Source organism: Acidovorax sp. IB03 (assembly GCF_016406015.1).
Taxonomy (GTDB): Bacteria; Pseudomonadota; Gammaproteobacteria; order Burkholderiales; family Burkholderiaceae_C; genus Acidovorax; species Acidovorax temperans.
Map to the genome: position 1 here is coordinate 1 of NZ_JAEFCH010000035.1, position 47,841 is coordinate 47,841.

A 47,841-nucleotide genomic window follows, 5' to 3' on the forward strand; every position below is an offset into this window, starting at 1 on the left:
GGGCAATCAATGAGGTCCCGGCGGGCGCTTAGCAACTCCTTAACGGAACGGCTAGCAGAATGTGCGGCCCCTTTTCTGCGTTGGCACCAGCCGCCTGTCAGCGCTGGTGCTTTGGCAGTTTTCAGTACCCCAGCGTCTGCCCATCGGGGTTGCGTGGATCGGAGTAGCCATACAGCTGCCCGTTGCGGATCTGGATGGTCTGCGTACGGCCCATCGAAGGCTTCACTGCGATGTTGTGGCCGCGTTGCTTGAGCAGGGCCAGCGTGTCGGGCGAGAGGCCCTTTTCCACGCGCAGCTCATCAGGCGTCCACTGGTGGTGCACGCGGGGGGCCGCGGCGGCTTCGGCGGGGTTGTTGCCAAAGTCGATGGTGTTCACCACGGTTTGCAGCACGGTGGTGATGATGCGGGCGCCGCCGGGGCTGCCGGTCACCAGCGTGGGCTTGCCGTCTTTGAGCACCAGGGTGGGCGTCATGGAAGACAGGGGGCGCTTCTTGGCGGCCACCGCGTTGGCGTCGCCGCCGACCAGGCCGTAGGCGTTGGCCACGCCGGGCTTGGCCGAGAAGTCGTCCATCTCGTTGTTCAGCAAGATGCCGGTGCCCTTGGCGACGATGCCGCTGCCAAAGTTGGTGTTCAGCGTGTAGGTCACGGCCACGGCGTTGCCCGCCTTGTCCACCACCGAGTAGTGGGTGGTCTGGTCGCTTTCGTACGGCTGGGGCTGGCCGGGCTTGATCTCTTTGGCAGGACGAGCGCGGTTGGGGTCGATGGTCTTGGCCAGCGATTCGGCGTAGCGCTTGGAGGTCAGGCCCTTCAAGGGGATCTTCACGAAGTCGGGGTCACCCAGGTATTCAGAGCGGTCGGCATAGGCCAGCTTGCTGCTTTCAGCCATGTGGTGCAGCGTTTGCGCGCTGTTCTGGCCCCACTGGGCCAGGGGCCACTGCTCCAGCATGTTCAAAATTTGCACCAGGTGCGTGCCGCCGGAAGAGGGCGGGGGCATGGTCACCACTTCGTAGCCACGGTAGGTGCCGCGCACGGGCTCGCGCTCGGCCACCTTGTATTCGCGCAGGTCTTGCAGTGTCACGGCACCGGCGTGCGGGGCCATTTCGGCGGCAATCTTCTGGGCGATGGCGCCTTCGTAGAAAGCCTTGGCACCTTGCTGCGCAATCAGGCGCATCGATTGGGCCAGGTCTTTTTGCACCAGCAGGTCGCCACGCTTCAGGGGCGCGCCGTCCTTCCAGAAGATCTCGGTGGTGGCGGGCCACTTGCCCATGTTCTTTTGCTCCTGGCGCAGGATCTTGGCCAGGGTCTCGCTCACGGGGAAACCTTTTTCTGCCAGCGCGATGGAGGGTGCAATCACCTTGTCGAGCGGCATGGTGCCCCATTTCTTCAACGCATGCTCCATGCCGGCCACCGTGCCGGGCACGCCCACGGCGTAGTGGGTGTAGAGCGACTTGCCGTTGATGACGTTGCCCTTGTCGTCCAGGTACATGTTGCGGCTGGCCTTGAGGGGCGCCACTTCGCGGAAGTCCAGCGCCACGGATTTGCCGGTCTTGGCGTCGTGCACCATCATGAAGCCGCCACCGCCGATGTTGCCCGCGTTGGGCAGCGCCACGGCGAGCGCAAAGCCAATGCCCACAGCGGCGTCGACGGCGTTGCCACCGGCCTTCAGAATATCGAGCCCGATGCGCGAGGCCAGCTCTTGCTCGGTGGCCACCATGCCGTTGTTGGCCACCACGGGGTGGAACACGTCCATGTCGAAGTCATACGCTGCGCTGGCGGCTGCGGCAGCGGATGTCTGTTGCACTGCAGCAGGCGCGGTGGACGCTTGCGGCGGGGTCGCACTGCAGGCCGCAAGGCTGGCCAGGGCCAGCGCAAGGCTGGCGGACAGCAGGGTTTGCCGGATGTTCATGGGTTTGCCTCCTTAAAGAATAGGTGGCACAAGTGTAGGCCGACTGCGGGGCTTCGGTGGGGTGTGGGTCGTCAGGGGTCGTGGCACGAAACTGGCTTTAGCACCGGCTGCGGATGTACAGAAACTGTATACACTTTGTCGTCAGCACACGGCGGCCACTGCACCACTTTGGATGCCTGCCAACCACCTCGCGGAGATACGGAGATACCTATGGGCCTGAGCACCCACGTTTTAGACACCATGCACGGCTGCCCCGCTGCGGGCATGGCGGTGCGCCTGTATGCCACGCAGGGCGAGCAGGCCACGCTCGTCAAGTCACTGGTGCTGAACCACGACGGCCGCACCGATGCGCCCTTGTTCGACAACGCCAGCCTGCGCACCGGCACCTACCGGCTGACGTTTGATGTGGCGGGCTACTTCAAGGCCCGGGGCGTTGCGCTGCCCGAGCCGAATTTCTTGAACCAGGTGAGCCTGGACTTTGGCATTGCCCATGCCGACCAGCACTACCACGTGCCGCTACTGGTCAGCCCCTGGAGCTATTCGACCTACCGGGGGTCTTGAGCCCAGGGGGAATGCAAGCAGGCGCTATTTATTTGATAGCTGCTTGCGCTTTTTGAGTGCGCCTTTCAGTATCTTTTGACCTTGCAAGGCACGCGATGAAAGCGCTGGCAGCTCCTGCTTTCATAGCGGCAGATGGGTCAGAGCTGGCCTTCGGTCAGGGTGTCGAGCTGGAAATTGCCGCTCTTGTCCCACAGCCAGGTGTCGGTATAGGTCACCTTGCCCAGGCGGCTGGGCGTGGGGTAGGGGGCGGCAGCGCGCACGGTGCGTTCAATCTCGGCCACTACCTCGGGCGCGTGGCGGGGGGCGCGGGTCCAGTGCAGGCGGGCTACGCGGCCCTGGCGGTCAATGTCCACTTCCAGCACGCCAATGGCGTACAGCATGGGCGGCAGCTTGCCCTTGTAAATGCGCTGCTGGTTGTGGCTGTAGAGGTGGCTGGCAGCGTCCTTGCGGTAGTCGCGCGGGGTGGCGGCGGCAGATGCCTTGGGTGCAGGCGTCGCGGCAGGGCCAGCCGCGGTGTCCCGGCTGGGCATTTTGCTGTCTTGTGCCGTAGGGGCCTGGGGCGGAGGCGACTTGCAGGCTGCCAGGGCGGCCATGGCGCTGGCCAGCAGCCAGCGCAACCAACTGGTACGGTTGCCTTGGGCGCGCGTGGCGCGCTGGGGTGGAATGGATGGCATGCTGGCGGGGGAGTCAGACAACTCGAAACACAATGGCTGCGTGCGGTAACGCCGCGCGCAGCCTTCAAGGTGAAAGGGCCGATGTGACGGATGTAGGTTTGCTGGTGGCCGCGCTGAACAAGGGCGCAACCGCGTGGCTGGTGAGCGTGAAGTCTACCGAAGGCTCGGCCCCAAGGGAATCCGGGGCCTGGATGGCGGTGCTGGCCGACCGCGTGATCGGCACCATTGGCGGTGGCCACCTGGAGCACCAGGCCATGGCCGACGCGCGCAGCCGCCTGGCGGGCGAGCCTGGCGAGCCGCAGGTGCGCTATGCCCTGGGCCCCGCCCTGGGTCAGTGCTGCGGCGGCGTGGTGCACCTGCGGTTTGAGGCGCTGGGCCCGGCCGATGCCGCCAGCCTGCCCGCCCGCCTGCAAGGCTCGCGCGTGCCCGTGGCCCTGTTTGGCGGCGGCCATGTGGGCCACGCCCTGGCGCGAGTGCTGGCGCCGCTGCCTTTTGCGCTGACGTGGATCGACAGCCGCGACGGCATCTTCCCGCCCCATCCGCCCGAGGGCGTGGTCTGCGAGCATTCCGAGCCCGTGCACCTGGCCGTGCCCACGCTGCCAGCGGGCTCGCGCGTGCTCATCATGAGCTTCAGCCACGCCGAAGACCTGGACGTGGTGGCCGCGTGCCTGCGCCGCCAGCGGCAGCAGCAGGATTTGCCCTTCATCGGCCTGATTGGCAGCAAGACCAAGTGGGCCACCTTCTCGCACCGGCTGGCCGAGCGTGGCTTTAGCCCGGCCGAGCTGGCGCAGGTGACTTGCCCGATTGGCGTGCCCGGCATCCACGGCAAGCAGCCCGAAGTGATTGCCGTGGCGGTGGCTGCGCAATTGCTGCAGACCCTGACGCCGTAAGAACCTGCGCCGGTGATCTGAAACGCACGGAATCTGGAACAATTCGTGCAAGCACCTTCGGGTGTTGTCAGTAAGTGTTGGTCGCAGCGGTGCCCCGGCCCGCTGGCCCTTCCTGTATGGAGAGGCCAGCCAGCCAAGGTGCGCGACCTGTGTGTTCTGCTCAGAGCGCCCGCAGTGGTGAGCAGGTTTGCAGCGCCATGCGCTGCCAAGGTTGAGATATGGAAAGCTACGTTCTCGACTGGGCCAACCTGCTGTTGCGCTGGGTCCATGTCATTACCGCCATTGCCTGGATTGGCTCGTCGTTCTACTTTGTCTTTTTGGACAGCAGCCTCACGCCACCCGAAGACGAAGACCTCAAAAAGCAGGGCGTGAGCGGTGAGCTGTGGGCCGTGCACGGCGGCGGGTTCTACCACCCGGTCAAGTTCAATGTCTCACCGCCGCAGTTGCCCAAGCACCTGCACTGGTTCTTTTGGGAGAGCTACAGCACCTGGCTCAGCGGCTTTGCGCTGTTCACGGTGTCGTACCTCTACAGCGCCAGCACCTACCTCATTGATAAATCGAAGATGGACTGGGCGCCCGCCACCGCCATCATCGTGGCGCTCGCCTTCTTCGTGGTGTTCTGGCTGCTGTACGACGCCATCTGCCGCATCTTTGGCCAGCGCAAGAACGGCGACGCCATCGTGGGCGCGCTGGTCTTCGTGCTGGTGTGCGTGGCCTCGTGGCTGGCCTGCCACTGGTTTGCAGGCCGCGCGGCCTTTTTGCTGGTGGGCGCGATGATCGCCACGGCCATGAGCGCCAACGTGTTCTTCTGGATCATCCCCGGCCAGCGCACGGTGGTGGCGCAGATCAAGGCGGGGCAGCCAGTGGACCCCATCCACGGCAAGCGCGGCAAGCAGCGCAGCGTGCACAACACCTACTTCACGCTGCCGGTGCTGTTTGCCATGCTGAGTAACCACTACAGCTTTACCTGGAACCACCCGCAAAACTGGCTGGCGCTCATCCTGATGATGTTTGCGGGCGCCGCCATTCGCCAGTTTTTCGTGATGCGCCACGGCTACAAGCTGGGCCGCAACGGCAACCCGCTGCCGTATGCGCTGGTGGGCGTGGCCGTGATCGTGGGGGCCATGGTGTGGATGCGGCCTGCTCCTGTTTCAGTAGCTGGCAGCGCAAGCGCCACAAGCGCTGCAGGCCAAAATGATGCAAAGGCTGATTTTGCTGCGGTGCGGGGCGTGCTGGAGCAGCGCTGCTACACCTGCCATGGTGCGCAAGTGCAGATGAAGAACCTGCGGCTGGACGAGCCGACCCTGGTTCGGCAAAACGCCCAGGCCATCTACCAGCAGGTGGTGGTGCAAAAGCTGATGCCCATGAACAATGCCACGCAGATTACCGATGCCGAGCGTGCGCTGATTGGCCGCTGGTTTGAGGCGGGGGCGCTGGTGCCTTGACGGGTGTTTTTCAGAGGCTGGCCGCGCTCACGCCACCAGCATGTTCAGGTCTGCGGCGGGCATTCCGGTGTGCAGCACCAAGCCGGTAGCGGTTTGTTTGGCTTCGTGCTTGGCGGTGGCGGCCACGTTGGCCACTTCTTCCGCGTGGCGAAAGCTCCCCGGCGTGACGTGAACCGCACCCACCGCCAAGGTGGTGCACGGGAAGAACCTGCGCACGCCGTGCCGGTCTTCAGAGTGGATGCCGCCAGACCGCCGGGCTGATTCGTCAAACAGGGCCAGCGCTTCGCGCCCAAAGTCCTGGATGATGTTTTTGCAGCGCTGGCGCCAGTTGCTGCTCTGGAAGATCAGCATGAAATCGTCCCCACCCACATGGCCCACAAAGTCGCGCCGCGCATCGCAGTGCATGGTGGCCAGGCGCGCCACCAGCCGGATCATCTGGTCGCCGCGCCAGTAGCCGTAGTGGTCGTTGAAGGGCTTGAAGTGGTTCAGGTCGGCGTAGCAGGCCACGAACTCGGTGCCGTTGTCCAGCAGCCGCTGCATGTGCAGGCTGATGGGGATGTTGCCCGGCAAGAACGTGAGCGGGTTGGCGTGGCGGGCCGCTTCGATGCGCGTTTCGGTCACGGCGCGCACCAGTTGGTCGCCCGTGCCCAGGCCGATGTAGCGGCCGTTGTCCGTCACGATGTAGCCGTCGCTCAGGTAGCGCTGGTCTTGCGATGTGAGGATGCCCATGAGCTGCTCCACATCGCAGTCTTGCTCCACCACGCGCGGCGCGGTGTTGGCAAACGCCAGACAGGGCTTGCGCCCGTGCACTTCGCGGAAGTACAGCGTGGCGTAGTGGTTCATGAACTGCTGGCGGTTGATGAGGGCCACGGGCTGCGTGCCGTCCACCACGGCCAGCGCGTGCAGTTCGGTGCGTTCGTGGAACATCGCGGCCACCGCGTCATTGGTCGTGGTGGGCGTGACGGGCGGGGCCTGCACCACGCGCAGGCTGCGCAAGATGCTGGGGCGCGCGGTTTGCCCCAGGTGCGGCAGCACGGCCACCCGGCGGTCGTGCAGCACATCCAGGGCCGGACCCTCGATGGTTTCACGCGCCATGGCTGCGGGCCGCCCCAGCAGCCAGCCCTGGCCGTAGGGTATGTCCAGGTCCCGCAGGGCGCGCAGGTCGTCCTGGGTTTCGATGCCTTCGGCGACCAGCGTGGTGCCAAACACATCGGCAATGCCTTTGATGGCTTGCAGCATCTGCAGGTTTTCGGGGCGGTCGCTGATCTCGCGGATGAAGTACTTGTCGATCTTCACGAAGTCGGGCTTCACCTCGGACCACAAGCGCAGGCTGGAGCGGCCATCGCCAAAGTCATCGAGCGCCATGCGGGCGCCGCAGGCGTGCACCGCGTCAATGGCTTCGCGCAGCAGGGGCATGTTGGTCACGCGCTCGTGCTCGGTAATTTCCAGCACCAGCATCCGCGCATTGAGGCCGCAGCTGCGCACCGCTTCGCCCAGCTTGGCCATGCCCACCATGCCCACGCCGTGGACCAGAGCGTCAGCGCTGATGTTCACGAACAGGCGCCCTGGCGTGGCCTGGGCGCTCCATTGTTCCAGCGCGGTGAAAACGCAGAACAGCTCGAAATCCTGCAGCACGCCCTCGCTGCGGGCCTGCGCCAGCAGGGCGTCGGGTGCGTGCCAGGGGCCGCCCTGGGGGCCTCGGATCAGTGCCTCATGGGCATAGACGCTGCCCTCGCGCAGATCGGCAAGGGGCTGAAAAACGCAATGCAGCGCGCCATCGCGCATCAAGCCCGCCAGCGGGCCTGTGCCATGGCGTGCAGCGGGCGACAGTTGCGCCACCATCGCTTCCCGTCGGCTGCACTGTGTGTTTTGCATCGCTTGTGTTGAATCCCTGAGCAGGGGCTGACGATAGCGGCGGCTTGTGACAAGGTAGTTACAAGTGGCAAAAGAGGGATGAGGAGCCTTCACCAGGCTGCGGTGGGCGCTGTAGCTCCTGGTTTGCTATTAAATGTATAGCTGATTGCGCTTTTGTATTAAGCGCTGGATGCCAATTCGCCTTGTGTATTTGAGGGGTTGCCTTGTTGCAAAGTCACCCAAGAAAAAGGGGCCTGAAACAGGCCCCTTGGCACATCGTGATGGAGCAGACGAGCAGCCGCAGCGCGCTACCCGCCTATCCCAAGCCGCTTTAGAAACGGTGGCGAATGCCGACGCCAAAGCTGGTGCCAGAGGTTTGGTTGGTGATCTTGTCGCCCATGAACATGGCGTACACGTCGGTGCGCTTGGACAGGAAGTGGTCGTAGCCCACCGTGTAGGTCTTGCGATCCACCTTGGTTTGCGACAGGTCGGTCTTCACCCATTCGACCAGCACCTTGCCCGCGGGGCCCACGGGCACCGAGGCGCCCAGTTGCACGGTCTTGGCCTTGTTCGGGCTGTTGTCGGCCTTGGCCTGGCCATAGCTCACAAAGGGCTTCACCACGCCGAAGTCATAGGCGCCCAGCAGCATCCAGTCTTTCTTGGTGGTGCCCAGGTAGCTGCCTGCGCCGGGGTTGCTGATCTGGTCGCGTTCATAGAAGCCGGTCAGCGTCAGCGGGCCGCCAAAGTAGAAGAAATTGGCACCCACGTTCTTCTTGCCGTTGTTGCCGGCCTGCTCGCCAAACTGGTACTGCAGGTTGGCCTTGAAGCCGCCGATGTTGGGTGTGCTGTACACCAGCTGGTTGCTCCAGCCCGTGTCAGAAGGCGTGGTGGCGCCCCAGCCTGTGCCGTTGAACAAAGGCACGTTCATGTGCAGGATCAGGGGCGAGAAGGTGAACGAGTCGCCCAGCGGGTTGCCCACCACGGAGGGCAGGAAGTTGGGCGCCATCCAGCGGCCCAGCATCACCGAGCCAAAGCTGCCCGAGAGGCTGACGTTGGCATCGCGCGAGAAGAAGGTGTCGTTGGCGAAGCGGCCCTGGCTGCCAGTGTCCACCTTGATGAACGAGGTCAGCTGGAAGTTGGCCTTGAGGCCGCCGCCCAGGTCTTCGGTGCCCTTGAAGCCAAACCAGGATGTGGTGAGGCCACCGCTATCGACCACCGACTTGCGGCCTGCATCGCCAGAGTTTTTGATGGAGCCGGCAAACACATCGACCAGACCGGACACTTCAACCGAGCTCTGGGCATGGGCGCCGCCAGCGCACAGCAGCACGCCGCCCAGCGAAAGGGACAGTGCCAACAGGTTTTTTTTCATGGGTTCTCCTGGGTTGGGAAGGGTTGTAAACAAAGTCAAAAATGAATGCTTGGGAAGTTGCGCCATTGCGCTCTCGGCCGCTGTGGCGCTGCCGATGGCCGCCTGGTGGCGCACTTCGCTTGCATGCCATAAGGCTGAGCAAGTTTTGTGCCCTGGCTTTGCATCCCGGCGGTTGCATATTGTCACTTTTGGCCGCAGGGGTCGGCACCGTAAGAGGGCGCTATGCGCTGAATGCACAGGATTGAGCACGGGATGCACGTCCGCCAAAGGGGCATGGCTGCGGGCTTTGAGCTAATCGGGGTAGGTTCCGCGCGGCTTTTGATCTTGCTCAAAGCCTTCTGCGGCCTGCGGCGGCACATTCAATCGCATGCTGCCATCCAACTTATTTTCCTTGCCCGTCCAGACGGAAGTATTTGCCGCCGGCGAAGTGCTGCGCAGGCGTAATGAGGTGCTCACCTCTGTGCTGCACCTGGAAAGCGGGAGGGTGCTGCGCGGCTTCTACGAAGAAGGCTACCTGCGGCACCAGTTGGGTGCGGTAGAAGGCCCGTTCTGGCTCGACGCTGCATCGGCGTTGCTTGGTCTGCCCTTGCCGGTGGACATGGTGGCTGAAACGCGTGTGCAGTTGCGCCGGGTACCGATTGCGGAGTTCCGCCAAAGCTTGGCCGCCATGCCCGAAGGGGCGCGTGGCCTGCTGCTCGACATGGCGTCGGGCTATCGCCAGCAGTCTGAACTGGCGGTGAGCCGCCTGGCCCACGACGCGGAAACACGCTGTGCCCAGTGGTTGCTGAACCATGCCCAGCAGGATGCGTCCGGCACCATGCGCGTCACGCTGCACCAGCGCAAGCGCCTGATTGCGGCGCAGCTGGGCATCGCCCCGGAAACCTTCTCGCGCGTACTTCGTCATCTGCGCGAGATGGGTCTTATCCACGGCACAGGCAATGTGCTGAACCTGCCGCAGCCTCTGGCGCTGCAAACCATGGCAGGTAGCTGACAACATTGCAGCACTGAATCGCTGAATCTTGAGGGACGAACGCGCTGGTTTTCAGCGCGTTTGCCATTGGCTGGCGGCTGTGTCTACACTGCGGCCATCCCCTGTCGGTGCCCTGCGTTGGGACCTTGCAAAGCCCAGTTGCCCTAAGGGTTTCTCCGTGTGATTTGATGAGGGTTCCACCCAAGCGTGGCCCTGGATGTACTGCGTATATTTGCTGGAAGCCTTGCTGCCATCACCAGCCTTTATGCCCAGCCTGCCACCTGACTACCCAGCCCATGTTATGCGCGCCACGGCTTGCGCAGGCAGGTTGGCGTGCGGTTGCGGCAGAGTGCTGTTGCTTATCTCTGCGGGCGCGCCATGACCCCACGCCCTGCTCCAGCACAGCCTTTCGAAGCTCCGTCCTGGCATATGCCCGGGCCTTGGGTGCTGCGCATGATTCTGGTGGCGGTGTGCGCCATGGTGCTGGCGGGGGCTGGCGCCGCTTGGCATATGTCCCAGGTGTCGGGCCAAGAGGCGATGCGCCGTGTGGTAGCGCAGCAGACCGACGAGGTCGAAGTGATTGCGCGCCTGCTGGCCAGCAAGATGGAGCAGAGCCAGAAGGTGTTGCGCACCATGGCTGCAGGTGTCACGCCGCGCATGCAGGATTCCAGTTTTTTTGACGACCAGCGGCAGTATCTTGCGCTGCCCGCCCTGGGCTTTTTTGATGCGGTGCAGGTGGTGGGCAGCGACGGTGCCATGCTGCTCAACCTGCGCGGGGGCCGGCCTGTGGCCGCAGCCTCACTGGAGCCTGCCGAACGCGATGTGCTGCGGCGCACCCTGGCCGATGGAAAGCCCCAGGTATCGGAGCTGGTGGCCGGCGGAACAGGCGACGCCCGGGTGACTTTCACCATGCCCATGCACCGGGAAGATGGCTCCGTGCTGGGGGCTGTGGGCGGTGCCCTCAAGCTGCAATCGCAAAGCCTGCTGCCGCCTTCCATGGCGCTCCCTGAAAGAGACGATTCGCGGCTGGTGGTGTTCTCGCGGGACGGAACCATCCTGTCGCATTCTGACCCCACCCGGGTGCTGGGCAATGTGCGGGACGAGGCGGGGTTGTCAGCGGTGTATGCGCAGTGGCTGCAGCAAGCCCAGCCGCTGGTGGGCCGAGGCATCACGCAGGTGATGCCCGACCACATCGTCAGCATGGCGGGCATGCCGCTGCCCCAGTGGGTGGTTGCCCGGGTCAGTTATTCGCGCGCTTTGCTGGCGCCGCTGGCGGGTGCGCAACGCGATGCATGGTGGACCGTGGCCGGTGTCCTTAGCGCTGGCGCCGCGCTGCTGGTGCTGCTGCTGGGGTGGATGGCCCAACCCCTGGCCCGGCTGCGGCTGGCTGCACAGCAACTGCTGCAGGGCGACACCCAGGGGGGCGTGCAGTGGCCCCGGGTGCGTGGTGAAGTGGGTGACCTGGTTCAGGCGCTGGAGCGGCTGGCGCGCCAGGGCAGCCAGCATGCGGAGCAACAGTCCACGCTGGGCAGCCAGTTTCAGGCGATTCTGGACCACGCCTCGGTCGGTATCGTCATCACGCGCCACGGCGTGCTGGAGGTGGTGGGGCGGCAAACCTGCCTGATGCTGGGCTATACCCCTGCCGAACTGCAAGGCAAGCCCGCGCGCACCATCTACGCCTCCTCTGAAGAATATGCCCGCGCTGGCGCCAGGGTGCAGGCCGAGTTTGCGGTGCACGGCGCGTTTGATGGCGACGTTTGCTTCATGCGCAAGGACGGCAGTCCCGTGTGGGCGCGCGTACAGGGGCGGGGCGTGGGGGCTGGGTCCATTGACGGCGGCACGGTGTGGATTCTGGAAGACATCACCGCGGCCCGCGAGGCGCAGCAGCAAAAGGCCTGGGAGACCGAGCACGATGCGCTGACCCAGCTGTTCAACCGTGCGGCGTTTGACGAGCGTCTGGGAGCCCTGCTGGCCGAGCGCGCCACCCGTTTGCGCGATGACGGTGCGGCGCCGCATGCTGCGGCTGCAGGCGAGGGCGTGGTGTTGTTCATGGACCTGGACCATTTCACCGTGGTGAATGACCTGGCGGGGCATGACGCGGGCGACGATGCGCTGCGCCACGTGGCGCGGCTGCTGGAATCCCAAGTGCGACAGCTGGGCTGGGCTGCCCGCATGGGCGGCGACGAATTTGCCGTGGTGCTGCCAGGCTGTGCCTTGGCGCGAGGCCAGGCGGTGGCAGAGCAACTGCGCCAGGCGGTGCAGGCCTGGGCACCGTCGTACCAGGGCAGCAGCTTCACCCTCAGCATGAGTATTGGTCTGCTGGCTCTGGAAGCGTCCATGCAAGACGTGGCTTCCGTCTTGTACGCTGCCGACATGGCGTGCTACGACGCCAAGCGTGCGGGGCGCAACCGGGTACAGACGGGCCGTGCCCGCGAGACTTCGGCGTCAGGGCGTGTGGCGCTGGGCCCGGCCTGACCCGCTATCAGGGAACTGCGTCAACTCAAGTGCCCCAGCGCCCTCAGTACGTTCTCGGCCGTGGCAGGGGCCGTCAACACTACCGGTTTTGCTGACGCTTCGCCGCTGCGCCCCGCGGCGATGGCATTGCGCAGCGCCTCATACACGCTGATCGCCAGCATGAAGGGCGGCTCGCCCACCGCCTTGCTGCCGCCCACGTTGTCCTCGCGGTTGGCCTCGGGCCACAGATCCACCTTGAAGTGCTCGGGAATATCGCCCGTGGCCGGAATTTTGTAGGTGCTGGGGGCGTGGGTCGATAGGTAGCCCTTGTCGTTCCACACCAGTTGCTCGGTAGTGAGCCAGCCCATGCCTTGCACGAAGCCGCCCTCGATCTGCCCCACGTCGATGGCCGGGTTGATGCTGTGCCCCACGTCGTGCAGGATGTCTACCTTCAATACACGGCTCTCGCCCGTCAGGGTGTCGATCACCACCTCAGCGCAGGCTGCGCCGTAGCTGAAGTAGTAGAACGGCCGGCCGGTAAGGGTGGCCTTGTCGTAGTGGATTTTGGGCGTGCGATAAAAGCCGTCGCTCCACAGCTGGATGCGGTTGGCATACGCCTCTTTCACCACGGCGTCAAAACTGCGCACGGTTTTGGGCGAGATGACCTGCCCGCCCACAAAACGGATGGTCCCGGCGCCGCAGCCGTCCAGCCCGCATACGAAAGATGCCAGGTTGTCGCGCACATGGCGCGCGGCATATTGGGCGGCGCGGCCGTTCAGGTCGGTGCCGCTGCTGGCCGCGGTGGCGCTGGCATTCGGCACCTTGCTGGTGTCGCTGGCGGTCACCAGCACACGGTGCAGCGGCACACCCAGCTCATCGGCCACGATCTGCGCCACCTTGGTGTGCAGGCCCTGGCCCATTTCGGTGCCGCCGTGGTTCACCTGCACGCTGCCATCGGTGTACACATGCACCAGCGCGCCTGCCTGGTTGAACAGCGTGGCCGTGAAGCTGATGCCGAACTTGACCGGGGTGATGGCGATGCCGCGCTTGAGCACCGCGCTTTGCGCGTTCCACGCAGCAATGTCGGCCTGGCGCTGGCGGTAGCGGGCGATCTGCTCCAGCTGCGGCAGCAGCGCATGCAGGATGTTGTCTTCCACCGCCATCTGGTAGTGGGTGACATTGCGGCCCTCGCTGGCATCGCGCCCGTACAGGTTGGCCAGGCGCACGTCTTGCGCGTCGCGGCCCAGGGCACGGGCGATATCGCCCAGGATGGCTTCGATGACGATGACGCCCTGCGGGCCGCCAAAGCCTCGGAACGCTGTGTGGCTCTGGGTGTTTGTCTTGCAGCGGTATGAGGCAATCTCTACATCGCTCAGGAAATACGCGTTGTCGGCATGGAACACGGCCCGGTCGGCCACGGGGCCGGACAGGTCGGCGCTGAAGCCGCAGTTGGCGGCCATTTGCAGCTTCAGGCCCGTGATGCGGCCGGTGTCGTCAAAGCCCACGTCGTACTCGTACGCAAACGGGTGGCGCTTGCCGGTGACCATGAAGTCTTCGTCCCGGTCCAGCCGCAGCTTGACCGGGCGGCCCAGCTTGTTAGCCGCCACAGCGGCCCACACGGCCAGGTGGCCGGCCTGTGTTTCCTTGCCGCCAAAGCCGCCGCCCAGGCGGCGGCATTCCACCTTGACCGCATGGTTATCAATGCCCAGCGCGTGGGCTACCCAGTGCTGCACTTCGCCGGGGTGCTGGGTGCTGGAGTAGATCCACCACTGTTTTTGCTCCAGCGGCAGGGCGTAGGCGATCTGGCCTTCCAGATAAAAGTGCTCTTGCCCGCCCACCTCGAACGCGCCTTGCAGGCGGTGTGCCGATTGCGCGAGGCCTGTGGCCGCATCGCCCCGGCGCACAAACACCGGCGGCAGCACATAGCTTTGTGCCTGCAGTGCGTCTTGCACCGTCAGCACAGCGGGCAGGGGCGTGATGTCGAGCTTGACGGCGCGCACGGCGCGGCGCGCCTGCATCACCGAATCGGCCACCACCAGGCCGATCACCTGGCCGACAAACTGCACACTATCCACCGCAAACACAGGCTCGTCGTGCCCGAATGCGGCCAGGATCTTGTCGCCGGGCACGTCGGCTGCCAGCACCACGCCGCGCACACCGGGCAGGGCCAGGGCGGCGCTGGCATCCACGCCGTTGAGCGTGCCGTGGGCCACGGTGGAGAGGATGGGCGCCGCGTACAGCGTGCCCTTCACCTCGGGCAGGTCGTCGATGTAGTGCGCAGCGCCCGCCACCTGGGCGCGGGCGCTCTCGTGGAAGTGTGATTGCCCCATGGCAGCGCGTGCGGGGGCGGGCAGGGCGGTGTCTGGCACGGTATGGTTGGTGGAAGGTTTCACAGTGCGCTCTCCAAGTGGGTCGCCTGCAGCTGCGCGATGCTGGCCGGGGCGCCGCCCAGGCTCTCCAGCCAAAAGCGTTGCAGCAGATTTCCCAGCACCGTGCGGCGATAGTCGCCGCTGGCGCGCATGTCCGAGATGGGGCTGAACTCGGCCTGCAGCACGCGCATGGCTTGCTGCACGGTGGCCTCGGTCCAGGGCTGGCCTTGCAGCGCGGCTTCGGTTTGTTGTGCACGCACCGGGGTGGCCGCCACGCCCCCCGCGCCGATGCTGGCGCGCTGCACCGTGCCATCTGCGGTGTCGAGGTTGAGCACCAGGCACACGGCAGAGATGTCGTCGTCAAAGCGTTTGGAAATTTTGTATGCCTGCAAGATGTTGGCCCCCACGCTCCGCACTGGCGTGTCGTCGCTGCCCCCCGTGGGGGCGCTCGCCGCCTTGGGGCGGCCCGGCGGCGGCTCGGACTCGGTGGGTGAGGGTTTGGGCACCACGATACGCACCAGCAATTCGTCGGGCGCCATCACGTTCTGGCGGTAGCCGGTGTAAAGGGCTTCCAGCGGCAGCGCTCGCTCGCCCCGCGCCTGGCTGGCCAGCACCACCTGGGCACGCAGAGCGATCAGCAGCGGCATGGAGTCGCCAATGGGCGAACCGTTGGCCACATTGCCCCCCAGCGTGCCCGAGTTGCGCACGGGCAGGCCCGCAAAGCGGTGGGCAAACTCGGCCAGACTGGGCCACTGGGCGGTGAGCCGGGCAAACGCCTCGGTCAGCGTCACGGCGGCGCCGATGGCGATGTGTTCAGGGGTGTCGTCGATGCGGCGCAGCTCGGCGGCGCGGGTCACGTCCAGCACCTGGGCCAACTGGCGGTGTTGCTTGGTCACCCACAGGCCTACATCGGTGGCGCCAGCCACCACTTGCGCCTGGGGGTGGGCAGCGCGGGCGGCCAGCAGTTCGGCCTGGGTGGTGGGGGCGATGTAAGCCAAATTGGCCTCTGGCGCTTGTGGGGTAAGCGCTAGCAGCTCTAGTTTTTGTAGCAATTCGGCTTCGTTCACGGCCATGGGGGGCAGCTGGGCCATTTGCTGGGCTGCGTCCAGAATGGGGCGGTAGCCCGTGCAGCGGCAAAGGTTTCCTGAAAGGTCTTGTTGTGCCTGTGCGCGCGAGATGCTCTGGCCCTGGCACACCCGGTTTTGGTACATGCCAAACAGGCTCATCACAAAGCCGGGCGTGCAGAAGCCGCACTGAGAGCCGTGGCACTGCACCATCGCCTCTTGCGCCGGATGCAAACCTGCTGCGCGAACGGGGGGCGTTGTTGCGCCGGAAGGGGATGCGGGGCCCTTTCCTTCCCGCTCGTCAGAATCCTCATGGACCTGCATGTCCATTCCGGTTCCTGCGCTCCGTGCGCCTAGCCCGCCGTCCGCTCGCGACGGTTTGTGAAACGTGGCCACCGGCTGGATCAGTGGGTCTTCGGCCAGATCTTCCGCCGTCCACAGCGCCATCCCGTCAACCGAATGGGCCAGGCGGATGCAGCTGTTCACAGCGCTGTAGCGCACCTTGCCGTGGCCATCAGCCTCGCCCAGCACCACGGTGCAGGCGCCGCAGTCGCCTTCGCCGCAGCCTTCCTTGGTGCCGGTGCAGCCGAGGTCCTCGCGCAGCACCTCCAGCAAGGTGCGGTCGGGTGGTACATTGCCCAGCGCCACGGGCTGGCCTCGGCGCAGGAATTGCAAGGGTCTTGTGGTCATGACAAACGCTTCTTTGATCTTTGAAAGCCCCGCAGAGGGTAGAACGCAGCGCCACCATCGGCATACGCGCAAGCTTATGACAGCCATGCCCCTACCGCTATGAGAGACCAAGCCCTTTTCGACAAGATAGACCTCCATCTCATAAGGGTCTTGCACACCGTGCTCACTGAACGCAGCGTATCGAGGGCCGCCGTCCGCCTGGGCATGCACCAGCCAGCGGTGTCGGCCGCGCTCAAGCGCTTGCGCGACCTGGCGGGCGACCCGCTGCTGGTGCGATCAGGCGCCAGCATGATGCCTACCGACGCTGCCCTGCGCATGGTGGAGCCCGCCGCGCTGATCCTGCGCTCGGCCGAGGCACTGTTTTCTGATGCGCGGGGGTTTGACCCGCGCACGGCCACCCGAACCTTCCGTGTGGCGGCCAGCGACTATCTGGACCCGCTCTTCCTGCCCCAGCTGGTGGCCCGTATCAAGGCCCAAGCCCCCCTGTGCCCGATTGAAATCCTGCCCCTGTCGGCCGATGCGCATTACCACGCCCACCTGGCCCAGGGCGATGTGGATGTGGTGATTGGCAACTGGCCCCAGCCGCCGGATGACCTGCACATGGGCCGCCTGTTTGGCGACGAGGTGGTGTGCCTGGTGAACCAGGACCACCCCGCCGTGCGCCGGGGCTGGACCGAGGCCGACTGGCTGGCCGCCGAACACATCGCCCCCACGCCCACCCACCCCGGCGCGCGTGGCGTGATCGATGCACACCTGGACAGCCTGGGCCTGGCGCGCAACATCACCGCACGCTGCGCGCATTTCAGTGCCATTCCGCACATCGTGGCCTCCAGCCTGCTCGTCCTGACTACGGGGCGCCAGTTCTGTGAACGGTTCACGGCGCAGCTGCCGCTGGCCATCTTGCCCAGCCCGGTGGCGTTTCCAAGATTGATGTATTACCAGCTGTGGCATGCGCGCACCCACCACTCGGCTGCGGCCATCTGGTTGCGGGATACGGTCAAGTCCGTCGCCGCGTCGCTACGAAAAGAATAGCTGCTTGCGCATACTGACAAAGCCGCAAGGCAAGATTTGCCCCTATACGCCCAGAGATAACAAGTTGTAATTCTGAGAGACAATCCCCGCATGAGTTCTCCCCCCATTCCTTCAGCGCCTGGTGCGGCGCCGCCACGGCTGCAGCTGGCGGGCATCACCAAGCGCTACCCGGCCGTGGTGGCCAACAGCGGTGTGTCGCTGACGGTGCAGCCCGGCGAAATCCACGCCGTGCTGGGCGAAAACGGCGCGGGCAAGTCCACGCTGATGAAAATCATCTACGGCTCGGTCAAGCCCGACGAAGGCAGCGTGCACTTCAACGGCCAAGCCGTGCAGGTGCGCAACCCGCAAGAGGCACGGGCTTTGGGCATTGCCATGGTGTTCCAGCATTTCAGCCTGTTCGACACCCTCACGGTGGCCGAAAACGTATGGCTGGGCCTGGACAAGAGCCAGACGCTGGCCGAAGTGACCAGCCGCATCACCGCCAAGGCCGCCGAATACGGCCTCGACATCGACCCCCTGCGCCCTGTGCACACCTTGAGCGTGGGCGAGATGCAGCGCGTGGAAATTATCCGCGCCCTGCTCACCAACCCCAAGCTGCTGATCCTGGACGAGCCCACTTCAGTGCTTACGCCCCAGGCAGTGGAAAAGCTCTTTGTGGTGCTGCGCAAGCTCGCCAGCGAGGGCTGCAGCATTCTCTACATCAGCCACAAGCTGCACGAAATTCGCGCGCTGTGCACCGGTTGCACCGTGCTGCGGGGCGGCAAGGTCACCGGGGTGTGTAACCCTGCGGAAGAAACAAACGCCTCTCTGTCGCGCCTGATGATTGGCGCCGAGCCGCCTGCGCTGGAGCACCGCCCGGCGCAAGCCGGTGCCACGGTGCTGCGGGTGCAAAACCTGTCGCTGCCGCGCGCCGACCAGTTTGGCGTGGACTTGATCGATGTGGAGTTCGAGGTCAAGGCGGGCGAAGTGGTGGGCATTGCCGGGGTGTCGGGCAATGGGCAGAAGGAGCTGCTGTACGCACTGTCTGGCGAAGACCAGCGGGCCGATGCGGCCAGCGTCCAGGTCGCAGGCCAGAACGCGGGGCGCATGGGTCCTGCCCAGCGCCGCGCTTTGGGCCTGCACTTTGTGCCCGAGGAGCGCCTGGGCCGTGGCGCCGTGCCCACCATGGGCTTGGCGCACAACCTGCTGCTCACGCGCACTGACTCGGTCAGCGGCAGCGGCTGGATCAAGGTCGGGGCGTTGCAAAAGCACGCTGAGGACATCATCCGGCGCTTCAATGTGAAGGCCGGTGGCCCCCATGCCGCGGCCAAGTCGCTGTCGGGCGGTAACTTGCAAAAGTTCATCGTGGGGCGCGAGATCGACGCCAATCCCAAGTTGCTCATCGTCTCGCAGCCCACCTGGGGGGTGGACGTGGGTGCGGCTGCGCAGATTCGCGGCTCGATTCTGGCGCTGCGCGATGCGGGCTGCGCCGTGCTGGTGGTGAGTGAGGAGCTGGACGAATTGTTTGAAATCTGCGACCGGCTGCATGTGGTGGCCAAGGGGCATTTGTCTCCCTCCGTGCCGCGTGCTGAGGCCACGGTGGAGCGCATTGGCGAGTGGATGAGCGGCCTGTGGCATGCCGATGTGCAAGCCCATCTGGCGCAGTCTGCGCAGCAGGCTACAGAGAAGGGGGCTCAGCATGTTTAAGCTGGAACCGCGCCCCCAGGCTTCTCGCCTGTGGACTTACGGCTCGCCGCTGCTGGCGTTGGCAGTGACGGTGATCATTGGTATCGCCCTGTTCATGGCGCTGGGCAAAGACCCGGTGCGGGGCCTGCAGGTGTTCTTCTGGGAGCCGATCAAGTCGCAGTACGCCTTGGGCGAGCTCATGGTCAAGGCTACGCCGCTGCTGCTCATTGCGCTGGGGCTGGCCGTGTGTTTCCGCTCCAATGTGTGGAACATCGGCGCCGAAGGGCAGTTTGTGATCGGCGCGGTAGTGGCAGGTGGCGTTGCCCTGCTGGCCGACAAGACCACCGGGCCGTGGATCGTGCCCGCCATCTTGCTGGCCGGGGTGCTGGGCGGCATGGCCTGGGCGGGGCTCACGGCGCTGCTGCGCGACAAGTTCAATGCCAATGAAATCCTGGTCAGCCTGATGCTGGTGTATGTGGCTACGCTGGTGCTGGGCTACCTCGTCTATGGCCCGTGGAAGGACCCCATGGGCTACAACTTTCCGCAGACCAAGACGTTCGAAAAGGTCACGCAGATCCCGCGCCTGATGCAGGGCTCGCGCGTGTCCATCGGGTTGCTGCTGGCGCTCGCTGGGGCGGCGGCGCTGTGGGTGTTTCTGTTCCGCACGCGGGCGGGCTTTGCCCAGCAGGTGGGTGGGCTGGCCCCCGCAGCAGCGCGCTATGCAGGCTTTTCATCGCGCCGGGCGCTGTGGACTGCACTGCTGATTTCGGGTGGTGCGGCGGGCCTGGCGGGTGCGCTGGAAGTGGCTGGTCCCATTGGCCAGCTCACGCCCTACGTGCCTGCAGGCTATGGCTTCGCGGCCATCATCGTGGCCTTTGTGGGGCGCCTGCACCCTGTGGGCATGATCCTATCGGCCATTTTGATGAGCATGTTCTACATCGGCGGTGAACTGGCGCAGTCGCGCCTGGGTCTGCCCAAATCGCTCACGGGCGTATTCCAGGGGCTGCTGCTGTTCACGCTGCTGGCCTGCGACACCTTGATTGCCTACCGCATCCGCTGGGTGGCCGCGAAGGGAGGCAAGTGATGGAATCGTATGCACTCCTTATCGGCGCCACGCTGAGTGCGGGCACCGTGCTGGCCATTGCGGCCCTGGGCCTGCTCATCAACGAAAAGGCGGGCATCGTCAACCTGGGGGCTGAAGGCATGATGCTCTGCGCCGCCATCGCAGGCTTTGCCACCGTGGTGCACACGGGCAACACTTGGCTGGGCTTTGCTGCAGGCATGGCCGCGGGGGCATTGCTGGCGGCCATCTTCGGTGTGCTGGTCATCTGGCTCAACACCAACCAGTACGCCACGGGGCTGGCGCTGAGCCTGTTTGGCGTCGGCTTCTCGGCGTTTGCGGGCATCAGCTACGTGCAGGCCAAGTTGCCAGAGCTACCCAAGTACGCCATTCCCGTGCTGGGAGATCTTCCGCTGGTAGGGCCTGCGCTGTTTCAGCAGCACCCGCTGGTGTACCTCACCATGCTGCTGGTGCTGGCGCTGGTGTGGTTCCTGTATCGGTCGCGCGCCGGTTTGGTGCTGCGCTCGGTGGGCGAGTCGCCCGAGTCTGCCCACGCGCTGGGCTACCCCGTGCGCCGCATCCGGCTGCTGGCTGTGGTGGCGGGCGGCGCGCTGTGCGGGCTGGCCGGGGCTTACATCTCTACCGTTTACACGCCGCTGTGGGTGGAGGGCATGGTGGCCGGGCGTGGCTGGATTGCGCTGGCGCTCACCACCTTTGCCACCTGGCGCCCGGCACGGGTATTGCTTGGTGCGTATCTGTTTGGTGGGGTGACGATGCTGCAGTTCCATTTGCAGGCCACAGGCGTGCAGGTGGCCAGCCAGTTGCTGAGCATGCTGCCCTACCTGGCCACCATCGTGGTGCTGGCCCTGATCTCACGCAACCCCACCTGGATTCGTGTGAACATGCCCGCGTCTCTCGGCAAGCCGTTTTACCCCGGCTCATAATGGCTGTTTTTCGTTTTTCTCCTCCCGTTTCACAGTTTTCTCACAAGGAATCGACATGACCGATTTGCAAAAGCGTTCGTTGTTCAAAGTGGCGGCACTGTCTGCCCTGGCGGCTGCTGCCATGGTGGGCTGCGGCAAGAAGGAAGAGCCCGCGCCTGCTCCCGCCCCAGCTCCTGCGGCTGAAGCCCCAGCACCCAAGCCCGAGCCACTGAAGATCGCTTTTGCCTACGTGGGCCCTGTGGGCGACGGCGGCTGGTCTTTTGCGCACGACAACGGCCGCAAAGCCATCGAGAAGGAATTTGGCGACAAGGTGGTGACCAGCTTTGTGGAAAGCGTTCCCGAATCCGCCGACGCCGAGCGCGTGCTGCGCGACCTGGCTGGCCAGGGCAACAAGCTGATCTTTGGCACCACCTTTGGCTACATGGAGTCCATCCAGAAGATCGCAGGCGACCTGAAGGACGTGAAGTTTGAGCACGCCACGGGCTACAAGACGGCCGAGAACGTGCGCACTTACGACAGCCGCACCTACGAAGGCGCCTACATGGCCGGCGTGATCGCTGGGGCCATGACCAAGTCCAACACCCTGGGTGTGGTCGGCTCGGTGCCCATCCCTGAAGTGATCCGCAACATCAACAGCTTCACGCTGGGTGCGCAGTCGGTCAACCCCAAGATCAAGACCAAGGTGGTGTGGGTGAACGAATGGTTCAGCCCACCCAAGGAAACCGAAGCCGCCACCAGCCTGATCAATGGCGGCGCCGACGTGCTGTTCCAGAACACCGACTCGCCCGCCGTGCTCAAGACGGCCCAGGAAAAGGGCAAGCGCGCCTTTGGCTGGGACAGCGACATGACCGCCTACGGTCCCAAGGCCCACTTGGCTTCTGCCGTCATCAACTGGGGTCCTTACTACATCAAGGCCACCAAGGATGCGCTGGAAGGCACCTGGGCCACGGGCCAGAACTGGTGGGGCGTGAAGGAAGGCGCCATCGACATCGTCTCCATGGCTGACGACGTGCCGGCCGATACCAAGGCCAAGGTCGAGTCCATCAAGGCAGGCCTGAAAGACGGCAGCTTCGCCATCTGGAAGGGCCCCATCGTGGGCCAGGACGGCAAGCCCGTGCTGGAAAAAGACGTGGTGGCCGACGACAAGTTCCTGGGGGGCATCAACTTCTACGTCAAGGGCGTGGAAGGCAAGATCCCCGGCGGCGACAAAAAGTAAGCGCTGCGCTGGCTGACCGTCTCACCCTGGCCGCCTTCGGGCGGCCTTTTTTTGGCTGGCAGTGGCTGCGCTGCGCGGTGTGCGGTTTGCATACCGCTGCCGACAAGGCATCATGTGCCATGCGCCGCTGTTGCAAGCAAAGCGGCATCATTTTTGGAGTCTGCTGATGTTTAAAGTGCCCCCTGTTTTCGCACGGCGACTGCAAGAGTTGCTGCGGGCCATGCCCAAGGCCGAACTGCATATCCACATTGAAGGCTCGCTCGAACCCGAGCTGATCTTTGCCCTGGCGCAGCGCAACGATGTTCCGCTGCCCTATGCCAGCGTAGAGGCCCTGCGGCAGGCCTATGCCTTTACCAACCTGCAGAGCTTTCTGGACATCTACTACGCCGGGGCCAGCGTTTTGCTGCATGAGCAGGATTTTTACGATATGGCCCGCGCCTACCTTGCGCGAGCTGCTATGGATAACGTAGCGCATGCAGAGATTTTCTTTGACCCTCAGACCCACACCGCACGCGGCGTGGCGATCGAGACGGTGATCAACGGCCTGCACCGCGCCTGTGAGGACGCGCGCTCCGAGCTGGGCATCAGTTCCACACTGATCCTGTGCTTCTTGCGCCACCTCAGCGAGGCCTCGGCCTTTGAAACGCTGGAGCAGGCGCAGCCCCTGCTCGACAAGATCGTCGGCGTGGGCCTGGACAGCAGCGAGCTGGGGCATCCGCCAGAAAAATTCGCCCACGTCTTTGCGCGCTGCCGTGAACTGGGACTGCACCTGGTGGCCCATGCGGGCGAAGAGGGGCCGCCCGCCTACATCTGGAGCGCGCTCGATGTGCTCAAGGTTGAGCGCATCGATCATGGCGTGCAGGCCATGCACGACGCCGCCCTGATGCAGCGCCTGGCGCAAGACCGCATCCCGCTCACGGTGTGCCCGCTGTCAAACCAGAAGCTGTGCGTGTTTCCCGACCTCAAGAACCACAACCTGCGCCAGTTGTTGGACGCTGGCCTGTGCGCCACCGTCAACTCGGACGATCCGGCCTACTTTGGTGGTTACATCAACGAGAACTTCACCCAGGTGTTTGCCGCAACAGACATGACAGCCCGGCACGCTTACCAGCTGGCGTTCAACAGTTTTGAGGCCAGCTTTCTCCCCGCCCCGCGCAAAGCCGAACTGATTGCACGCCTGCAGGCGCATATCCACGCCTTCGCGTGAGTTCTGGCGGCGGGGCTCAGCCAGGAAGCTGCAAAAACGCGCTGTAACGTTTATACTTTCGAAGCCCCGTGTAGAGGGCGCAAAAGGAGACAAAGAATGCGAGATTTCATCCGGAGCGGCACCAAGCCGCTTTCCTTGCTGGCCTTGGCCGCGCTGACCGCTTGTGGTGGCGGCAGTGATGGCGACAGCAGCACCTACAACGCCGAGATCCGCCGCACCGCCATGGGCGTGCCGCACATCAAGGCCGACAGCTGGGCGGGGGTGGGTTACGGTTCCGGTTACGCGCAGGCCGAAGACAACCTGTGCACCATGGCCGATTCGTTCCTGACCTACCGGGGCGAGCGCTCGCAGTATTTTGGTGGCAGCGCCTTGCTGGCCTACTCCAGTACGATCGGCCAGCCGCGCAACATCGACTCCGACTTCTTCCATCGCCATGTGCTGTCCGCCGACGTGGTGGGCACCATGGCCGCAGCCCAGCCCGAGAACCTGCGCAAGATGGTGGAGGGCTTTGCGGCTGGCTACAACCGCTACCTGCGCGATGCCAAGGCCGCCGGCAAGGCCCACGCCGCCTGCCGTACCGAGGCCTGGGTGAAGCCCATCACGGTGCAGGATATCTGGCGCCGCATGTACGCGGCCAACCTGGCCGGCGGCTACAGCAACTTCGTCGCACCTATTGCCAACGCGGGCGCGCCGCTTGCCCAGGCGGCCCCGGCGGGCAAGAGTGTGCAGCTGGCGTCCGCCGTGTTCGACCCATCCCGCACCGAGGCGCCGCAGCTGCAGGTCGGCGGCACCGTGGGCATCGGCAGCAATATGTACGGCTTTGGCACGGCGGCCACGGGCGCGGACAGCGGCGTGATGTTTGGCAACCCGCACTGGTACTGGAAGGGGCCGGACCGCTTCTACCAGTCGCACCTGACGATTCCGGGTGAGCTCAATGTGAGCGGCGCCTCCTTCCTGGGCATGCCGGTAGTGCTGATCGGCTTTAACGACAACGTGGCCTGGAGCCACACGGTGTCCACCGCGCGCCGCTTCGGCTTCTTCCAGCTCTCGCTCACGCCCGGCGACCCGACCAGCTACCAACGCGATGGCAAGGCCGTCAAGATGGTGGCCAACCCCATTACGGTGCAGGTCAGGGACGCCGCCGGGGTGGTCGCGCCGGTCACGCGCACGCTCTACAAGTCGGAGTTCGGCCCCCTGGTGAACATGGCTCTGCTCAACCCCGCCTTGGCCTGGAACCAGACCACGGCCTTTGCCATCCGCGACATCAACGGCGACAACTACCGTACCTTCCGCAACTGGATGCGCTGGAACCAGGCCAAATCGCTCGACGAGTTCATCGCCATCCAGAAGCAGGAATCGGCCATTCCGTGGGTCAACACCGTGGCGGTGGGCCGGGGCAGCGCCAAGGCCTGGTATGCCGATATTGGCGCCGTGCCCAATGTGTCGCCCGACCAGACGGCCGCTTGCACCACGCCCTTTGGCAAGGCCATGGCGGCGGCATTGCCCAACGTGCCCTTCTTTGACGGCGCACGCAGCGCCTGCGACTGGCAAACCGATGCCGATTCGGCGCAAAAGGGCGCCATCGGCCCGTCGCGCATGCCCAGCCTGCAGCGCGATGACTACGTCGGCAATATGAACGACAGCTACTGGCTGGCCAACGCCACGGCGCCGCTCACGGGCTTCCCGCCGATCTTCGGCCCCGCCGGCACCGTGGAACAAAGCTTGCGCACGCGCCTGGGCCACACCATGGCGCTGGAGCGGCTCGCGGGCACCGATGGCTATGCCGGCAAAAAGGCCACCAGCGAGATCGTGCGCCAGATGGTGCTCAACAGCCGCGTCTTCAGCGCCGAGCGCTTCAAAATACAAGCGCTGGACATGGTGTGCACCACGCCGCAGATCGCCGTGACCGGCGCAGGCAATGTTGACGTGACAGCCGCCTGCGCGGCCTTGCGCGCCTGGGACAACGCGGGCAACGTGGCCTCGCGCGGCTCGCATGTGTGGGACGAGTTCTGGAGCCGCGTGACGGTGCCGGCAACCCAGCTCTACGCCGTTGCATTCGATGCAGCCGACCCGCTGAACACGCCACGCGATCTGAAGCCCAGTGCCAGCGACGCTCTGCGCCAGGCCTTCGGCGCGGCGGTGCAGAAAGTGCAGGCCAGCGGGTTTGCCATGGATGCACCGCGCGGCGAGATCCTGTTCGCCACGCGCGGCGGCGTCAAGATTCCGCTGTACGGCGGCTGCGGTGGCGTGGGCTACTTCACGATCACCTGCTCCGAGAACCCGATCGACAAGGGTGGCTACAGCATGGATGGGTTGCCGCATGGCAACAGCTACATGCAGGTGGTCAGCTTCCCTGCGGGCGGTGTGGAGGCGCACACCTTGCTGACTTTCTCGCTGTCGGACGACCCGGGCTCGGCGCACTACGGTGACTACACCAAGGCCTACGGCGCCAAGCAGTGGCTGCGCGTGCCGTTCTCCGAAGCGGAAATCACGTCGAGCAAGGACTACACGACGGTCACCGTGCGCGAGTAATTCCTGCACCCTGCCAAGGGCGCCAGTGCGATGGGTACTAGCGCCCTTTATTTTTCAGCCTGCGGCTTGCAGCGCCTGGCCCAGCTGCAGGGCATAGCCGCGCAGCACCTCGGCGGCGGGCTCCTTGCGCGGCCAGCTCAGCGCAATGCCATCGTCTGCATGGCGCGGCACCACATGCAGGTGAAAGTGAAAAACGGTCTGATCGCCCTCGCGGCCATTGGCCTGCAGCAGCGTCAGCCCCGGCGGGTCGAAGACCGCCTGCACGGCACGGGCAACCCGCTGGGCCGTCTGCATGACGGCCGTCGCCTCTTCGGCGGTGATGTCCAGCAAGGTGGCCGCATGGCGTTTGGTGGCCACGAGCACATGGCCGGGGTTGACCTGGCCGATGTCCATGAAGGCGATGGTCAGCGCATCCTCGTACACGCGGGCCGATGGAATCTCGCCCGCCACCAGACGGCAGAAGATGCATTGGCCGGGAGGGGATGTATCGACAAACATGGGCATGCGGCGGCTCCTTCGTGTGGTGAACAACGGCGGCATGGTAGCCCGCGCAGCACTGCCGGGTTGGCTGCGATAAAATCCGCAGCGCAAAGACTGCTGTCCCGGCGGTCTTTTGCTTTTCTGTCTCCGGGACCATGTAGAGGAACACCATGTATAAAAACCTCGCTGCCGCGCTCGCGGCCGCCTGTTTTTTCGCCCCCGTTTTTTCCCAGACCAAGGCCCCGGCCACTGCGGCAACCGCCGCAGTGGTGAAGGCCGGCTTCGTCTATGTCTCGCCGATCACCGAAGCGGGCTGGACGCGCCAGCACGAAGAAGGCCGCAAGGCTGTCGAGGCCGCGCTGGGCAGCGGGGTCCAGACCACCTTTGTCGAAAACGTGCCCGAAGGGGCCGATGCCGAACGCGTGATTCGCGACCTGGCCGCTACCGGCCACCAGATCATCTTCACGCCCAGCTTTGGCTACATGGAGCCCACGCTCAAGGTGGCGCAGGATTACCCGAACGTCAAGTTCGAGTCCATTACCGGCTACAAGACCACGGCCAATGTGGCCACCGCCAATGCGCGTTACTACGAAGGCCGTTACCTGGCGGGCATTGCGGCAGGCCGCATGAGCAAGACCGGCGTGGCCGGCTTTGTGGCGGGTTTCCCGATTCCCGAGGTGTTGCAGGGCATCAACGCGTTTGCCCTGGGAATGCGCTCGGTGAACCCGCAGGCCATGGTTAAGGTGGTGTGGCTTAACGTATGGTTCGATCCGCCCAAGGAGCGTGATGCCGCCATGGCGCTGTTCAACCAGGATGTAGATGTGATCGCCTTTCATACCGGCTCTACCGCCGTGATGGCGGCGGCGCAGGAGCGCGGCAAGATGGCCGTGGCCTACCACTCCGACATGCGCCGCACGGGGCCGGATGCGCAGATCGTGGCCATCACCCACCAGTGGGGCAACTACTACACCGAGCGCGTGCGCGCCGTGCAAAACGGCAGCTGGAAAAGCGGCAATGTCTGGGGCGGCGTGCGCGAGGGAATGATCCGCGTGGGCGACTTTGGCAGCCGCGTGCCCGCGGCCGTGCAAAAAGAGGTGCTGGCCGCGCAAAAGGCGGTGGGTGCGGGCAGGCTGCATCCCTTCCGTGCCGGCAATGCCGCGGTGCGTGACAACGAAGGCCATGAAGTCATCCCCGCCGGGCAAACGCTTTCCGACCAGCAGATTCTGCAGATGAACTGGCTGGCCGAAGGGGTGCAGGGCAAGCTGCAGCGCTGAGACCCATCGAAGGCGGCAGCGCCGCTGCCTGCCGCTAAGCTATCAAACATGCCCGTATTTCGCTCCGCCCTTTTGCGCTTTGCCGACGATGGCTCGGCCCTGTATGAACAAGATGGCCTGCTCGCCGTGGGCCCCGATGCCCAGGGGCGCCAGCGGGTGCTGGCCGCGGGGGCCTGGTCTGACCTGGCGCCACGCTTTGGCGACGGGCCCGTCGAGCACCTGCCGGGCCGCATCATTGCCCCCGGGTTTGTGGACATGCACATCCACTTTCCGCAGACCGACGTGATTGGCTCACCGGCCGATGGTCTGCTGCCCTGGCTGGAGAATTACACCTTTCCCCATGAAAAACGCTTCGCAGCGCCCGAATACAGTGCGCAAGTAGCTCAGTTTTTCATAGCAGAACTGCTGCGCAACGGCGTGACCACCGCGCTGGCGTTTGCCACCTCGCACCCCGCGTCGGCCGACGCGCTTTTTGTGGAGGCGCAGCGCCACCAGATGCGCCTGATCACCGGCAAGGTGCTGCAAGACCGCCACTCGCCGGACGGCGTGCGCGACGACACCGAACAAAGCCTCATCGATACCGAAGCGCTGATCCAGCGCTGGCACGGTGTGGACCGCCTGGGCTACGCCATCACGCCGCGGTTTGCCCCCACCAGCACGCCTGCGCAACTGCGCGGCGCGGGTGAGCTGGCGGCGCGTTACCCCGATGTGTGGATCCAGTCGCATGTGGCCGAGAATCGGGACGAAATTCGCTGGGCGCGCGAGCTGTTTCCGCGCTCGCGCAGCTACCTTGGCGTGTACGACGACTTTGGCCTGATGCGCGATCGTGCCGTGTATGCGCACTGCATCCACTTTGATGACGATGACCGCGCCTTGATGCGCGACACCGGTGCAGTGGCCGCCGTCAGCCCGACAAGTAACCTTTTTCTGGGCAGCGGGTTTTTCGACTACGCGAGTGCCGACAGGGTGGGATTTGGCTACGGACTGGCCAGTGACGTGGGCGGTGGCACCAGCTTCAGCCCCTTCCATACGATGATGGCCGCCTACTATGTGGGGCGCGAAGGGCAGACCAAGCCTGGCCTGAGCCTCTCGCCCCAGCAGCTGTGGTGGCAACACACGGCGGGTGCAGCCCAGGCGCTGGGCCTTGCGGGTGTGGTGGGGAACCTGCAGCCTGGGTGCGAGGCCGACTTTCTGGTGCTCAACCCCGAAGCTACGCCGCTGCTGGCGCGCAAGACGCGCCAGGCCCAGAGCCTGGATGAGCTATTGTTTGCGCTGATCGTGCTGGGCGACGACCGGGTTGTGGAGCAAACGGTGATTGGTCAGCAAGGTGCCAACCAGCGAGCCACCTAACGCGATGTTGCGCAGAGCAGGCGTTTGAACGCGTATCGCAGAATCATCCCTGCGTCGATACTGCGTTCGAAGGATGCCTTGCCCCGCAGCAGGGTGGCACAGTGGGCCCGTGCACCAAGCTGCGCCAGACGCGTGCGGCCCGTGTTTGCTTTGACCCAGGAGGTATCCATGTCCCCGACCCACTGCTTGCGTGGTTTGCGGCTCGTCGCTGCACTGACGCCGTTGGCGGCGTTGGCGCAAGACCCGCCCAAAGAGCCTGCATCCCCGGCCCCAGCGGCTTGTGAGGCGCGGGCTGGCGCACCGCAATGGCTCCCTTGTGGGCCGGATCGGGTGCTGACCGAGGCAGAGATCAAGTCCATGCTCATCAAGGACGATGCGGTGACTAAGATGCTGGTCACCAGCGGAAAGTCGGGCAAGCGGTTCTTTGTTCACTTCAGACCGGGCGGAAAGCTGGAGTCCGGTCCCGAAGGCGGTGCCAACTTTGGCAAAAGCTGGAAGTTCAAGGGAAACCAGGTATGCCGCGACTACTACCGCATTGCGCAGGTGGATTGCGGTACTTTCGAGTTGCAAGGCACTACCTTGTACCTGTCGGATGATGATGGCTCCAGGAGCCCCGTGAACACCCTGGAGTTCGCCAAACCTTGATGTAGTTGCGGCTTTGTCCTGTGGCGGCGGCAGAATTCTCAAGCAAAATATGGCTCAGGCGCTCGTTCATCAAGCGCCAGCAGCTATCAAAATCGTAGTATTTGCCGAGGAATTTGCAGCATGAGCATCAAGAGCGACAAGTGGATCCGCCGCATGGCCGAAGAGCACGGCATGATCGAGCCCTTCGAGCCTGGCCAGATCCGTGAACGCGAAGGCCACAAGATCATCAGCTACGGCACCAGCAGCTACGGGTACGACATCCGCTGCGCGCCTGAATTCAAGGTCTTCACCAACATCCACAGCACGGTGGTGGACCCCAAGAACTTTGATGAAAAGAGCTTTGTCGATTTCCACGGCGACAGCTGCATCATCCCGCCCAACAGTTTTGCGCTGGCCCGCACGGTGGAGTACTTCCGCATTCCGCGCAACGTGCTCACCATCTGCCTGGGCAAAAGCACCTATGCGCGCTGCGGCATCATCGTCAACGTCACACCGTTCGAGCCCGAGTGGGAAGGCTACGTGACGCTGGAGTTTTCCAACACCACGCCGCTGCCGGCGCGCATTTATGCTGGCGAGGGGTGCGCGCAGGTGCTGTTCTTTGAAAGTGACAAGGACGATGTCTGCGAGGTCAGCTACAAGGACCGCGGCGGCAAATACCAAGGCCAGGTGGGCGTGACCCTGCCCAAGGCCTGAGGCCCATCCGTTAGCGGGCGTTGCAGCCGAAGGCGAGTGAAGGCTCGCCCCCGCGCTAAGCCTGCACCACCACGCAGTTGCGGCCCTCGCGCTTGGCCTGGTACAGAGCCATGTCGCCTCGCCGCAGCAGTTCCTGCGCTGTGTCCTCCGCGCCCCGCAGTGTCGACACCCCCGCGCTGATGGTGAGCCCGCCAATCACCGGGTAGCCCAGGGACGCTTGCGAATCCACCAGCTCCTGTGCAATGGTGCGCGCGCCTTCCAGGTCGGTGTCGGGCAACAGCACCGCAAATTCCTCACCGCCCAGCCGGGCCACCACATCGGATTGGCGCAGCCGCGTGGCCAGGGTGGCGGCCAGCCGCTGCAGTACCTGGTCGCCCACATCATGGCCATGCGTGTCATTGATGCGTTTGAAGTGGTCCACATCCACCGTGATGATCGACAAGGGGCGGCCGCTGCGGCGTGCCAGGGCCAGGTCGTGGTTCATTTGCGCGTCAAAACCGCGGCGATTGAGCAGCCCGGTCAGCGGGTCGCTGCGGGCCTGGCGATCCAGCTCCTGGTTGGCTTCTTCCAGCTGCTGGGTGCGCTGCCGCACCTGGGTTTCCATGGCCTCGTTGGCAGACAGCAGCTTGTGGATCATGTCGCGCAGCGCGGAAGACAGCCGCTGCACTTCGCGGCTGCTATGGGCTGCTGGAATATCAGCCCCCGGCTTGCCTGCCTCCAGATCTTTCGCGGCCCGCGCCAGCGCGTCCAGGTCTTCGCTCAGTCGGCGCGCAGCCAACCAGGCCAGTAGCGATGCCACGGCGGCTGCTGCCAGGCCACCCAGCAGTGCTTTGGCCACGGCCTCATCGGCTTGGGCAAAGGCAATGTCCACAGGAATGCGCGCCACGATGTGCCAGCCGAGGTCGCTTTCTGCGTTGCGTGCGGGCAAGTGTGCGTGCGCGGTCAGGTAGGTCTTGCCGTCTTGCCAGCGCAGCACCTTGATTTCACGGGGCTGGTGGGCATCGCTGGGTACTTTGGCAAAGCTGGGGTCGGGCAGCGTCTGGCCGAGCCGCTGCAGCACCGCTTGCTGCCGGCCTGGGGCATGGATGAGCTGCCCGCTTCTGTCAAAGATGAATACTTCCAGTTGCTGCTCACGCGCTACGGCAGGTGTCAGGGTCTGGATCATCTCGTTGACCCATTCCCAGTAGCCATGCACCCCCAGCACGCCCACCGTGGTCGATCCGATGCGGATGGGCGCGGCAAAGTCCACGAATCGGTAGGGGTCGCCGCTCTTGGTGGGCGGCAAGAGGCTTTCCAGCAGCTTGGCGGGGTGGACGTCGCCCACGTAGGGCGCTTGCAAGCCGGCCCGGAACCAGGGCCGTTCTTCCACGTTTTGGCCTAGCAGCATATTGTTGGTAGCGGCGCGAACCACGCCTTGGGCGTCGGCTACACCGAGCCATAGGCTGTGGGGCTGCATGGCCTGCTGGCGTGCCAGGACGTGCTTGACTTCGGCAGTGTCCAGCCCGTGGCGCCAGATGACTTCTGCGTCGGCCAGCACCTGCACTTCGCGAATGCGCTCAAACAAGCCATGGGCCAGGAAGGCAGCCGCGTTGTCCGTCACCATTTGCAGGGATGCGTTGGCGTCCCCCTGGATGCGGCGCTTGAGTGCTTCGCCAAATCCGAGCGACAGCAGCACCGCCAGCGTCACCACGAGAGCGCCGAACACCCAGGCAATTTGGGTGCGCAGGCTGCGCCCCGAGATGAGAGAGGGGAGGGTGTTCAATGGCACCGATGAAGTCCTTCAGGGGGCTTGTTGCCCTGGCCGCGCATTGGCGCCTTCGTGAATGGTGGCGCGGCAAAACGGCCTGCAGCTTGCGTGGTCAGCATGGTCGCACTTTATACAGGCTTCAGGGGCGGCTGCTGTGCAAAACCCGCTATCCGGCACCGGCCAAGGGTGGCAGGCGGGCGTACCGTTGTTTACCAATCAGCTCTTTGCGCCGGATTGATCGCCGGGAACTGGGCCTAATATCGAGGCCATACCCCGCGTGGTGGCGAGGTGCAGGGAGCAACAGCATGAAATGGGAAGGCAACCGCGAGTCGGACAACGTGGAAGACCGCCGTGGCAGTGGGGGTGGGAGCGGCATGCCCGTGTTTGGTGGCCGCAGTATCGGCATCGGCACCATCGTGATCGCGCTTGTGGGCGGCTGGGTGCTGGGCATCAATCCGCTCACGATTCTGGGCCTGCTCAGTGGGGGCGGCATGCCTGCGCAGGTGCAGCAGGCCCCCGCGCAGCGCCCACCGGCAGACGACACCATGGCCCGCTTCGTATCGACCGTGCTGGCGGATACGGAAGATGTCTGGCAAACAGTTTTCCGCGAGGGTGGCGGGCGTTACCAGGAGCCGCGCCTGGTGCTGTTTCGCGGCGCCACACCCACTGCCTGCGGCACAGGGCAGGCAGCGATGGGGCCGTTTTACTGCCCCGCAGACCAGAAGGTGTACATCGACCTGGGCTTTTACGAAACCCTCAAGAGCCGCCTGGGCGCGCCCGGCGACTTTGCCCAGGCCTACGTGATTGCCCACGAGGTGGGACACCACGTGCAACACCTGCTCGGCATCACTTCCAAGGTGGACCAGATGCGCGGCCGGGTGAGCCAGAAGGAATACAACGCCATGTCGGTGCGGCTGGAGCTTCAAGCCGATTGCTTTGCTGGCGTGTGGGCGCACCACGCGCAAAACGCACGGCAGATTCTGGAGCAGGGCGATGTGGAAGAGGCCATGAACGCGGCCGGACGCATTGGCGACGATGCCCTGCAGCGCGCCAGCGGTGGCGCCGTGGTGCCTGACAGCTTCACCCACGGCAGCAGTGCGCAGCGCCAGCGCTGGTTCCACACGGGTTTGAAGCAAGGCTCGGTGCAGGCCTGCGACACGTTTTCTGCTCGCAGCCTCTAAAGCCGCGCTGGGCTCAGGGGTGGGCGGGGTGGCACTGCGTTGATTTTGGATGTAATCAGGCGGTAGCGCCCGTGTGAAAAGCGCAGGCAGCTATATTTTTGATAGCGGTTTGCGCCGTCTTTCACCGCAGCAGCACTTATCCAGCCCCGCCCATCCGGAAAAAAATGCGTTCTTGGGCCCGCGGTGCGACAATAGTGGGCTAAATGACAAGTTCCTTTTCCAATTTATCGCTGGCCGAGCCGCTAGCGCGCGCCGTAGCCGAAATGGGCTACGAATCCATGACGCCCATCCAGGCACAGGCCATTCCCGTCGTGTTGACGGGGCAGGACGTGATGGGTGCGGCCCAAACAGGCACCGGCAAGACGGCAGCCTTTTCGCTGCCCCTGCTGCAGCGCCTGCTCAAGCACGAAAACAGCTCCACTTCACCTGCGCGCCACCCCGTGCGCGCCTTGGTGTTGCTGCCCACACGCGAACTGGCCGATCAGGTCGCCCAGCAGATCGCCCTGTACGCCAAGTACACCAAGCTGCGCAGCACCGTGGTGTTTGGCGGCATGGACATGAAGCCCCAGACGCTGGAGCTGAAAAAAGGCGTTGAAGTGCTGGTGGCCACCCCCGGCCGCCTGCTCGACCACATCGAAGCCAAGAACGCTGTGCTCAACCAGGTGGAGTACGTGGTGCTCGACGAGGCCGACCGCATGCTGGACATCGGCTTTTTGCCCGATCTGCAGCGCATCCTTTCGTACCTGCCCAAGCAGCGCACCACGCTGCTCTTCAGCGCCACGTTCTCGCCTGAGATCAAGCGCCTGGCCAGCAGTTACCTGCAAAACCCCATCACCATCGAAGTGGCACGTCCGAACGAGACGGCCTCTACGGTGGAGCAGCGCTTTTACAGCGCAGGCGATGATGACAAGCGCCGCGCCATCCACCAGGTGCTCAAAACCCGTGGCATCAAGCAGGCGTTCATCTTTGTGAACAGCAAGCTCGGCTGTGGCCGCTTGGCTCGCAGCCTGGAGCGCGAAGGCCTCAAGACCGCAGCCCTGCACGGTGACAAGAGCCAGGATGAGCGCCTGAAGGCGCTGGAAGCCTTCAAGCAAGGCGAGGTGGATCTGCTGGTGTGTACCGATGTGGCCGCGCGTGGTCTGGACATCAAGGACGTGCCTGCCGTGTTCAACTTCGATGTGCCCTTCAATGCCGAAGACTACGTGCACCGCATTGGCCGCACCGGCCGCGCGGGCGCCTCGGGCTTGGCAGTCACCCTGGTGTCGGGCAGTGATGCCCGCCTGGTGGGCGACATTGAAAAGCTCATCAAGAAGAAGATCGAGCTGGAAGCTATCGAATACGACGATGACCGCCCCAAGGAACGTATCAACGACGGCCGCCGCGCATGGCGCGAAGGAGCGGATTCGAACGACCCGCGCAGCGCAGGCTCTGCCCACCGCCGCGAGGCGCGCGAACCCCGTGAACCGCGCGAGGGCCGCGAACCCCGTGACTACCGTGGCTTCCGCCCTGCCACGGTGTCGCGTGACCCGTTCTTTGCCAAGCCTTACGAGCCCAGCGTCTCTGACGCAGCACCCGCTTGGGAAGCTGCCGCCAAGGTGCCCGCGCGCAGCGGCATTTCGGCCAACATCAAGCCCAAGCGCAAGGTTGCGGCACTGTTCAAGGCGGTTCCGGCCACCGAGCCCACCAGCCAGTCGTGATGCAAAAACGCCCCTGTTGAGGGGCGTTTTTTTTGATTAAATCGAGCTCCAGCGCTTGCTGGGTAAGCGCTGGCAGCTATTGAAAAGATAGCGAAGTGCTCGGCATTCTCGATCGTCAGTGCGCGTGTTGCCCGTTGCCACTGCGGCGCTGTGGTGCCAGGCTGGTGAGCAGGGGCGCGTTGATGGCGTCAAAACCCAGAATCCGCCCCCCGCGTGCCTGCACAAAGCGCTGGGCAGCGGCGTGGTCTGCAAAGGCAGGCAGGTTGCCCGCCCGCATGGGCCCCAGGGCTGAGGAGCCCGCCACATACACCGCTTGCTGCGCATCCACCCAGGCCCCACTGTCCATGGCGGTGACATAGCGGGCCACGATGGCGCCGGCAGTGCGGCCGCGCGTGTAGTGCCCCACATTGCCCAGGTACATCATTAGGCTCAACGGGGAGTCGAAAAAGAACGCGTCCCCGTCGGCAAAGATGACCTGCCCCGCCCAGGCGCGGGAGCGAGCGGGGTACATGCCGCACACTGGGCAGCGGGCGTCTGCGGGCACATCGCGCGCTGCCGCCAGGGGCTTGCCGGAGGCTGGCTCATACGCCGTGGGTGGCGCCACCACGCACACATCGTCGCCCAGGGTGGGTGGCGTTGTAGTCTCTGCGCCCTGCTGTCCCCAGCCTGATTGCCACTGCCACGCGGCCGTCGCTGCAGTGCCCAGCAGCAGCGCAGCGACGGCTAGGCGCCGGGTGGGCTGCGGGCTGCTGGCTGCAGGTGGGCAGGATGGCTGCGAGAGCATGGTTACATCCGCGTGTCGTGCAGCGCGCCGCCGCTCAGGTCCACCATGGCGGGCGTGATTTCAGCGAAGCGCAGCACCTTGCCGCCGTATTCGCCCGCAAACTTCTTTGCGTCGACCTCTTGCGCAAAGCTGCCGATGGTTGGGCCCATCGAGCCATGGCGCTTGCCGCCCACCACATACACCGCTGTCTTGGCGTCAATCCAGTGGCCCTTGGGGGCGTTCCAGTCGGCCTGACCCATGTCCTGCACGTACACCGCCTGGACGGCCCGCACTTGTTCGCCTGCCAGCAGGGTGGCAAACAATTCCACCGTGTCGCAGAAGAACGAGGGCTTGTCTTGCCCCGCAAAGCGCACCTGCGCCTTGGGGCCGGGGTAGTCGGCCAGCAGCATGCCGTCCAGCTCACAACTGGTGGCACCGTCAATTTCCACGGGCTTGAGGGATTGGGCGCTGCTGTTGTCGGCCTGGCTGCAACCGGTCAGGCCAGTAAGGCCCGTGATGGCGCCGATGGAGGCGAGGGCAGCCCAGCCCATCATGTGGCGCCGGGTGGCGCAGCCGCATTGAGGGTGATATGGATGGGTCATGGTTTGAATCTCCAGCTCGCCAGGCCGAGTGGCACCACGATCCAGGCCGCCATCACCGAGCCCATCAGCCATGGCTTGGCCAGGGCAGGGGGCACGATGCTGGTGAGCCCGTACAGGGTGCGCACGTCTTCCAGCGAGAACACGTTGAGGATGCGGAAAACGTCTGCGGGGTTGAGCAGCAGCAGGTAGGCCATGGCCGCACCGCCGTGGCTGCCGCCCGTGGCCACCAGGGCGCCGAGCAGCAACAAATCAAACACCAGCACAAAGAAGAACCAGGTGGCAATGGCCAGACCCGAGGCGCGCGTGCGCTCATGGGTCAGGACGGACAGCAGCACGGCCAGGCTCAAGAAGGCCAGACCCAGCAGCACCGAACTGACCATGAAGCCGCCGTAGTGGAACAGACCCGCCCAGTTGAACTGCCGGTACAGCAGCACAGCCACCAGACCAAAGCCCGCCAGGGTAGACAGCGTGAGTGCCGCCGCCAGCCCCAGGTACTTGCCCAGCAGCAGCTCAATCCGCGTGATGGGCAGGGACAGCAGCAGATCGAGCGAGCCGCGCTCGCGTTCGCCCACGATGGCGTCAAAGCCGAGCAGCAGCGCGATCAGCGGGATCAGGTAAATGACCAGGCTGACCAGGCTGGCGATGGTGAATTCGATGGAGCGAAAGCCCACGGTGCCTTGCTGCGCGCCGCCAAAGTAGGCAATGGCGAGCGAGAACACCGTGAACACCAGCGCCACGGCCAGCACCCAGCGGTTGCGCATGCGGTCGCGGAACTCCTTGCCCGCGATGGTGAGGATCTGTGTGAATTCCATGGCTCAGTTCTCCCGCAGACCGAAGTACACGTCTTCGAGCGAGGGCTCGATGATGTTGACGTCCAGCACCTTGGCGCCCAGTGGCCCCAGGGCGCCCAGCACGGCCATCTTGGCGCCGCGCGGGCAGCTGATGCTGAGCCCGCTGGGGTTGGCATTGGTGTTTGCGGTGGTGGTGATGCCTGCCAGGGGCGCCAGGGCCAGCACCGCGGCGGGGATGTCTGCTTCGTTCAGCGCCAGCTCAATGGTCAGCGGCATCTGGGCCTGTTCGCGCAGTGCTTGCACGCTGCCCAGGGCTTGCAGCTTGCCTGCAGCCAGGATGGCCAGCCGGTCCACACGCTCTTGCAGCTCGGCCAGGATGTGCGAGGTGATGACGATGGTGACGCCACCGGCCTGCAGCTCGCGCAGCGTGGCGTAGAAGTCGCGGATGGCCTGGGGGTCCAGGCCGTTGGTGGGCTCGTCCAGCAGTAGCACCTGCGGGTTGCCCAGCAGGGCCTGCGCAAAGCCCAGGCGCTGGCGCATGCCCTTCGAATATTCGCGCACCGACCGCTTGCCTGCATGGGCCAGGCCCACGCGGTCCAGCAGCGCCTGGCACTGCGACAGCGGCGCGCCCTTGAGGCGGGCGAAGAAGTGCAGGGTTTCGAGCCCGTTCAGGTTGTCGTACAGCACCACGTTTTCAGGCAGGTAGCCCAGGTGGCGGCGCGCGGCGCGAAAGTCGCGGCCCTGCACCGTGGCGCCGCTGACGCGGATGTCGCCCGAGGTGGCGGGCACCAGGCCCAGGATCATCTTGAACAGCGTGCTCTTGCCCGCGCCGTTGTGGCCGATGAGGCCGAAGATCTCGCCGCGCTCCACGCGCAGGTCGATGCCGTCCACGGCGTGCAGGGCACCGTAGTGCTTGTGCACGCCTCGCACCTCAATGGCGGCGGTTGCGCTCGGGTCAGTGGGGGGAGGTTTGCGAGTCACGCTGAAAATTCCGTTGGGGTTGATTCGGTTGCATGCGGGGCTTGGGGTCCACCACGGTGGGCACGCGCAGCACAGGGAACTGCTGGCCCACCAGGCGCAGTGCCTGCACCGCAGGGCTGGCCAGCAGCAGCTTGATGGTGGGGTGGCGCCAGGTCAGGCGGTCCACCATGTCGTTGGCTTCGTAGGGCACATCGCCCACGCCGTTGCCGTCACGGTCCCAGCCCAGGTAGTTGCTCCAGTAATTGCCGCTGTCGGTGCCCCAGCGCTCGTCGCGTGCGCCCACGTAGCGCACCTGTTCGCGGTTGCCGATGAAGTCGTTGCCTTCCACCTTGTTGCGGGTGGAACCTGCGGACAGGTGCACGCCCACTGTGTTGCGCAGGATGAGGTTGCCGCGCAGGGTGGCGTATTCCACGTCGTAGATGAAGAAGCCGCGCGCGTTGTCGGCCACCACGTTGTTTTCGATGATCGAGTCTTGCAGCGTGCGCAGCATGATGCCGTGGTCGCTGTTGCCCCAGGCGCGGTTGTTGCGCACCACCTGGTCGCGCACTTCCATCAGCGCCAGGCCGCCCCGGTTCAGGTAGGTGTCGTTGTCTTCCCACAGGTTGTAGTAGGAATTCATGTAGTGCGTGCCGTAGCGGCTGTGGTGCAGCTTGTTGCCACGGAAGATGGCGTGGTGCGACACATCCACATACAGCGCATCGCGCACAAAGCTGATGTGGTTGCCTTTGATGCGTGCGCCGGTGGTGTTGTACAGCTGCACGCCATTGCCGCGCTGCGACGAGTTCACATCGCGCAGGCCGGTGATGGTGTTGTGCTCCACCCGCACATCGTTGGCCTTTTCAATCCACAGACCGAACAGGTTATAGGTGAGATCGTTCTTGCGCACCACGGCGCGGTGCGCGCCGGGGTAGATGTAGATGCCCGCGTTCTGGTCCTTGAGGCTGGTGCCCGAGTCGCGCACGATCAGACCTTCCAGCACCACATCGGGGGCAGTGACGCGGATGGTGTCGCCCACCTGCCCGCCGCTGAGCGTGGGGCGGTTGATGCCGCGCAGCGTCAGCGCCTTGTCGATGCGCAGGTTCACGCGGTAAAAGCCCCGCTCCACCTCCACCGTGTCGCCAGGGGCGGCGGCTTGCACGGCGGCCTGCAGATCCTGACCGGCCTGCACGCGCACGGTAGCGGCGCTGGCGGGCTGGCTGAGAAGGCTGGCGGCCAAGGCCAGCAGCGCGAGGGCGGCAAGGTGCGACTTCATTACGCCAACCCTACCAGGGTCTTGATGGCCAGGAACAACGCAGCGCCGATCAGCAGGTTCTTGAAGCCCACATAGCTCAGCATGTCCATCACGCCGGCCACGCGGTACTGGTCGCGCCACCAGGGGCCGTCCTTCACATAGCGCTTGCCCGACAGGCGGATCAGCACCTCGTACACGCTCCAGCCAAACCACCAGCCAATGATGGCACCCGACGACAGCGAGCCCATGGCGGCCATGACCCAGGCCACGCTGGCAGCCACGGCGAGCGAGAAGCCCGCCACCTGCAAGGCGCGGCGTGAAGCCCAGCCCTCGCGGCTCCAGGGCCACAGGTGGTCTACCAACTCCAGCAGCACCCAGCGCAAGCCACGTGCACCGGTCTTAGGCGCAGGCTGTGCAGGTGGCGTGGGCATGCGTGGATCCGGGCCCTTGGCGGCCTTGGCCGAAATCTGGTCAGCCACCGTGGCAGGGTGGATCGGGATGAAGTAGCCGTTGGCGCCGATGGGCGTGATTTCCAGGCCATCCTTCTCGCGGCGCTTGCGTTCCTTGGCCAGGGGCGGGCAGCCCTTGGTGTCGGTGTAGAGCACCATGCAGTCTAGGCAGTGCAGGCATTCGCGGTGGTCAATGCGGCCATCGGCATCAATGGCCTGGGCGCCACAGCCCACGGCGCAGGCCTTGCAGCTGTTGCAGTCCTGCTTGCGCTTGAGGCCAAACCAGCGGAACGTGCTGGGCATGGCCAGCGACGCGCCCAGCGGGCAGATGTATTTACAATAAGGCCGCTCGATGAAGATCGACACGCCCAGGATGGCCGCCACAAACAGGCTGTAGGGCCAGGCGCGGTTCATCACACCCACCAGGAAGGTGGTCTTGAACGGCTCCACCTCGGCCAGCTTTTCAGCCAGGCCCATGGAGAACATCGACACCACCAGCAGGCCGAAGAACACCGCGTACTTCACCCACTTGAGCCGGTCGTGCCACTTCTGCGGCAGCTGGGTCTGGAAGCGCTTGAGGCCGATCATCCGGGCGACCTTGTAGATCGCCTCTTGCAGCGAGCCGAACGGGCACATCCAGCCGCAGAACAGGCCGCGCCCGAACAGGAACACGGTGACGATGATGAAGATCCAGAACAGGAAGATGAAAGGGTCGGACAGGAACAGCGACCAGGTCCACTGGAACAGCAGCGAGTGGAACCAGGTCAGCACCTGCGTGATGGAGGGCTGCGCCATGGCGCCAAAGCCGATCCAGAAAATGGCCAGGGCCCAGAAGGTGTACTTGAAGCCGTTGACGGGCCACTTGTTCTTGTGGGTGGACAGGCGGGTGAGCTTTTCGCGCAGGGCATACACGACCGTTACGGCGATGAGCACCAACGCAAACAGCGCAATCTCCACCGCACGCGTCTTCCACACGCGCACCCAGGGGGCGTCGGGTTCTTCAATCGTGGGGCGGCCGCCTTGCAGCATGCTGGCGGGCAGCCAGTAAGGCGTATCAAAGCTGGTGAAGCTGCGGGTGCCGGTGGCGCGGTCCACGCGGTTGCCCAGGAAGCTCAGCTTCCAGGGGTAGGCGGCAGAGAACGCGGCCGAACGGATGATGAAAATGACGGACTCGTTGTAGCTCGGGGCTCCTGCCGCATCCAGGCCATACAGGTTGAGTGCATCGAGATCACGGAAGGTGAAGGAATCTGCGCCCTGGCGCACCTGCACCCGGTCGTAAATGCCGCCGCGCACAAAGCCCGAACCCTTGAACGATTCCTTGCCGCCGGTGCGGATGATGAAGAAGGCGTGCTCGCCTTCCTTGAGCTGCAGGCGCAGGTTGTTCCAGCCGTTGTCGCCCAGCAGGCTCTTGCCCAGGTCGGGGTGGTTCAGGTCGCCAAACCACAGCTCGATGAAAGGCTCGGGGCCCTTGTCCAGCCCCACCTGTTCGGGCTGCACGCGCAGGCGTTGCACCACGCCTTGCTGCACCATGTCGGCCCAGGTCAGGCGCTTGCCGGTTTCGGCATAGCGGGCGGGTTCGCGCACCGTGGGCGCGAGGATGCCCACCTGCCGCGCCACGGCCGAGCCCGAAGCCATCATGACCTGGTTCTGCGCGATGACGGTGACGGTGGCGCCCGAGATGGCATCGAGCCCGATCACGTTCTCATCGGGGCGCGACTGGCCCACCTCGATCTTGTCAGCCACCGACTTGCCCAGGTACTGGGCGTTGAAGTTGAGCAGCGCCGATTCAGGAATGCCCAGCAGCAGGATGGGCTCGGAATGCTTGAGCACCTTCACGCCCACAAAGCGGCCTTGCGTGTCCATGCCGATGAGCGTGACCACAGGCTTGCCGGAGTAGGCGGGCGTGTCGGTGATGTCGGTGGACAGCATCACGTAGCCCAGCAGCCTTTTTTGGATACCGTCGTTGTCGTAAGCCTCTACATAGGGCGGCTGGCCCTTGCGTTCAGAAAAATGGCTGGCGCCGGGAAACACGTCCTTGCAGGGTACGAGAGCGCACAGGTCGCGCGCGGTGGCCAGTTCCGCCGGCAGCTCTGCCTCGTAAGCACCCGCCGCCGCATGGGCACGCGACAGCAGCAACAGAGGCAACAGCAAGACCAGAACAAGTGCGGAGAACCGCCGACCGAGGGATGTCATGGAACTATCTTTTTGATAGCTGCCAGCGCTTATTCAATAAGCGCTAGAGGCCAATTTGATTCAAATTAGTGCGTAAGCGTGATCACGGGCGTGCCCTGGGCGAGGGCAGCCGAGCAAGGGCCTACGCCGGCCGCGCCGCCCCGCAGCGAGGGCTGCGTCCCCCTTCCGCAGCGCGTAGCGCTGCAAGAGAAGGGGGAAGGCGCGCAGCGCCTCAGGGGGATGCTCTGAATCAAGCTTCGACGATCATGCGAGTACGCATCTCCAGGTGCAGCGCATGGCAGAAGTGCGTGCAGTAGCACCAGAACACACCGGGCTTGTCGGCGATGAAGGTCACCGACTTGGTCTCCAGCGGGTTCACGATGAAGTTCACGTTGTAGTTCGGGATCGCAAAGCCGTGCGTCAGGTCTTCGATCTTGTCCAGGTTGGTCAGGATCAGCGTAACCTCGTCACCCTTCTTGAGCTTGAACTCGCGCAGGCTGAATGCGGGGGCCTGCGAAGTCATCTTCACGGTGACCTTTTTGCCATTGCGGAACACGCCGGACTCCTTCGGGTCCTTCACGGCCAGCGGGAACTCGTCGAGCGTGTAGACCTGCTTTGGACGCACCAGATCGCGCTTGAAGATGATGAAGTCATGGGGCTCGCCACGCACGGGGTGGTCGGCCAGCAGCACCATCTTCTCGCCCGAGATGTCGATGAGCTGTTCGTTCTCGGGGTGCAGCGGGCCCACGGGCAGGAAGCGGTCCTTGGAGAACTTGCAGCCCACAGCCAGGAACTTGCCGTCGGCCGCCTTGGTTTCAGACTGTGATGCGTTCAAGTGACCGGGCTGGTATTGCACATCGAGGCGGTCCACCACGTACTTGGCGGTCTTGTCGCCCGCGTGGAACTTGATGGCGGCTTCCACGTTCCACTTGACCACCTGGCTGTCCAGGAACAGGGTGGTGTAGGCGTTGCCACGGCCGTCGAAGGCGGTGTGCAGCGGGCCCAGGCCGATTTCGACCTCAGCGACGATGGCGGAGTCGAGCTTTTCCAGCTTGCCGTCGAACCATTCAAGCACCTTGGCCAGTTCGATCACGGTGGCGGTGGGCGAGAGCTTGCCGGCGCAGATGAAGTACTTGCCATCGGGGCTGGCGTTCACGCCGTGCGGGTTCTTGGGCACCGACACATAGGCGGTGAGGGCCGTCTTGGGGTCCTTGTTGGCTTCATGGGTGCCGTCCACTACGGGCACCTTGCTGGTGCCGATGGTCTTGAACTTGCCGGCCTTGACAGCTTCTTCGATGCGAGCAATGTTGAAAAACAGGCAGGCGTCGCGCTCGGCGGACATCATGTCCTCGTACTTGGCGCCCATCTCGACGTTGTACTGGTTCGTCGCAGCGAGCTTGCCGTCATAGGAGGTGGCGGTCAGATCGCAGTTGCCGTCGATCAGCACTTGCCAGCGCACTTCCATGGTCTCGGCGTCCACGCAGGTGAACATCGAGCGGTACTTGGTGTGATCCTCGGAGCCGGTATTGGGCAGCGGGATGCTGAACTCGGCGCCGCAGAACACGCGCGTGGTGTAGTTGATCGCTGGATCGACCGGGTCGCGCTTGTCCGGGAAAATGCCGTGGAAGCCCTGCACGTTGGGCAGCTCGGTGATCTTGTCGCACACGAAGTAGTCCAGGCGGATACGGGCCAGACGGCTGTTGATCTTGTCGTTGATCCAGGCGTAGCGGCCGTCGTAGTTGCCGTCTTTGTACGAAGCGTGGGTGTGGTGGGTATCGGCCACCGTGTACTTCAGGCTGCCGTCGGGCTTGGTGCCCATCACGGCCTTGGATTCATTGGTGATGCCCCAGCCCACCAGCGCGTCGGGTACGAAGCAGGGGATGCGGGTGATTTCTCGGCCCGATGGCAGACCCAGCACGCGCATGTCTCCCGTATGGCCGCCACTCCACAGGCCGTAGTAGGTGTCCAGTTCGCCGGGCTTGAGGTGCACGTTGGCGCCAGCTCCTGCATGGCTCGATGCGGGGGCGGCAGGCGCTGCAGGCGCGGCCGCAGTGCCGGGCTTTTCGGTGCAGGCTGCAACGCCAGCCGTCAGGCCAACCAGTGCAGCGGTGTTGATGAAACTGCGCCGGCCCAGGCCGCCGGATGCAAGTTGCTGGTCTTTCTTATCGATCATTGTTTACCTCTTTAGGTTGGCTCAGTGAAAAAAAGGGGGGGCACGCGCGGGTGGTCGGTGCCTGAGAAGCAGTGGATGCAGCGGCTCTGCACGCCAGATCGCCAAATGCAACGGCGCTGGCATGCCAGAAACAAAGGGGGTGAGGTGCGGCGGCGGAACGCTGGAAGGCAGGCACAGAGGGCAGTCCATGCCCATGGCCTCCGCGGTGGAGATGTCTTTGGTCACCTCGGCGGCCACCCACTTGGCAGGGCCGCCGTTGCCCGAACACACCAGTTCCATGGCGTGGTGTCGTATGGAAGGAGATGCCCCAGCTACCAGCAAAGCGAGCACGAACGAAGCCAATACCCATAGGCGCAGCGCTCGGTGTTTGCAATGGAAGGACATGGCCGCGATAATAGATTCACATAATATGAATCATATTGATGTAAGTCATGCTTTTGCGGTGTGTACCCCTGTCCATCAAGACGCTGCCAAATTACATTGGTGGCACGAGATGCGCAGGCCCACCGCCAAGGCGGAAAGCGCTGGAGCAACTGCCCGCGTGCAACGCACAAAGGCCTGCACCGCATTCAATGTTTATCCAATACGACAGGACGTTTGCTATGAAGAAAATTTCCATGATGTGCACGGCAGCCGCCGTGCTGGCCTTTACGCTCGCAGGCTGCGGTGACAAGCGGCCCGCCGAGGCACCTGCCGCATCGGCACCAGCACCTGCGGCGGCCCCAGCGGCCCCTGCGGCACCGGCTGCCCCAGAGAACACAGTGGGCAAGAGCGTGTACGGCAAGACCTGCGCGATGTGCCATGCAGCCGGCGTGGCGGGTGCGCCCAAGCCGGGTGACAAAGCCGATTGGGGCCCACGCATTGCCCAAGGCAAAGACACGCTCTACAAGCACGCCATTGAAGGCTTTACAGGCGCCAAAGGCATGATGCCCGCCCGTGGCGGTGGCGCCAGCCTGACCGACGATGAAGTCAAGGCCGCCGTGGATTTCATGGCCGACCAGTCGATCTGACGGAGGCGCTATGCCGCAAGCATCTGCCTCCGCTTCTTCCCACTTGCTGAGCCGCAGGCGTGTGGCGCTCGCCATACCGCTGCTGGGCAGCGCACTGTGGGCTGCCACGGCCAAGGCATCCACTCCCGTGCTGCGTACACAGCGGCCGGTGGTGGGGACGGCCGTGGACATCGTGGTTGAGGGGGCTGATGCCCAGCAGCTGCGCAGCGCCACCGAGCACGCCTTTGCACGCATGCGTGAGCTGGAGGCGTTGCTGAGCAAATACGACCCCCAAAGCCCCGTCAGCCGCGTGAGCGCAGCGGCAGGCAAGCACCCGGTGGCGGTGCCGCCTGCCGTGATGGCGGTGCTGCGCGAGGCGCAACGTATCCATGCAGTGACCGATGGGGCATTCGACGTGACGGTGGGTGGGTTGAAGGCCTGGCACTTTGGCGAGGGTGTGCAGCAGATGCCGCAGGCAGAGGATGTCGCGCGGCAATTGAGCCTGGTGGGCGCGCAGGATTTGGTGCTGGATACCAACGCAGGCACCGCGTATTTGCGGCGCCGCGGCATGGCGCTGGATTTGGGTGGGATTGCCAAGCTGCCCATCCTGGAAGCGGGCATGCGCGTGCTGCAGGAGCATGGCATTGACAACGCCATGGTCAATGGCGGCGGCGACGTGCTGGTGCGCGGGCAAATGCAAGGCCGCGCCTGGCGCGTGGGTCTGCGCGATCCGCGTGCGCCTTCCCAGCTGCTGGGAGCTGTATCGCTGCAGGGCAGCGCCGTGGTGGCCTCTTCGGGCGACTATGAGCGCTACTTTTGGCACCGAGGGCAGCGCCAGCACCATGTGCTCAACCCGCGCACGGGCTGGCCCACCACGGGCGTGCACGGCGTGAGCCTGATCGCATCTTCGGTGGCACAGGTCAATGGCTTGGGCGCCTCCATCATGGTGATGGGCGCTGATGCCGGCAAGGCCTTGGCGCACCGCCAAGGTGGCTTGGCGGTGCTGATTGCGCAGAGCAATGGGCAGGTGTGGAAGTCGCCCGCCATGGCGCGCCAGCTCGGCTCTGCCTGATTCGATTCAGGCACGTGCCCTTGCCGCAGATTTTTCCGAGGGCACGGTCTTGCCGTGCGATGGTCAGTTGCCCGGCACCTGGGCCTGTTCGCAATGCACTTGAATCAACTCCCGTTCTGCCAGCGTGTTTCCAAAACGCACGGCGCTGAGGCAGCCGCCCCACACGCAACCGGTGTCCAGCCCCAGCACATGGGGGCGGTTCAAGAACCCCAGCGTAGACCAGTGCCCAAAGGCCATCGTGGTGTCCGCCGTGCGTCTGCCCGGCACATCAAACCATGGCACCAGACCTGCAGGTGCCTGCGCGGCGCTTTCGGTGTTTTCAAAATCCATCACACCCTCCACCGAGCAAAACCGCAGGCGCGTCATGGCGTTCACGATGGCGCGCAGCCGCTCGGTTCCCTGCAGTGTTGCATCCCACCGGTCGGGTGTGTTTCCGTACATCTGGTGCAGAAAGTCGTGCAGCTGGGGCCCTCGCAGCACTGCGTGCACTTCGCCTGACAAGGCCACCACGTCCTCCAGTGTCCAGCTGGGCAACACCCCCGCATGCACCATGAGCAAGGTTTCGCCAGCCAGGGTGTGCGTTCGCGCCAGCGGTTGCTGGCGCAGCCAATCGAGCAGGGCAGGGTGGTCCGGCGCTTCCAGCACGTGGGCCAGCGTGTCGCGCTTGGATGGCTTGCGCGCGCCGTGCGCTGCCGCCAGTAAATGCAGGTCGTGGTTACCCAGCAAAGCTTGAATGGCACCATCATTTCGCACGCACCGGCGCAATACGTCTGCGGAGGTGGGCCCCCGGTTGACCAAATCACCCAGCAGATAAATCGTGTCGCGGCTGGGAGAAAAACCAATCGTGTCCAAAAGTCGGTGCAATGCGTTGTCGCAGCCTTGGATGTCGCCTATGCAATAAATGGCCATGGGGTGAAGATGAGGGTCTGAGAGAAGGAGGAAACTGATTTTCCTCGAGCCGAATCGCCTGAGGATACGCTGCACTGGAGCAGAGTAACTGGGGCCGATGGTGGGAAGAGGGTTGGCCTGGTTGACATGCCACGTGGGGATATGCCGTTATGCCACAAACGATCTGCAAAATCTGGGCTGTCCATTCTCAAGCGATCAGTGGCTTACAGATGTCCTCCATGCATTGTGGTGACGCGGCTGTATATCTTGCTCTTGGGCAACATGCAGGGAATTGAGTCGAAATAACCAAGTCCAGCGTAAAGAATGTTATTTGTCCATATAATGGCGATTCCGCTCTACTTACTTTTGATTACACACCATGACCACCTACAAAGAACTATTGAAGCAACGCGAGGCTTTGGAGCAGCAAATCAGTGAAGCCCGCCGGCGCGAACTGAGCGATGCCATCAGCCAAGTGCGCTCTTTGGTGGCTGAATTTGGTCTGACTTCTCAAGATGTATTCCCCACTGGCCGTGCCCGCAGCGCCAGCGCTGGCACCAAGGTGGCGCCCAAGTACCGCAACCCCGCGACAGGCGAAACCTGGACGGGCCGTGGCAAGGCGCCCAAGTGGATTCAAAACCAAGACCGCGAGCAGTTCGCGATTTGAGTGGATTCCATGCATTGCTAAAAAAGCCCGCTTTTGCGCAATGCCAGTCAGTTAAGAGCTGACTGGCATTTTTTCGTTGGGAATTTGGAAGCGC

The 47,841-nt window shown here is 64.4% G+C and carries 38 protein-coding genes and 1 pseudogene; 21 read left to right on the top strand and 18 right to left on the bottom strand.

Features of this window, described 5'->3' with window-relative positions; all coding sequences use genetic code 11:
• Positions 1 to 121: 121 nt before the first annotated feature.
• On the bottom strand, positions 122 to 1,906 hold the full coding sequence (gene ggt, locus IHV84_RS16155) for a gamma-glutamyltransferase (RefSeq protein ID WP_198847617.1): 1,785 nt from the start codon (positions 1,904 to 1,906) through the stop codon (positions 122 to 124).
• A gap of 210 nt (positions 1,907 to 2,116) precedes the next feature.
• On the opposite strand from ggt, the gene uraH reads away from it, so the two are divergent.
• A complete protein-coding gene (uraH, locus tag IHV84_RS16160; RefSeq protein WP_198847618.1) occupies positions 2,117 to 2,467 on the top strand; it encodes a hydroxyisourate hydrolase in 351 nt (116 codons plus the stop codon).
• Between the two features lie 137 nt (positions 2,468 to 2,604).
• On the opposite strand, the gene IHV84_RS16165 is transcribed toward uraH, so the two are convergent.
• Positions 2,605 to 3,072, bottom strand: coding sequence for a hypothetical protein (locus IHV84_RS16165; RefSeq protein ID WP_066785113.1), 468 nt, complete (start codon positions 3,070 to 3,072; stop codon positions 2,605 to 2,607).
• 152 nt (positions 3,073 to 3,224) lie between these two features.
• On the opposite strand from IHV84_RS16165, the gene xdhC reads away from it, so the two are divergent.
• Both xdhC and IHV84_RS16175 read left to right on the top strand, forming a co-directional pair.
• Positions 3,225 to 4,031 carry a xanthine dehydrogenase accessory protein XdhC gene (gene xdhC, locus IHV84_RS16170; protein ID WP_370541306.1) on the top strand — a complete coding sequence of 269 codons (807 nt, stop codon included), beginning with the start codon at positions 3,225 to 3,227 and terminating at the stop codon, positions 4,029 to 4,031.
• Positions 4,032 to 4,249: 218 nt separating this feature from the next.
• Entirely contained in the window at positions 4,250 to 5,476 is a 1,227-nt protein-coding gene (locus IHV84_RS16175) for a urate hydroxylase PuuD (protein ID WP_198847620.1), read from the top strand.
• Positions 5,477 to 5,503: 27 nt separating this feature from the next.
• On the opposite strand, the gene IHV84_RS16180 is transcribed toward IHV84_RS16175, so the two are convergent.
• On the bottom strand, positions 5,504 to 7,351 hold the full coding sequence (locus IHV84_RS16180) for a phosphodiesterase (RefSeq protein WP_233100069.1): 1,848 nt from the start codon (positions 7,349 to 7,351) through the stop codon (positions 5,504 to 5,506).
• 310 nt (positions 7,352 to 7,661) lie between these two features.
• Positions 7,662 to 8,699, bottom strand: coding sequence for a porin (locus tag IHV84_RS16185; protein WP_044398897.1), 1,038 nt, complete (start codon positions 8,697 to 8,699; stop codon positions 7,662 to 7,664).
• Positions 8,700 to 9,066: 367 nt separating this feature from the next.
• Here IHV84_RS16185 and IHV84_RS16190 point away from each other — a divergent pair, with 367 nt between their 5' ends.
• Together IHV84_RS16190 and IHV84_RS16195 are read left to right on the top strand one after the other, a co-directional pair.
• Complete coding sequence (locus IHV84_RS16190; RefSeq protein ID WP_044398896.1) at positions 9,067 to 9,690, top strand: Crp/Fnr family transcriptional regulator; 624 nt, start codon at positions 9,067 to 9,069, stop codon at positions 9,688 to 9,690.
• 357 nt (positions 9,691 to 10,047) lie between these two features.
• On the top strand, positions 10,048 to 12,144 hold the full coding sequence (locus IHV84_RS16195; RefSeq protein WP_233100070.1) for a diguanylate cyclase domain-containing protein: 2,097 nt from the start codon (positions 10,048 to 10,050) through the stop codon (positions 12,142 to 12,144).
• 20 nt (positions 12,145 to 12,164) lie between these two features.
• Here the strand turns inward: IHV84_RS16195 and xdhB are convergent, their stop codons facing one another.
• The 4 genes and pseudogenes from xdhB to IHV84_RS20830 all read right to left on the bottom strand — a co-directional run.
• Positions 12,165 to 14,453, bottom strand: a complete 2,289-nt coding sequence (gene xdhB / locus IHV84_RS16200; protein WP_198847643.1) for a xanthine dehydrogenase molybdopterin binding subunit — start codon at positions 14,451 to 14,453, stop codon at positions 12,165 to 12,167.
• 59 nt (positions 14,454 to 14,512) lie between these two features.
• Complete coding sequence (locus tag IHV84_RS20820) at positions 14,513 to 15,583, bottom strand: FAD binding domain-containing protein (RefSeq protein ID WP_370541308.1); 1,071 nt, start codon at positions 15,581 to 15,583, stop codon at positions 14,513 to 14,515.
• Positions 15,556 to 15,708: a hypothetical protein gene (locus IHV84_RS20825; RefSeq protein ID WP_370541309.1), complete on the bottom strand. Its 153-nt coding sequence runs from the start codon at positions 15,706 to 15,708 to the stop codon at positions 15,556 to 15,558. Before IHV84_RS20825 ends, IHV84_RS20820 begins: the two co-directional genes overlap by 28 nt.
• Positions 15,647 to 16,384 (bottom strand): annotated as a pseudogene (locus IHV84_RS20830) (2Fe-2S iron-sulfur cluster-binding protein); the annotation flags it as partial. The pseudogene IHV84_RS20830 and the gene IHV84_RS20825, both read right to left, overlap by 62 nt.
• Here IHV84_RS20830 and IHV84_RS16210 point away from each other — a divergent pair.
• From IHV84_RS16210 to IHV84_RS16240, 7 genes are all read left to right on the top strand, one after another.
• Positions 16,346 to 17,278 (top strand): LysR family transcriptional regulator, encoded by a 933-nt coding sequence (locus tag IHV84_RS16210; RefSeq protein ID WP_198847622.1) that lies wholly within the window; start codon positions 16,346 to 16,348, stop codon positions 17,276 to 17,278. The pseudogene IHV84_RS20830 and the gene IHV84_RS16210 sit on opposite strands and share 39 nt — an antisense overlap.
• A 90-nt stretch (positions 17,279 to 17,368) precedes the next feature.
• The gene (locus IHV84_RS16215) at positions 17,369 to 18,964 is read left to right on the top strand and encodes an ABC transporter ATP-binding protein (protein WP_198847623.1); all 1,596 of its coding nucleotides are present in this window, start codon (positions 17,369 to 17,371) and stop codon (positions 18,962 to 18,964) included.
• Positions 18,957 to 20,027, top strand: a complete 1,071-nt coding sequence (locus IHV84_RS16220) for an ABC transporter permease (protein WP_198847624.1) — start codon at positions 18,957 to 18,959, stop codon at positions 20,025 to 20,027. Before IHV84_RS16215 ends, IHV84_RS16220 begins: the two co-directional genes overlap by 8 nt.
• On the top strand, positions 20,027 to 20,947 hold the full coding sequence (locus IHV84_RS16225; RefSeq protein ID WP_142084958.1) for an ABC transporter permease: 921 nt from the start codon (positions 20,027 to 20,029) through the stop codon (positions 20,945 to 20,947). The genes IHV84_RS16220 and IHV84_RS16225 overlap by 1 nt, the downstream gene beginning before the upstream one ends.
• A gap of 55 nt (positions 20,948 to 21,002) precedes the next feature.
• Entirely contained in the window at positions 21,003 to 22,163 is a 1,161-nt protein-coding gene (locus IHV84_RS16230) for a BMP family ABC transporter substrate-binding protein (protein WP_198847625.1), read from the top strand.
• Between the two features lie 166 nt (positions 22,164 to 22,329).
• Positions 22,330 to 23,370, top strand: a complete 1,041-nt coding sequence (locus IHV84_RS16235) for an adenosine deaminase (protein ID WP_198847626.1) — start codon at positions 22,330 to 22,332, stop codon at positions 23,368 to 23,370.
• 96 nt (positions 23,371 to 23,466) lie between these two features.
• Positions 23,467 to 25,902, top strand: coding sequence for a penicillin acylase family protein (locus tag IHV84_RS16240; RefSeq protein WP_198847627.1), 2,436 nt, complete (start codon positions 23,467 to 23,469; stop codon positions 25,900 to 25,902).
• A 54-nt stretch (positions 25,903 to 25,956) separates the two neighbouring features.
• Here IHV84_RS16240 and IHV84_RS16245 read toward each other — a convergent pair whose 3' ends face one another.
• Positions 25,957 to 26,406 carry an HIT family protein gene (locus tag IHV84_RS16245; RefSeq protein WP_198847628.1) on the bottom strand — a complete coding sequence of 150 codons (450 nt, stop codon included), beginning with the start codon at positions 26,404 to 26,406 and terminating at the stop codon, positions 25,957 to 25,959.
• Positions 26,407 to 26,552: 146 nt separating this feature from the next.
• Between IHV84_RS16245 and IHV84_RS16250 the strand changes: the two genes are divergently transcribed.
• The 4 genes from IHV84_RS16250 (at position 26,553) to dcd (ending at position 30,344) form a co-directional block, all read left to right on the top strand.
• The gene (locus tag IHV84_RS16250) at positions 26,553 to 27,656 is read left to right on the top strand and encodes a BMP family ABC transporter substrate-binding protein (protein WP_198847629.1); all 1,104 of its coding nucleotides are present in this window, start codon (positions 26,553 to 26,555) and stop codon (positions 27,654 to 27,656) included.
• Positions 27,657 to 27,704: 48 nt separating this feature from the next.
• Positions 27,705 to 29,006 carry a guanine deaminase gene (guaD, locus tag IHV84_RS16255; RefSeq protein ID WP_198847630.1) on the top strand — a complete coding sequence of 434 codons (1,302 nt, stop codon included), beginning with the start codon at positions 27,705 to 27,707 and terminating at the stop codon, positions 29,004 to 29,006.
• Between the two features lie 168 nt (positions 29,007 to 29,174).
• Positions 29,175 to 29,651: a hypothetical protein gene (locus IHV84_RS16260; RefSeq protein WP_198847631.1), complete on the top strand. Its 477-nt coding sequence runs from the start codon at positions 29,175 to 29,177 to the stop codon at positions 29,649 to 29,651.
• A 120-nt stretch (positions 29,652 to 29,771) separates the two neighbouring features.
• Positions 29,772 to 30,344: a dCTP deaminase gene (dcd, locus tag IHV84_RS16265; protein WP_044396909.1), complete on the top strand. Its 573-nt coding sequence runs from the start codon at positions 29,772 to 29,774 to the stop codon at positions 30,342 to 30,344.
• 55 nt (positions 30,345 to 30,399) lie between these two features.
• Here the strand turns inward: dcd and IHV84_RS16270 are convergent, their stop codons facing one another.
• The gene (locus IHV84_RS16270; protein ID WP_370541307.1) at positions 30,400 to 32,112 is read right to left on the bottom strand and encodes a diguanylate cyclase; all 1,713 of its coding nucleotides are present in this window, start codon (positions 32,110 to 32,112) and stop codon (positions 30,400 to 30,402) included.
• Between the two features lie 284 nt (positions 32,113 to 32,396).
• Here IHV84_RS16270 and IHV84_RS16275 point away from each other — a divergent pair, with 284 nt between their 5' ends.
• Both IHV84_RS16275 and IHV84_RS16280 read left to right on the top strand, forming a co-directional pair.
• Positions 32,397 to 33,272 carry a neutral zinc metallopeptidase gene (locus tag IHV84_RS16275; RefSeq protein ID WP_198847632.1) on the top strand — a complete coding sequence of 292 codons (876 nt, stop codon included), beginning with the start codon at positions 32,397 to 32,399 and terminating at the stop codon, positions 33,270 to 33,272.
• Between the two features lie 203 nt (positions 33,273 to 33,475).
• Positions 33,476 to 34,969 carry a DEAD/DEAH box helicase gene (locus IHV84_RS16280; RefSeq protein ID WP_044396913.1) on the top strand — a complete coding sequence of 498 codons (1,494 nt, stop codon included), beginning with the start codon at positions 33,476 to 33,478 and terminating at the stop codon, positions 34,967 to 34,969.
• A 115-nt stretch (positions 34,970 to 35,084) separates the two neighbouring features.
• Here the strand turns inward: IHV84_RS16280 and IHV84_RS16285 are convergent, their stop codons facing one another.
• The 7 genes from IHV84_RS16285 to nosZ form a co-directional block, all read right to left on the bottom strand.
• Positions 35,085 to 35,753 carry a nitrous oxide reductase accessory protein NosL gene (locus IHV84_RS16285; protein ID WP_198847633.1) on the bottom strand — a complete coding sequence of 223 codons (669 nt, stop codon included), beginning with the start codon at positions 35,751 to 35,753 and terminating at the stop codon, positions 35,085 to 35,087.
• Between the two features lie 2 nt (positions 35,754 to 35,755).
• Positions 35,756 to 36,334 (bottom strand): nitrous oxide reductase accessory protein NosL, encoded by a 579-nt coding sequence (locus tag IHV84_RS16290; protein ID WP_198847634.1) that lies wholly within the window; start codon positions 36,332 to 36,334, stop codon positions 35,756 to 35,758.
• Positions 36,331 to 37,146: an ABC transporter permease gene (locus IHV84_RS16295; protein ID WP_066698741.1), complete on the bottom strand. Its 816-nt coding sequence runs from the start codon at positions 37,144 to 37,146 to the stop codon at positions 36,331 to 36,333. Before IHV84_RS16295 ends, IHV84_RS16290 begins: the two co-directional genes overlap by 4 nt.
• Positions 37,147 to 37,149: 3 nt before the next feature.
• Positions 37,150 to 38,106 carry an ABC transporter ATP-binding protein gene (locus IHV84_RS16300; RefSeq protein WP_198847635.1) on the bottom strand — a complete coding sequence of 319 codons (957 nt, stop codon included), beginning with the start codon at positions 38,104 to 38,106 and terminating at the stop codon, positions 37,150 to 37,152.
• Entirely contained in the window at positions 38,081 to 39,358 is a 1,278-nt protein-coding gene (locus IHV84_RS16305) for a nitrous oxide reductase family maturation protein NosD (protein ID WP_198847636.1), read from the bottom strand. The genes IHV84_RS16300 and IHV84_RS16305 overlap by 26 nt, the downstream gene beginning before the upstream one ends.
• The gene (locus IHV84_RS16310) at positions 39,358 to 41,979 is read right to left on the bottom strand and encodes a NosR/NirI family protein (protein WP_198847637.1); all 2,622 of its coding nucleotides are present in this window, start codon (positions 41,977 to 41,979) and stop codon (positions 39,358 to 39,360) included. The genes IHV84_RS16305 and IHV84_RS16310 overlap by 1 nt, the downstream gene beginning before the upstream one ends.
• A 229-nt stretch (positions 41,980 to 42,208) precedes the next feature.
• A complete protein-coding gene (gene nosZ / locus IHV84_RS16315; protein WP_198847638.1) occupies positions 42,209 to 44,131 on the bottom strand; it encodes a TAT-dependent nitrous-oxide reductase in 1,923 nt (640 codons plus the stop codon).
• Between the two features lie 602 nt (positions 44,132 to 44,733).
• Between nosZ and IHV84_RS16320 the strand changes: the two genes are divergently transcribed.
• On the top strand, positions 44,734 to 45,141 hold the full coding sequence (locus IHV84_RS16320; RefSeq protein WP_066698730.1) for a cytochrome c5 family protein: 408 nt from the start codon (positions 44,734 to 44,736) through the stop codon (positions 45,139 to 45,141).
• A 10-nt stretch (positions 45,142 to 45,151) separates the two neighbouring features.
• On the top strand, positions 45,152 to 46,192 hold the full coding sequence (locus IHV84_RS16325) for an FAD:protein FMN transferase (protein ID WP_198847639.1): 1,041 nt from the start codon (positions 45,152 to 45,154) through the stop codon (positions 46,190 to 46,192).
• Between the two features lie 63 nt (positions 46,193 to 46,255).
• Here the strand turns inward: IHV84_RS16325 and IHV84_RS16330 are convergent, their stop codons facing one another.
• Complete coding sequence (locus tag IHV84_RS16330) at positions 46,256 to 47,101, bottom strand: symmetrical bis(5'-nucleosyl)-tetraphosphatase (protein WP_198847640.1); 846 nt, start codon at positions 47,099 to 47,101, stop codon at positions 46,256 to 46,258.
• 358 nt (positions 47,102 to 47,459) lie between these two features.
• Between IHV84_RS16330 and IHV84_RS16335 the strand changes: the two genes are divergently transcribed.
• On the top strand, positions 47,460 to 47,747 hold the full coding sequence (locus IHV84_RS16335; protein WP_044396922.1) for an H-NS family nucleoid-associated regulatory protein: 288 nt from the start codon (positions 47,460 to 47,462) through the stop codon (positions 47,745 to 47,747).
• The last annotated feature ends 94 nt before the right edge of the window (positions 47,748 to 47,841 follow it).

Excerpts from the sequence above, each read along its gene's own strand:
- IHV84_RS16175 (WP_198847620.1), top strand. The coding sequence starts at position 4,250 with ATGGAAAGCTACGTTCTCGACTGGGCCAACCTGCTGTTGCGCTGGGTC.
- IHV84_RS16260 (WP_198847631.1), top strand. The coding sequence starts at position 29,175 with ATGTCCCCGACCCACTGCTTGCGTGGTTTGCGGCTCGTCGCTGCACTG.
- IHV84_RS16290 (WP_198847634.1), bottom strand. The coding sequence starts at position 36,334 with ATGACCCATCCATATCACCCTCAATGCGGCTGCGCCACCCGGCGCCAC.
- uraH (WP_198847618.1), top strand. The coding sequence starts at position 2,117 with ATGGGCCTGAGCACCCACGTTTTAGACACCATGCACGGCTGCCCCGCT.
- IHV84_RS16305 (WP_198847636.1), bottom strand. The coding sequence starts at position 39,358 with ATGAAGTCGCACCTTGCCGCCCTCGCGCTGCTGGCCTTGGCCGCCAGC.
- IHV84_RS16295 (WP_066698741.1), bottom strand. The coding sequence starts at position 37,146 with ATGGAATTCACACAGATCCTCACCATCGCGGGCAAGGAGTTCCGCGAC.
- IHV84_RS16250 (WP_198847629.1), top strand. The coding sequence starts at position 26,553 with ATGTATAAAAACCTCGCTGCCGCGCTCGCGGCCGCCTGTTTTTTCGCC.
- IHV84_RS16325 (WP_198847639.1), top strand. The coding sequence starts at position 45,152 with ATGCCGCAAGCATCTGCCTCCGCTTCTTCCCACTTGCTGAGCCGCAGG.
- IHV84_RS16310 (WP_198847637.1), bottom strand. The coding sequence starts at position 41,979 with ATGACATCCCTCGGTCGGCGGTTCTCCGCACTTGTTCTGGTCTTGCTG.
- IHV84_RS16195 (WP_233100070.1), top strand. The coding sequence starts at position 10,048 with ATGACCCCACGCCCTGCTCCAGCACAGCCTTTCGAAGCTCCGTCCTGG.
- IHV84_RS16185 (WP_044398897.1), bottom strand. The coding sequence starts at position 8,699 with ATGAAAAAAAACCTGTTGGCACTGTCCCTTTCGCTGGGCGGCGTGCTG.
- IHV84_RS16280 (WP_044396913.1), top strand. The coding sequence starts at position 33,476 with ATGACAAGTTCCTTTTCCAATTTATCGCTGGCCGAGCCGCTAGCGCGC.
- IHV84_RS16245 (WP_198847628.1), bottom strand. The coding sequence starts at position 26,406 with ATGCCCATGTTTGTCGATACATCCCCTCCCGGCCAATGCATCTTCTGC.
- IHV84_RS16320 (WP_066698730.1), top strand. The coding sequence starts at position 44,734 with ATGAAGAAAATTTCCATGATGTGCACGGCAGCCGCCGTGCTGGCCTTT.
- IHV84_RS16285 (WP_198847633.1), bottom strand. The coding sequence starts at position 35,753 with ATGCTCTCGCAGCCATCCTGCCCACCTGCAGCCAGCAGCCCGCAGCCC.
- IHV84_RS16220 (WP_198847624.1), top strand. The coding sequence starts at position 18,957 with ATGTTTAAGCTGGAACCGCGCCCCCAGGCTTCTCGCCTGTGGACTTAC.
- IHV84_RS16215 (WP_198847623.1), top strand. The coding sequence starts at position 17,369 with ATGAGTTCTCCCCCCATTCCTTCAGCGCCTGGTGCGGCGCCGCCACGG.
- IHV84_RS16210 (WP_198847622.1), top strand. The coding sequence starts at position 16,346 with ATGAGAGACCAAGCCCTTTTCGACAAGATAGACCTCCATCTCATAAGG.
- IHV84_RS16190 (WP_044398896.1), top strand. The coding sequence starts at position 9,067 with ATGCTGCCATCCAACTTATTTTCCTTGCCCGTCCAGACGGAAGTATTT.
- IHV84_RS16230 (WP_198847625.1), top strand. The coding sequence starts at position 21,003 with ATGACCGATTTGCAAAAGCGTTCGTTGTTCAAAGTGGCGGCACTGTCT.
- IHV84_RS16330 (WP_198847640.1), bottom strand. The coding sequence starts at position 47,101 with ATGGCCATTTATTGCATAGGCGACATCCAAGGCTGCGACAACGCATTG.
- IHV84_RS16275 (WP_198847632.1), top strand. The coding sequence starts at position 32,397 with ATGAAATGGGAAGGCAACCGCGAGTCGGACAACGTGGAAGACCGCCGT.
- IHV84_RS16180 (WP_233100069.1), bottom strand. The coding sequence starts at position 7,351 with ATGCAAAACACACAGTGCAGCCGACGGGAAGCGATGGTGGCGCAACTG.
- IHV84_RS16235 (WP_198847626.1), top strand. The coding sequence starts at position 22,330 with ATGTTTAAAGTGCCCCCTGTTTTCGCACGGCGACTGCAAGAGTTGCTG.
- IHV84_RS16335 (WP_044396922.1), top strand. The coding sequence starts at position 47,460 with ATGACCACCTACAAAGAACTATTGAAGCAACGCGAGGCTTTGGAGCAG.
- nosZ (WP_198847638.1), bottom strand. The coding sequence starts at position 44,131 with ATGATCGATAAGAAAGACCAGCAACTTGCATCCGGCGGCCTGGGCCGG.
- ggt (WP_198847617.1), bottom strand. The coding sequence starts at position 1,906 with ATGAACATCCGGCAAACCCTGCTGTCCGCCAGCCTTGCGCTGGCCCTG.
- dcd (WP_044396909.1), top strand. The coding sequence starts at position 29,772 with ATGAGCATCAAGAGCGACAAGTGGATCCGCCGCATGGCCGAAGAGCAC.
- IHV84_RS20820 (WP_370541308.1), bottom strand. The coding sequence starts at position 15,583 with ATGGCCCAGCTGCCCCCCATGGCCGTGAACGAAGCCGAATTGCTACAA.
- IHV84_RS16225 (WP_142084958.1), top strand. The coding sequence starts at position 20,027 with ATGGAATCGTATGCACTCCTTATCGGCGCCACGCTGAGTGCGGGCACC.
- IHV84_RS16240 (WP_198847627.1), top strand. The coding sequence starts at position 23,467 with ATGCGAGATTTCATCCGGAGCGGCACCAAGCCGCTTTCCTTGCTGGCC.
- guaD (WP_198847630.1), top strand. The coding sequence starts at position 27,705 with ATGCCCGTATTTCGCTCCGCCCTTTTGCGCTTTGCCGACGATGGCTCG.
- xdhB (WP_198847643.1), bottom strand. The coding sequence starts at position 14,453 with ATGGGGCAATCACACTTCCACGAGAGCGCCCGCGCCCAGGTGGCGGGC.